The sequence below is a fragment of the Candidatus Pelagibacter sp. HIMB1506 genome (assembly GCF_052047935.1).
Classification (GTDB): Bacteria; Pseudomonadota; Alphaproteobacteria; order Pelagibacterales; family Pelagibacteraceae; genus Pelagibacter.
In genome coordinates this window covers 1,324,486-1,382,156 of sequence record NZ_JBNAIS010000001.1, presented here as the reverse complement: position 1 = coordinate 1,382,156, position 57,671 = coordinate 1,324,486, and the positions used below count along the sequence as shown (strand labels likewise).

Here is a 57,671-nt window from a genome sequence, read left to right as displayed (position 1 = left end):
CAAAAGGTCTTGCAGGTAAAGTTATATCAACTTTTTCTTTTTCAAGTTTTTGATTAACTTCTTTTGTTTCTATTTCTTTAATCTTTTCTGAAATTAAAGATTGCAGTTCATCTTTTATTTTATTCAAGTCTGCTGCAAAAGTTTTTCTGTCAGACTCTGGTATTGATCCTACAGTTTTGAATAAAGATGAAATTTGACCATTTTTTCCAAATAACTTTGTTTTGATTGAATTGATTTCATCTAAACTTAGCTCATTCTTGAGCTTTGATAAAAATTGATCTCTAATATTTTTTATGTCTGACATATTAGTAGATTATTTCCTTAAGAAATAAAAACAATAGAGATTAATTTAAAGCGGATTGAGCTTTTTGTACAATTGTTTTAAATGCTTCTGGACTATCGTAGGCAATTTCAGCTAAAATTTTTCTATCTATTGTAACACCACATTTACTTAAACCATTAATAAATTTTGAATAAGTCATACCCTCTGCTCTTACACCGGCATTAATTCTCTGTATCCATAATGATTTGAAATCTCTTTTTTTATTTCTTCTATCTCTGTAAGCATACTGCATAGATTTCTCCATAGCTTGTTTAGCAACTCTGATAGTATTTTTTCTTCTGCCCCACTGACCTTTTACGGCTTTCAAAACTTTCTTATGTTTTGCTTTACTTGTTACGCCTCTTTTAACTCTTGCCATTGTTACCCTCTTAAACTGTAAGGCATGTATGATTTAACAATTTTGCCATCTTGTTTAGACAAAGTTGTAGTGCCTCTTAATTTTCTAATTTGTGAATTCGTTCGTTTAATCATACCGTGTCTTTTACCTGCTTGAGCAGATATAACTTTACCCTTAGCTGATATTTTAAATCTTTTTTTTGCAGAGCTTTTTGTTTTTAATTTTGGCATAATTCTGCGGACTTATACAAAGAATGTTTAAATTTTACAACCTCTATTAAGGCTTATAAAGGTTGAATTACCATAATCATTTGCTTCCCATCAAATTTGGGTTGCAGCTCTACTCTACCAATATCCTTCATATCCTCTTTAATTTTACCCATCAGTTCATTGCCTAAATGAGAGTGTTGGAGCTCTCGCCCTTTAAATCTGATAGTAAATTTAACTTTATCTCCTTTAGAGATAAATTTTTTTGCATTTTTGACCTTAAATTCGTAATCATGAGTTTCTGTTACAGGTCTCATTTTAATTTCTTTTAATGAAATTATTTTTTGTTTCTTTTTTGCAAGATTTGCTTTTTTTTGAGCATCATATTTATACTTGCCCATATCCATGATTTTACATACTGGTGGGTTAGCATTAGGTGCGATTTCAATTAAATCTAATCCTTGGTTTTTTGCCATTGATATAGCTTCGTTAGTACTGATCACTCCAAGATTTTCACCATCACTTGCAATTACTTGAACATCTGGTGAAGATATTCGGTTATTAGATCTTGGACCTCTATCCTTTGTTCTTCTTTGAAAATAATTTTGTTTGAAATCTGCCACTTAGTTTGATGATGCTTTATTTAAAGCAGAGAAAGTTTTTAAAAATGAATCTATATCCATATTTTCTTGTTTATTAGAGTCTAACCTTCTAATCGTTACTGAATTGGAGTCAACTTCTTTTTTACCACAAATTAATAAAAGAGGTATTTTTGCTAAAGAATGATCTCTAATTTTATAGTTTAAATTATTATTTTTAATATCAACCGCAGAACTTATGCCTGCATCTTTAATTTTTTTAGATACTTCTATTGCGTAATCATTAAATTCTTCTGAAATTGGAATTACCATTGTTTGTAAAGGTGAAATCCAAAAAGGAAATTTACCAGCATAATTTTCAATCAATATTCCTATAAATCTTTCTAGAGAACCAAATAGAGCTCTATGAAGCATAACAGGAACTTTTTTTGTTCCGTCCTTATCAACATATGATGCATCTAATCTTCCAGGTAAATTTAAATCAACTTGCAAGGTTCCACATTGCCAATCTCTTCCAATAGCATCTCTTAAAACAAATTCAATTTTTGGACCATAGAAGGCACCTTCACCTTTATTGATGCTATATTCTAACTTAGAAGCTTTAACTGCTTCAAGGAGTGAAGCTTCTGCTTTATCCCAAACTTCATCATTACCAACTCTAACCTCTGGTCGATCAGCATATTTTAAAATCACATTTTCAAAACCAAGATCTTTATAAATATCTAAGATTAAATTTGTTACATTTAAACATTCACTCGTAATTTGATCTTCCGCACAAAAAATATGCGCATCATCTTGTGTAAAAGCTCTTACTCTAAGCAAACCATGTAAAGCACCCGATGGTTCGTAACGATGAACCTTACCAAATTCTGTGATACGTAATGGAAGATCTCTATAACTTTTCAACCCTTGATTAAATACTTGTATATGACCTGGACAATTCATTGGTTTTATAGCAAAGACTTTTTCATCAGGAGTTTCTGATGTGTACATATTCTCTCCATATTTTTCCCAGTGACCAGATTTTTCCCACAATTGTCGGTCTAAAATTTCAGGTGTATTTACCTCTTTGTATCCAGCAGCATCCTGTCTGCTTCTCATATAATTAATTAATTTTTGAAATAATGCCCATCCTCTCTCATGCCAAAAAACTGAGCCTGGACTTTCTTCTCTAAAATGAAACAAGTCCATTTCTTTCCCTAATTTTCTATGATCTCTTTTTTCTGCTTCTTCTATTCTTTTTAAATGCTCATCTAAATCTTTTTGAGAAGCCCAGCTTGTACCATAAATTCTTTGGAGCATTTCATTTTTTGAATCACCTCTCCAATAAGCTCCTGAAACTTTCATTAATTTAAAGTATTTTCCAATTTTACCTGTTGAGGAAAGATGGGGTCCTCTACAAAGATCGTGCCAATCTCCATGGAAATAAATTGAAACATCTTCATTCTCCGGTATTGCCTCAATTAACTCAGCTTTATAGATTTCACCTTTTTTTTTAAAATGATCTATGGCTTTATTTCTATCCCAAACTTCCCTTTTGGTAACCTCATCTCGATCAACAATTTCTTTCATTTTATTTTCAATCTTTGTTAAATCATCTTCTGTAAACGGATCTTTTCTAGCAAAATCATAATAAAATCCATTTTCAATTACAGGGCCAATCGTAACTTGTGTTCCTGGAAACAATTCTTGTACTGCCATTGCTAATATGTGAGCAGTATCGTGTCTAATGGTTTCTAGACCCTCAGGATTTTTAGATGTAAAAATTTTTACTGAACAGTCTTTCTCAATTAGATGTTCTAAGTCTTTTAACTCACCATCTACACTTATCACCGTTGCTTGTTTAGCTAATGATTTACTAATTTTTTCTGCTACTTCTAATCCAGTAACTTTATTTGGGAAATCAATATTATTTCCATCAGGTAATGTAATTATAGGCATTTAATTTATTAATCTTTTATACTCTGAATAAGTAGAAAAGCACATTTTTTCAACATTAAATTTTTGAACTATATTTTTTCTTCCTTCAAAGCCAATTAATTTTAATTGAGTTTCGTCAATTGTAAGTGTTTTTAAAATTTTCTGACTTAAAGACTTTGCATCACCCGCTTTAAATAAATAGCCTGTTTTTTCATCAATGACAGTCTCATTAGAGCCACCAATATTACTCGCAATAATTGGTTTCTCCATAGATTGGGCCTCTACAGAGACTCTACCAAAAGCTTCTGGTTCAATAGAAGCTGAAACAATTATATCAGACACTTTGTAAGCTAATGCCATATCTTTACAGTGATCGATAAATCTTAGTTGTTTAGTCAACCTATACTGTTCTGAAAGCCTTATTAGTTTTTTTTTATACAAATCTCTTCCCTGGTCACTTCCAAGGATAACAGCATAAAATGCCTCATAACCTAATTCAATATTTACCAGATTGATTGCTTCAATAAATACTTCTTGTCCCTTCCATGTAGTTAATCTACCAGGCAAAAGTATAATCTTTTTATCTTTTTCTATTTCCCATTGTTTTAATAATTTTTTCTCTTCAGTTTCAAGTTTTGTAGTAGGGTCAAAATAATCAACGTTAATTCCTCTAAATACTACTAATAATTTTTTTTTTTGATTTAAGTAATTTGAATAATTTTTTTTGATGTGTGAAAAAATAAAGTTTGATCCTGCAATAATTAAGTCAGATCTAACCATTACTGAATTATATAATTTTTTCAAATTACTTTTAAAGTTATAAGTTCCATGAAATGTAGTCACAAACTTTCTGCTTGTTATCTTGGAGGCTATTAAACAAGACCATGCAGGCGCTCTACTTCTGGCGTGTATAATCGAAATATTATTAAATAAAATAATAAAAGTTAAAATTATCGCATTAATTAAAATTAATATTGGGTTTTTACTTTGAACTGGTAGTCTAAAAACTTTTACTTTATTTTTATCTACAAACTTAAGTAACTCACCACCACTAGTAACTATAAATGATTTGCAACCGTTTTCTGGCAAATAGTGAGCAATATCATAACAACCAGTCTCTGCACCACCATATCCAAGTTTTGGGATTACTTGCAAAACTTTTAAATTAGATGACATTTGATATGATTATATATTAATTAGCAATTCTTATAAACGATTATGGCAAATTTCAGATTCCACAAAATTTCAAAGACTAAGAAAATTAGACATATTTGTAAAATTTATAAAAATTCTCCATTCATAGTTTTCTTACATGGATTTATGTCAGATCTTGAGGGAAAAAAGCCAGAAGCTTTTTTAAAATTTGCAAGAAAAAATAAAATAAGTTTTCTTGCTTTAGAATATTCAGGTCATGGAAAATCTGCAGGTAAATTCACAAATGGAAATATTTCAAAATGGACTAAAGAAACTTCTATATTGATAAATAAATATATAAAAAATAATAATTTTTATGTCATTGGTTCAAGTATGGGCGCTTGGATTGCTTTAAGACAATTCAAAATATTTAAAAAACAAATTATGGGATTTTTGGGAATTGGCTCGGCACCTGAGTTTTTAGAAAATTTGATGTGGAAAAAATTCTCCAAAAAAATAAAGCAAGAAACAATCCAAAAAGGTATATATCACCTAAAACATGGGAATTATGAGTATCCAATCACTTATCAGCTTATAAAAGATGGAAGAAAAAATAGAGTTTTAAATAAAAAAATAAATTCAAAAATTAATGTTACTATGGTGCATGGTGAATATGATGAAGCTGTACCGGTAAGTTATTCTAGAAAAGTTTTAAAACTATTTCCAAAAGCAAAAAAGAAATTGATCATTGTAAAAAAAGGTGACCATAGCTTATCAAATAAGAAATGGCTTAATATAATCTTAAAAGAATTAAAATTATTAATTAACTAACTTCTTTTATAACTTTTTTTAAGCTGATAGGGTTTTTCAGTTTATCTAACATTTCTTTAGGACAAACCTGAATGAAATTATTAATTTCATTATCATAATTTTCAATTATTTCTTTAGATAACAAAGATCCTGTCTCTTCATGGTGTTCTTTGATTAAATTTTTTAAACTTTCTTTCCAATAATCTGTTTCAACATTCTGCCAAACTACTGACTCTGGGTTTACTTTTTTTTCAAATTCTTGTGATTTGTCATAGATAAATGCCATACCACCAGTCATACCAGCAGCAAAGTTATCTCCAACATCTCCTAGAATTACTACAGTTCCACCAGTCATATACTCGCATCCATTCGAGTCACATCCCTCAATAACTGTAACTGCACCTGAATTTCTTACAGAGAATCTTTCACCAGCTTGACCGGCTGCAAAAAGTTTTCCAGATGTTGCTCCGTATAGAACTGTATTTCCTAAGATAGTATTTTCATTTGAAACTAAGTTACTTTCCTCTGGTAGTCTTATAGAAATTGTAGCTCCTGAAAGACCTTTGCCGACATAATCATTTGCATCACCTTTTAATACTAACTTCAAACCTTTGGATGAAAAGGCTCCAAAAGATTGACCAGCTGATCCTTTAAAGTTTAATACTAAAAAATTATCATCAAGTTTTTCATAACCATATTTTTTAAATAAATGATGAGAAATTCTTGTCCCAACTGCTCTATGTGTATTTTTAATTAAATATTCTTTTTCAATTTTTTCAGAATTATCTAAAGCCCTTTCAATCTCTGGCCATATTTCTTGGTCTAGAGTATCTGGCACCGAATTAATTTCTTGGTTTTCACAGTATCTAGTATTGTTGCCAGTATCTGCCTGAACAAATAAAGGATTTAAATCTAAATCATCTAAATTATCTGAACCCTTGCTAACTTGTCTAAGTAATTCAGTTCTACCAATAATATCATTTAATGATTTAAAACCTAATTTGGCTAGAATTTCTCTAACCTCAATTGCTATAAACGTAAATAGGTTAACAATCTTATCTGGTGTTCCAGTAAATTTTTCTCTTAATTTTTCATCTTGAGTACAGACACCAACAGGACATGTATTCGAATGACATTGTCTTACCATTATGCATCCCATAGCAACTAGAGCAGTTGTTGCAACTCCATACTCTTCTGCTCCCATCATGGCTGCTATAACAACATCTCTACCTGTTTTAATTCCTCCATCAGTTCTAAGTGTAACTGTATGTCTAAGATTATTTAATGTTAAAACCTGATTAGCCTCTGTTAATCCCATCTCCCATGGAATACCTACGTATTTTACACTTGTTTGTGGGGTAGCTCCAGTTCCACCGTTATGTCCTGAAATTAATATTATGTCTGCTTTTGCTTTGGCAACTCCCGCAGCAATAGTCCCAACTCCTGAGGATGCAACTAGTTTTACTCCAATTCTTGCTTTTGGATTAATCTGTTTTAAATCGTAAATAAGCTGCGCAAGATCTTCAATTGAATAAATATCGTGGTGTGGTGGAGGAGAAATTAGCGTTACTCCAGGTGTTGAGTGTCTTAACTTTGCTATTTCATCAGTAACTTTGAAACCTGGAAGTTGTCCACCTTCTCCTGGCTTTGCACCTTGTGCAATTTTTATTTCAATCTCATTACAATTATTTAAATAATTAACTGTTACACCAAACCTTGCTGAAGCTATTTGCTTTACTCTTGAGTTTGCACTATCTCCGTTATCTAACACTTTAAATCTTTTTTCATCTTCACCACCTTCACCACTACAAGAAGCTCCTTTAATTCTATTCATGCCTGTAGCTAAAGTTTCATGCGCCTCTTTAGATAAAGCACCATGAGACATGCTTCCACTTCCAAATCTTTTTAAAATATTTTCTATTGGTTCTACTTCTGAAATATCTATTGATCCCTTTAATTTTTTTTCTCTGAAATCAATTAAGTCCCTTAAATTTATTGGTGGTAAATTATAAATACCTTCTGCATATCTTTTATAAGCGTCATAAGAATTAGAACCAACTGCACTTTGAAGTAAATGTATAAGTTTCCCTTGATATTGGTGTGTTTCTCCATTTTTTCTATATCTATAAATACCTCCAATAGGAAGAATTGTATCTGTGCTTTCAAATGCTTCTTTATGAATTGCTCTTATTTTTTTTTCGATTCCAGTAAGTCCAATACCAGAAATTTTAGACACAACTCCTGGAAAATAATCTGAAACAATAGTTCTGCTTAATCCAACAGTCTCAAAATTGCACCCACCTCTGTAAGAACTTAAAACAGAGATACCCATCTTAGACATGATTTTTAATAAACCTGCATTGACGGATTTAATGTATCTTTCAACACATTCTTCAAAACTAAACTTTCCAAATAATTTTTTTTCAAATCTTTGATATAAACTGTCGAACGCCAAATAAGGATTTACTGTTGTTGCTCCTACGCCAATTAAAGTTGCAAAAGAGTGTGTATCTAATGCTTCTCCAGATTGGACATTGATTGACACATATCCTCTTAATTTTTTTTCAATTAAAAACGAGTTGATTGCACCAACTGCAAGCAGCATAGGAATTGGAAGTTTTGAAATTGATAAATCTTTATCGCTAAGAATTAATTGAGTAACACCCTGCCTAACAGCAATTTCTGCATCTTTTTGAATTTTTTTAATAGCATCGTACAAACTATTAATTTCTTCAAAGGTACAGTCAATTATTGTTGAATTATTTCCAAAAAAATTGATGAATTTTTCAAACTGAGAATTAGATAAAATTGGGCTATTGAGAACATAAATATTCTGTTTTGTTAAATTATCAAAATCTAGAATATTGCCTAGATTTCCAAATCTTGTTTTTAAACTCATCACTTTGTTTTCTCTCAAAGAGTCTATTGGTGGATTTGTAACTTGGCTAAAATTTTGTCTAAAAAAATGATACAGAGGTCTATATTTATCTGAGAGCACAGCTAAAGGAGTGTCATCGCCCATAGACCCTGTAGCCTCTTTTGCATCCTCAGCCATAGGGTGTAAAATTAATTCAAGATCCTCTAAACTAATTCCAAAAGTATATTGTCTTCTTCTTAAATCATCTCCTGAAAAAGAATTTTTTTCATTCTCAATCGTTAGCTTGTCATCTAAATCAATAATTTGTGAATTAAAATGTTTATACTCTTTTGCTAAGTAATCCTTAATTTGTTTATTAGTAAACACTTTACCTTTTTCTATTCTTACTCCTATAATTTCTCCTGGACCTAATCTTCCTTTTGATAAAATTCTTTTTTCATTTAGCTCTATCATCCCAGTTTCTGAGCCTGCAAACAATAACTTATCCTTTGTGATTGCATATCTTAAAGGTCTTAATCCATTTCTATCATTTGCTGCAATAACCCACTCATTGTCAGTTCCAGCTATAGCGGCGGGTCCATCCCAAGGTTCCATTGTGCTATTTAAAAAATTAAATAATTGCTGATGATCTTTTGGCAAAGTCTTATTCTTCTTAGACCATGCATCTGGAACTAACATTAGTTTAGCTAATGGTGCAGGTTGACCTGAAATGTTTAATAATTCGAAAACATTATCTAAAGCTGCAGAATCTGATGCTCCTTGTTGAATAACTGGCTTAAGATTTTCTATATCATCAAATAATGGACTATTCATTTCTTGCTCATGAACTTTCATCCAATTTTTATTTCCTCTATAAGTGTTAATTTCTCCATTATGTGCAATTGCTCTGAATGGTTGAGCAAGATTCCAGCTTGGAGCCGTATTGGTTGAAAACCGCTGATGAAATATTGCGTATCTTGATACAAATCTTTCATCATTTAAATCTAAATAAAATTCTGAAATTGCTTCAGCTAAAAACATTCCTTTGTAAATAATTGACTTTGAACTTAATGAACAAATATAAAAATTATTTAATGATTTTTTGAAGGCTTCGTTTTCGATTTTTCTTCTTGTCTCATAAATTTTTCTCTCCAAATCTTTATTTGTAAGCTCTTTATTATGAGGTTTGAAAAGTACCTGAATAATTTCAGGCATAGTTTGAAAAGCTTTTTCACCTAAAACCTTTGGATTAACAGGAACTTGTCTCCAGCCATAAATATTAAAATCATTTTTCGTTAGTTCGCTTTCAACAATTGTTTTACAGCTCTCTTGTGCAGCATAGTCATTACGTGGAAGAAAAATCATTCCTACGCAGATTTCAGAATTATCGTGTGTGTGTCCAGTAACCTCAATTTTTTCAATAAAAAAATCTTTTGGAATTTCTACGTGAATTCCAGCTCCATCTCCTGTTTTTCCATCGGCATCTACCGCACCCCTATGCCAAACAGCTTTTAAAGCTTCAATTCCATACTCAACAACATTCCTGGATTTTTTTCCCTCTGTTGAAGCGATTAAACCTACTCCACAAGCATCATGCTCCATATCTTCAGAATAGACATTGTTTTTCTTAAGTAGATCAAAATTTTTTTTATAAGTTTTCATTAAGCAACTTTTTTCTCATTTTTGGATTTTGTTTCTAAATAATTTTTTATGGAATCTGCTGCGTCTCTCCCATCTTTAATTGCCCAAACAACTAATGAAGCTCCTCTAACGATATCTCCAGCCGCAAAAACACCACTTAGATTAGTTTCCAAAGTATCAAAATCTGTTTTTATTGTTCCCCATTTTGTAACTTGAAGTTCATTGCTATCAAATAAATTAGGTAAATCCTCTGGATCAAATCCAAGAGCTTTAATAACCATATCTGCTTTTATTTCATAACTTGATCCTTCTTGTACTTCAGGTTTTCTTCTGCCAGTTTCATCTGGTTCACCTAACTTTATTTGATCTACAATTAATTTTTCTACCTTATTAGTCCCTTTAAATTCTTTAGGACTAGATAGCCATACAAATTCAACACCCTCTTCTTCAGCATTTGCAACTTCTCTTGCTGAACCAGGCATATTTTCTTTATCTCTTCTATATAAACATTTTACTGATTTTGCTTTTTGTCTTACTGAAGTTCTCACACAATCCATTGCTGTATCACCTCCACCAATTACAACAACATCTTTTCCCTCAGCATTTAGAATTCCCTTGTCAAATAATTCAACATCATCGCCCAATCCTTTCTTATTTGATGCTGTAAGAAAATCCATTGCTGGAAAAATGTTATCTAAATCATTACCTGGTAAATTAACTTCTCTTGCTTTGTAAACTCCTGTTGCAATTAATACTGCATCATGTTTTTTTCTTAATTGCTCTAAGCTTGCATCCTTTCCAACTTCAAAATTTTGTATGAATTCTATTCCACCATCTTTTAAAAGCTTTGTTCGTCTTTCAACTATTTCTTTTTCTAATTTAAAATTTGGAATTCCATATATTAACAATCCTCCAGCTCTATCATAACGATCGTAAACTGTAATTTTATACCCATTTTTTCTTAACTGTTCTGCCGCCGCTAATCCGGCAGGACCAGCTCCTATAATTCCAACACTTTGATTTTTTTCATTTGTAACTTCAATTGGTTTAACCCAACCTTGTTCCCAGGCGTTATCTGTTATATATTTTTCAACAGAACCAATTGTAACTGTTCCATGACCAGACTGCTCAATTACACAATTTCCCTCGCATAATCTATCCTGCGGACAAATTCTTCCACAAACCTCAGGCATATTGTTAGTGCTTTGGGAAAGCTCGTATGCTTCTTTTAATCTTCCTTCAGCAGTTAACTTTAGCCAATCAGGAATATTGTTACTTAAAGGACAATGAACCTGACAGAAAGGAACTCCACATTGAGAACATCTGCTTGATTGTTCTTTAGCTTTTTCATTGATATATTCGTCATATATCTCTTTAAAATCCTTTTTTCTTTGATCAACCTCTCTTTTAGGTGGAGTTTGTTGACCTATTTTTACAAATTTTAACATCTTGTTAGTCATATAAAATATAATTTTAGGCAAATTATATAATGATTTTATTTAATAAAGTATTAAATAGGTCATATTTATTGACCTTTAAGCCCTCATTTTTGTTATAAATAAACAGGTTTCTAATAAATGCATAGCTACTATGATCAAATCGTATTGTTTGAAATATAAGCTTTATAAGCTACGAAGAAATTATGTTTCAGAATATTATAGAAGTTTTAATCCTTTCAGCAATTCAAGGGGTTTCAGAATTTCTTCCGATAAGTTCTTCTGCACATTTAATTTTAGTTTCAAGTTTATATGAATTTAAATCTAGCTCATTACTAATTGATATAAGCCTTCATCTTGGATCTCTTTTTGCAATAGTTTATTACTTTAAAGAAGAGTTATTAAACATAAATAAAAATAAAAGACTAATAAGTTTAATTGTTATTGGATCTATTCCATTAATAATCTTTGGATATTTTTTGTATACCACAGGGCTAATTTATAGTTTACGAAACATTGAAACTATTGCATGGACAACTTTAATATTTGCGGTTGTTTTATATATCTCTGACAAGAGTCGTTTTGATAAAAAAATTTCTATAAATTTAAATATTCAATCAATTCTATTTATAGGAATAATGCAAATTTTATCATTGATACCTGGAGTAAGCAGAGCAGGTATTACAATAACGGCTGCGAGGATTTTGAAATTTAATAGAGTAGATTCGAGTAAAATATCTTTTTTACTATCTATCCCAGCATTAGCTGGTGCAAGTTTACTTAGTTTAAAAGATATTTTTAATCAACCAACAGAATTTAATTATTTGGTAATAATTGCAATTATATCTTCTTTTATTCTTTCTTTTTTAACAGTTAAATATTTTTTAATTTTTATAAATAAGTTTTCTATGAATGCATTTGTAATTTATAGAATAATAATTGCTTTAGTATTGTTTAGTTTAATTTATTAAATTTTTTTTCTTTTTATAAGTGGGAGTAATTGTGATAATAAAACTCCACATAAAATAAAAAAACATCCAAGTATATTATTTATATCTAATACTTGATTTAAAATAAACCATGCAGCTACAGTTGCAAATACACCCTCAAGGGAGAAAATAATTGCTGCTGGTGCAGGTGAAATATTTTTTTGTGCATAAATCTGTAATACAAATGCAAATCCTCCAGATAATATTCCAGCATATAATATAGAATATATTTCCATTATAATGTTGTTCCAAACAAATTCTTCATAAAGAATTCCAATGAAAAAAGATAAAATAGCTACGATTAAAGTTTGAATTGCTCCAATTGTAAGTGGAAGATTGTATTTAGAAATAATAATTCCAGTAAATATAATATGTGTGCTCCAAAATAAAGCTCCTAGTACAACCAAAGTATCTCCCAACCTAACAGTTGCATCGTAAAAATTTGTTAATAAATATCCTCCAATTAAACATAAAATTACTGAAGGCCATACACTCCAATGAATTGATTTTTTTCCAAACAAATAAATTATGATAGGCACCATAGGTACATAAAAGATCGTAAAAAAGGCTGCATTTGCAACATCTGTATAGAGCAGAGCAACCTGTTGTAATGCAGAACCTAAAAATAAGGATAATCCTATTAAAGACACATAATTTATAAATGTTTTTTTATCTGTCTTTAATTCTGATTTAAAATTTTTTAACTCAAATAAAATTACGAGTGGGGTAATAGCTAAAAAACCAACAAAAAATCTAACAGCATTAAATGTGAAAGGACCAATATTGTCCATACCAGTATCTTGAGCAATAAAAGTTGTGCCCCATATAAAAGTACATAACAAGGCACTAAATAGGGAAATGGGTTTGGACATTTTAGACTATACAGCTAGCTTATAAGCAAAATTTTTGCCTAAGTTTTCTTTAAGATCATTGTTAAATCTTGCTGCCTCAGCACCATCAATAATTCTATGATCATAAGACAAAGAAATCGGTAACATTGTTCTAGTTTGAAACTTTCCATTTATATAAATTTGTTTTTTCTCTGATCTTCCTACTCCTAAAATTGCTACTTCAGGATAATTTATTATTGGTGTAAAAAATGATCCACCTATTCCACCCAAACTAGTAATAGTCATCGAACCACCAAACAATTCTTTTTTGTCTATTTTTAAATTTCTACAAAGCTCGCTGACCTCTCTCAACTCTCTACTAATATGAGAAATTTTTTTATTATTAGCGTTTCTAATTTTTGGAACCATTAGTCCATTTGGAGTATCTACAGCTATACCTATATGATAATATTTTTTCATTGTCATTTTGCCGGTTTCAATTTCATCAATTGAGGAATTAAAACTTGGAAACTTTTGTAGCGAAGCAACTAAGGCTTTTACAATAAATGCTAAAGGAGTGATTTTAATCTTTTCTCCTGTATAAATATCAGTCAAAGAATTTCTGAAGCTTTCCATTTCTGTAATATCAGCCTCATCATGATTTGTAACATGAGGTATAGTGGTCCATGAATTTGTTAAATACTTTGATGATAATTTTTTTACTCTTGGTATATCTGTGATCTCTATTTCACCAAAATCTGAATGCTCAAATTCATTTTTAATTTTGTTTGATTTTTTTTCCTCAACAACTTCAACTTTATTGTTTGATCTTAACGCTACAAATTTTTTTATATCATCTTCAACTACTCTTCCATCTCTCTCGCTTCCTAAAACTTTATTTATATCTACACCGAGTTCTCTAGCAAATTTTCTAGCTTTTGGGCTTGCTGATGAAATGTTAGATACATTATTTAAAACTTTAGTTTCTTGTTGAACTTCAGGTTCTAATACTTCAATTTTTTTGAACTCTTTTTCTGTTATTGGCTTTTGTTCAACTTTTTGATTTATCTGTGATGACTTTTCTAAAGTTAAAATTAAATCTCCTTCAGATACTTTATCTCCAACTTTTATATTTAAGTTAGAAATTTTACCTTCAAAACTAGATGGTATTTCTACGCTAGACTTATCACTTTCTATTGTAATTAAAGGGTCATTTTTTTTAATTGATTGGCCTTTTTTTACTAATACCTCAATAACCTCAACATCTTTAAAATCTCCTATATTTGGTACCTTAATTTCAATATCTGACATTATAATTTTGTTGGCATAGGTTTATCGCCATCAATTTTGTATTTTTTCATAGCATCTTTTGCATATTTTGAAGCTATCAATTGTTCTTTTGCTAAAATACTTAATCCATAAGCTACTAAATGTTCTTTATCTACCTCAAAGAATTTTCTTAAATTTTTTCTAGTATCACTTCTTCCAAAACCATCTGCACCTAGAGAATAAAAGCTCTTATTGTTTGTGTAAGGTCTTATTTGATCAGAGTTCATTCTCATATAATCAGATGCTGCCATAATTGGTCCTTCAGTACTTCCAAGACATTGTTCTACATATGATTTTTTAGGAGTTTTGTCCGGATTTAGAAGGTTATATCTTTCAACTTCCATCCCATCTTTTCTTAACTCATTAAAACTTGTAACACTCCATATTTCACTATCAATTTGATAGTCGTTTTGTAAAATTTCAGCTGCTGACATCATCTCTCTTAATATCGTTCCTGAGCCTAAAAGTTGAAGTTTCGTCTTTTTATATTTGTTAAATTCCTTTATCTTATACATTCCTTTAAGAATTCCCTCCTCACAATTTTTATCCTTAGGCATTTCAGGATGTGAATAATTTTCGTTCATTGTTGTAATATAATAAAAAACATTTTCTTTCTTCTCATGCATTCTTCTTAGACCCTCTCTAAAAATAGTTGCCAATTCATAGTGAAATGTAGGATCATAAGTTACACAATTAGGAATTGTTGATGCAATCAAATGACTATGTCCGTCTTGATGTTGTAATCCTTCACCTGCTAATGTTGTTCTTCCGGCTGTTGCACCAACTAAAAAACCTCTAGCTTGGCTATCACCAGCAGCCCAAGCTAAATCTCCAATTCTTTGAAATCCAAACATAGAATAAAAAATATATATCGGTATCATTTCAATATCATGATTTGTATAAGCAGTTGCAGCTGCTATCCAAGAAGACATCGCTCCTGCCTCATTAATTCCTTCTTCAAGTACCTGTCCACTTTTATCTTCTCTATAAGAACTTAGTTGTGCAGCATCTTCGGGCTCATATTTCTGTCCTTCATGAGCGTATATTCCAATTTTTTGAAAAAAACCTTCCATACCAAATGTTCTTGCTTCATCTGGGATAATTGGAACTAATCTAGGTGAAATATTTTTATCTCTTAACAAATTAGTTAACATTCTGACCAGTGCCATTGTGGTGGACATTTCTTTTTCACCAGTTGAAACTTTCATAAAATCAAAAATATCTTTTGATGGTGCTTTAATAGGTTTTGCAAAGGTTGATCTCTCTGGCAAATAACCTCCCAATTTAAGCCTTCTTTCTTTTATGTATCTAATCTCTGGAGATTTTTCATCAGGCTTAAAGTATTCTATGTTTCTAACTTGTTCATCAGTTAGAGGAACGTCAAAACGATCTCTATAATACATAAGATCATCCACATCTAATTTTTTAGTTTGGTGAGTAGTGTTTACACTTTCACCTGTTTTTCCCATTCCATATCCCTTGATTGTTTTTGCAATAATAACTGTTGGACTTCCTTCGTTTTTAATTGCTTTATCATAAGCTGCGTATACCTTATGGGGGTCGTGTCCTCCTCGATTTAATCTCCAAATATCTTTATCTGACATAGATGAAACCATCTCCAAAGTATCTGGATTTTTTCCAAAAAACTTTTCTCGTACATATGCGCCATCTCTTGCTTTCATGGCTTGGTATTCACCATCTACAGTTTCATTCATAATTTTTACTAATTGACCAGATTTGTCGTTAGCTAATAATGAGTCCCAATATGAACCCCAAATAACTTTTATTACATTCCATCCAGCACCTCTGAAGCTACCTTCAAGCTCTTGTATAATTTTTCCATTTCCTCTTACAGGTCCATCAAGTCTTTGGAGATTGCAATTAATTACAAAAATTAAATTATCTAGTTTTTCTCTAGCTGCTAATCCAATTGCACCCATGGATTCTGGTTCATCCATTTCACCATCTCCTAAAAAAGCCCAGACCTTTCGTCCTTCATCTTTAATCAATCCTCTATTGATTAAATATTTCATGTATCTTGCTTGATAAATTGCAAGCATTGGTCCTAACCCCATTGAAACAGTCGGAAATTGCCAAAAATTTGGCATTAGCCAAGGGTGAGGGTATGAAGATAATCCTCCAGGTTTTACTTCCTGTCTAAAACTATCTAATTGTTTCTCAGTTAATCTACCCTCTAAAAATGCTCTAGCATACATTCCAGGTGCACTGTGTCCTTGGAAATATACTAGATCACCTCCAAATTTATTGTTTTTTGCTCTCCAAAAATGATTCATTCCAACATCATATAAAGTTGCAGCAGATGCAAAGGTTCCTATGTGTCCACCTAATTCTGGAAATTTTTTGTTAGCTCTTACTACCATTGCAGCTGCATTCCATCTGATCAGAGATCTTATTCTTCTCTCAATATTTTGATCTCCATTTGATTTTATCTCAGCCTCAGGAGGAATGGTATTTATATACGGAGTATTTTGGGTGTAAGGAATATTTGCTCCTTCACGATAGGCTTTGTTAATTAATTCCTTAATTAAAAAATGAGCTCTTTGATTTCCATCTTTTGAAATTACTGCAGATAAAGACTCTAGCCAATCTTGAGTTTCTAAAGGATCTGTATCTAATCCATTTGTAACTTGAATTATAGATTGTTTTTTTTCTTTAGCTGGCTCTGGAACATTCACCGGCTCCTCTTTATTTACAGCCATTGCTTCCTCAGCTTGTTTAATAATATTTTCTGTATCTTTAGGAAGATTGCTCTCTGGAAGACTTTTGGTTGAATTGCTTAAACTTAAAAGTAAATCACCTTTTGAAACTTTATCACCTACTTTGACATTAACGGTATCAATTTTTCCTGAAATAGTTGATGGGATTTCAACACTAGATTTATCACTTTCAATTGTAACTACTGGATCATTTTCCTTGATTGTATCTCCAGGCTTCACAAGTAATTCTATCACCTCAACATTGTCAAAATCACCGATGTCAGGAACAAGTAGTTTTTCGCTCATTATTTAAAAGGCTTATACACTCAAATAAAATATATTTTTATGTTATTTTATCACATTAATTAATCTTTTTATGCAAAGCTGTGTTTTAATTGAACAAAATTTGTTAATAAAACCTCAAAATACAGTATCTTTAATAAAATTAATTTTGGACCGCTGGCCAAATTGGATAAGGCGCTCGGCTACGAACCGGGAGATTCCAGATTCGAGTTCTGGGCGGTCCACCAAAAAAGGATAAAAATGATTGATTGGCTTTTAAAAGCATCTTTACAAAAATCAGTAATTTACTTTTTTATAATTATCGCATTGTTATTATTGCTATTAACAATTGTATTGTAAATTTTATGAGTAATGAATTTGAACAAATAAGCTTAACACCTGGTTTTATGAAACACAATGGAGGTGTTTTGTTTAGAAACATTTCTGAAACTGAATATGAATTTAAATCTACTATAAATGAAAATCACTTAAATGCTGCTGGTATAACTCATGGAGGCTATCTATCAGCATTAATAGATGCAGGTGCTGGAACCGCTGCTCACAGATCTGCGAGTAATGCTCCATGTGTAACTATTTCATTAGATATCAAGTTTATTGGTGCCTCAAAAGTTGGTGATGAAATTATTGGAAATACAAAAATTTTAAAAAAAACTAATACATTAATATTTTTATTTTGTGAGCTTAAATGTAATAACAAAATTATCACATCAGCAACAGGTGTTTGGAAAATTTTAAAAGTTAAACCTTCAAACTTAGGTCCAGGTGGTTAATTTATTCTTTTCTTCTGATATTAAAATATCCACAAATAACTAATAAAATTAAAGCGATTGGATAAACTATATTTTTCGATGGTCTATCAAAGTTTTCAATTTTGAATTCACTAATATAATCACCCATTTCAAAACCATTTTTTTTTGCCTCTCCATTCCATTTTAAATTATCAACAATTATTTTTTCATCTTGCACCAATAAAGTAATCCCATAATCCTCTAGAGTAAAATGATCTTCAAAGGTATTTTTTGATATTACAAAAAGTTTATATCTTTCTCCATATAAACTGGGTCTTGTTACTTTAATTTGAATTTTTTTTTTTGAATCAAATTTTAATGAATTGATTTTATTAATTTCTTGATAATTATATTTTGGGTAAAATTTATTTAGAACAAAATCTGGAGACAATAAAGAAATAGAAATGATTAAAAAAATAATTATCTCATACCATTTAAGTCTATTTACAAACCAACCTTGAGTTGCTGATGTAAAAACTAAAATTCCGATTAGTGAAGTTATAATAACAATAAGCCCATGCCAGATATTCTCAATACCAATAAGTAAAAGTTCATGATTAAACAAAAAGACTATTGGTAATATTCCTGTTCTTAAACTATACCAGAAGGCTTGAACTCCAGTTCTTAATGGATCTCCTCCAGATATTCCCGCAGCTGCATAAGAAGCTAAACCTACTGGCGGCGTTACATCTGCCATCAATCCAAAATAAAAAACAAATAAATGGACTGCAATCAATGGAAAAATAAATCCAGATGCATTTCCAACATCAACTAAAACAGTTGCCATCAAAGATGCAACTACAACATAATTTGCAGTGGTTGGTAAACCCATTCCTAATAATAAACACAAAATTATAGTTAAAAATAATAGTATTGTGACGTTATCTTTAGCAATAGATTCGATAACAATAATTAAGTTTGTACTTAAGCCTGTTGAGCCAACTGCACCTACTATGATGCCAGCTGTAGCAATTGCAATGCCAACTGCAACCATATTTAATGCTCCTTTTTCAAAACCAATGATTGTTTGATTAAACCATTCTTTAAAAGAGTCTTTAGAATAATTATTTTTAATTATTAAGTTGATTAGATTGACTAAAATTAAAGTAATTGTTGCATAAAAAATTGAATACGAGGCAGTAAACCTTAAATAAACAAGAGTATAAATTAAAACAAAAATAGGAATTAAAAAGTGAATTCCAGATAAAAATGTCTTTTTCAAATTTGGAACATCCGCATCGTCCATTCCTTTCAGATTTAATTTTAAAGCTTCTAGGTGAGATATATAAAACAGAGCAATATAGGAAATAATTGCAGGTAAAAAAGCATGTTTAACTATTTCAAAATAAGTAACCCCAATAAAACTTGCCATTACAAATGCTGCGGCACCCATCACAGGCGGCATTATTTGTCCATTTACAGATGATGAAACCTCAATCGCACCTGCCTTTTCTTTAGAGAAACCTGTTTTTTTCATTATTGGAATAGTAAATGTTCCAGTAGTTACGGTATTAGCAATTGATGATCCTGAAATTAAGCCAGTCATTCCTGAACCTAGAATTGCGGCTTTGGCTGGTCCACCTCTCATTTTACCAACCATCGCAAAAGCTAAATCTAAAAAATATTTACCACCACCTGCTGTTTCAAGTAAGGCACCAAATAAAACGAACAGAAAAATAAAATCTACGGAAACCCCAATAGGGATTCCAAATATTGCCTCTTGATCCAACCATTGAAATCCTACCAATCTATTTAAAGACAAGCCTCCATGAGATATTATTTCTGGGGCATACCTTCCAAAATATGAAAATAATAAAAAACAAGTTGCAATGATTACCAAAGGTAATCCAATTGCTCTTCTTGTGGCCTCTAAAAGAATTAAAATACCACATCCTCCTAAAATTAATTCTACTGGAAAATTAAATGTATCAGTGATTTCCAAACTTAAAAGGACACCACCCCTCTCTACTAGTTGATCATAAAAAAAATAAATATAGAGACAAGAAAAAGCACCTACAAAACTTATAATAATATCAAAAAATGAAATTTTTTTTCCTTTTGCTACTGGGTAAATTAAAAATGCTAAAGTTAATGCAAATCCTAAATGTATTGCTCTAGCCGGTAAACCTTTGAACATTCCAATATTCAACATAAATGGAAATGGTGATGCGTACCAAAGTTGAAATAAGGACCAAATGATAGCTATTGCAGATACTACCTTTAAATGAAATCCAGTAATGTTTCTAGTTGGTGATAAATCCTCGCTTATTTTATTTTTTATATTGGCACTAATTGAATCACTCATAAGAAATATTCATACCATAAAAAAAAGGCCCGGTAAAAATTACCAGGCCTTTTAAAAAGTAAAAAACTTAGATTACATTAATCCAGCTTCTTTATAATATTTAATTGCACCAGGATGTAGTGGAGCAGATAAACCATCTTTAATCATGTTTTTCTTTTCCAAAAATCCAAATGCTGGATGTTGTTTTTTGAAATCATCAAAGTTTTCAAAAACTGCTTTTGTAACTAAGTATACTAATTCTTCAGAAACATCTGCCGAAGTTACCACAGTTGCTTTAACACCAAATGTAGTAGCATCTTTTTTCTGTTTTGTATAAGTGCCTTTAGGAATTACAGCCTGCGCATAATAATCAGCACCATCAATTAAGCCTTGAACTTCTGGTCCAGTCAAATTGATTGGAGATGCTTTAGCTGCACAAGTTGCTGCTTGTTCCATTGCACCATTTGGAAATCCTACCGAATAACCAAATGCATCAATTTTACCATCACATAAAGCTTTCACTTGCTCTGAAGAAGTTAACTCTGTTGTTGATTTAAAGAAACTATTATCAACACCCATAGCTTTCATTAGCTCTTCCATGGTTCCTCTCTGACCAGAACCAGGGTTACCAATATTTACTACTTTACCCTCTAAGTCTGCAAAATCTTTAATTCTTGCTTTTTTTCTAGCCCAAATTTGAAAAGGTTCGTTGTGAACTGAAAACACAGCTCTCAAATCACTAAACTGTTTTCCTTCCCATTTGCTTGAACCATTCACTGCGTGATATTGCCAGTCAGATTGAGCTACACCAAATTGAAATTCTCCAGCTGCTATTTGTCCAATATTGTAGTTTGAACCACCTGTCGATGGAGCAGTACATCTATACGCTTTAGCTGTACCTTTTTTTCTACCGTGCTCAGCACTAATTGCTGATTTATGAAGCATTTTACATATAGCGTTACCTGTTTGGAAATATACTCCAGTAGGTCCGCCAGTTCCTATCGTGAAGAACTCAGCTGATTTAGCAACTGTAGTTAATGACAGTGATGCAAATAAAATCAGTAAAGCACTTGATAGAGATGCAATTATTTTTTTCATTATGTTCCCCTCTCTATAATTGTATGTCGTTATTTTTATAAGTTAATCTTACCAAAAAATTACAATGGATGTACAGGCTGATTTTAAAGATTTTCTGACCATTTTTTTAAATTATCAACACCTTCTACAATCATTGGTGCTAACTTTTTAATTATATCAAGATCAATAGACTGATCCTCTTTAATGCTATTCATAAACTTTTCTCCATCAAAGTCGGTAAAACTTAATCTTGCTAACATTTTACTTTCATGAAATCCAAAATCAGATCCAGGCAATAATGCAACACCTGTTTCTTTTAAAATATTTTCACACATTTCTGATGAAGTTTTAAATTTAGAATTTAAAAATTCAGGCATTAAATAGAAACCTCCTTGAGGTTCATTAATTAAAATTTTGTTTGATTTTAAATTTTGATAAACATAATTACCGACAGCTTTTAAAATATTTTTAGATTTATTAATGTATTCGCTATGATTGTTTTCATAAGCTTTTATTGCAGCATATTGTATAGGCGCGCTTACTGCTGAAAAGGTTTCGCTGGCCAAAACATTAATCATGTTTTTTATATCATTTAAGCTCTCGGGAACAATAAAATATCCCAATCTCCAACCACCAGCTCCACACCATTTACTTAGACCGGTACTGATAATTGTTTTTTCAGGACAAATATTTGAAATAGACTTATAATTTTTTGTAAAAGTCAGTTCTGAATATATCTCATCAGATAAAATTATAAGATTATGTTTATTTGCAACATTAGAAATCTCTTCCAAATTTTCACAAACTTGCCCTGAAGGATTATTAGGGGAATTTAAAAATAATAAATAATTTTTATTTTTATCTTTTAATATTACTTGCTCTATTTCTTGAGCTGTAGGGAACCAATTATTTTCTCTTTTTGTTTGTAAAATTTGAATTTTGTTTCTTCCTAATATTGCTTGTGGCGCGTAAGAAACCCAACTAGGTGCAGGCAATATAATTTCGCCGTCGAATATTACATGAAGTAAAAACATTAACTCTTTTGAGCCTGGTCCTATGATGACATTTTCAGAATTATATTCATAATTTTTTTTTTTGGATGTGTATTTTGCAACAGACTGTCTTAGTTCTGAGAGACCCTGCATCGGTAAATATTTGTTTTGATACGCATTATTTTTAAGCTCCTCTACTACGTCTTGCGGAACTTTAAAGGGTGATTGTCCAAAACCAAATTTGAATATTTTTTTTCCTTCATCTTCAAGTTTTTTTGAAGCTTCATTAATTGCTAGCGTAGAAGATGGTTTTAAATCTTTAACTATATTTTTTAACATTTAATAACTTAACTGTTTCAAATTTTTGTATTGTTTTAATACTTCTGGGTTTGCTAAAGCTTCTTTATTTTTAACAACACTTCCTTCTATAGTGCTTTTAACTGCAAGCTCAACAATTTTACCACTTTTGGTTCTTGGAATATCTTTTACAACAATTACTTTACTAGGGACATGTCTTGGTGATGCATTTATTTTTATTTGAGTTTTTATTCTATTAAGTAAAGAATCATTAAGTATGTATTCATTACTCATTACAACGAAAAGAATTATTCTTATATCATTATCCCAAGATTGACCAACTACTAGTGCTTCTTTAATTTCTTTAAACTTTTCAACCTCAGAATATATTTCAGCAGTACCAAGTCTTACACCTCCTGGATTAAGGGTAGTGTCAGATCTTCCATGTATAATAAAACCACCAGTATTTTTTCTTTCTGCATAATCACCATGATGCCAAGTATTTTTATATCTATTGAAGTAAGCTTTTTTAAATTTTATGTCATTTTTATCATTCCAAAATTTGAGAGGCATTGATGGAAATGGATTTTTACAAACAAGTTCACCTTTGGAATTTTTTAAAGATTTGCCTCTACCATTAAAGACATCGACTTCTAAACCTAAACCGGAATTTTGTATTTCACCAATATTTACTGGCTGATATATATTTCCTAAAACAAAACACGACACAATATCTGTACCACCTGAAATTGATGAGAGATGAACTTTCTTTTTAATATTTTTATAAACATATTTAAAACCTTCACTTGATAAAGGAGAACCTGTTGAACATATTGTTTTTAATTTTTGAAGTTTATATTTAAATTTAAGATTAGGTTCTAATTTTCTTAGAGCATCAATATATTTAGCGCTAATTCCAAACAAAGTAATTTTTTCTCTTTGTGCTATTTTTAAAAGTAAATCACTTGATTTATACATTGGAGAACCATCAAAAAGTACTATTGATGCCTTTGAAGCTAACGAGCTTACTAACCAATTCCACATCATCCAACCACAAGTGGTAAAATAAAACACATTATCATTTTCCTTTATATCACAATGTAATTGGTGTTCTTTCTTATGCTGAAGAAGAACTCCGCCAGTTCTGTGGCAAATACACTTTGGTTTACCAGTTGTTCCACTTGAATATAAAATAGCCAACTCACTTTCGAAATCATACTTTTTAAAATTTATTTTTTCAGATTGATTATGAATAATCTCACGCCATTTAATTAAATTTATTTTCTTATATTTACTTTTATTAGTGACATATTTTTTTCCAGGATAATTAACAATCACAACATTTTTAATTGACGGAATAGATTTTAAAATTTCAGATAATCTCTCTAATACATTAATTTTTTTCCCATTGTAAAAATACTGGTCTGTAATGAACAAAACTTTTGGATTGATTTGAGAAAATCTTTCAACAACACCTTTAATACCAAAATCAGGACTGCATGATGACCAAATGCTTCCTATAGTACTTGCTGCTATAAACGCCTCAACTGTCTCGATAGTATTAGGCATATAAGCTGCAACTCTGTCTCCTTTTTTAATTTTAATTTCCTTTAAAAACTTTATAATTTTGCCTGTATTTAAATTTAATTCTCTCCAAGATTTTTCTTCTCTAAAGCCATTTTCACTTATAAAAGTGACCGCCTTATCATCATTATTTTTTGACAATAAATTCTCACCAAAATTTAACTTACTTCCAGGTAAGAATAAATTTTTATAAAATATTTTAGATTTTTTAATTTTTTTTTTACTTTTCAATCCTTTAATTTCTGAAAATTCCCAAAAATAATTCCAAAACTCAGGAGAATTTTTAACAGACCAATTTAAAAAAGTTTTGTAATTTAAATTAAATTTTTTTTTGATTTTTTTTGAAATAAATTTCTCAAAAGCATAAAGATTTGAATTTTTTTTCTCTTTTAAAGATGCTTCCCAAAGTTTATTGGTCATTTTTATTTTATTAAATTACTATTATAGAATTAATCTCAATTATGATATTCTCATTAATATTAATATAAAAATGAGAACTTTTTACCCTCCGATTCGGTCATGTTTTAGTCTATTTTTGTTCTTTAGCACTAACAATATCTGGTAGGTAAAAAAAAATATACACCAAAGATAGAAATGCCTAAAAATAAAATCACAGCTGTTCTTGGTCCAACAAACACGGGTAAAACTCATCTTGCAATTGACACAATGCTATCTTTTGACAACGGAATGATTGGGTTCCCATTAAGATTATTAGCAAGAGAGGTTTACGATAAAGTAATAAAAGAAATTAGTATAGACAAAGTTGCTTTAATAACTGGTGAAGAAAAAATAATTCCTACAAACGCAAAATATTATTTATGCACAGTCGAATCAATGCCTATTGAAAAACATTTAGAATTTGTAGGCATAGATGAAATTCAAATGTGTGCAGATCATGAAAGAGGTCACATATTCACAGATAGACTATTAAATTTAAGAGGTGAAAAACTTACGATGCTAATGGGTTCTAGTACTATTAAAAACATCATATCTAAATTAAACGAGGATTTAGAATTTATTAATAGAGATAGATTGTCAAAACTCTCTTATGCCGGACATAAAAAAATATCAAGAATAAATAGAAAAACTGCAATCATAGCTTTTTCATCGGAGGAAGTTTATGCAATAGCAGAATTAATAAGAAGACAAAAGGGTGGGGCAGCTATAGTTATGGGTTCATTAAGTCCTAAAACGAGAAATGCTCAAGTAGAACTTTACCAATCTGGAGATGTTGATTTCTTAGTAGCCACTGACGCTATTGGAATGGGAATAAATATGGATCTAGATTATGTATATTTTTCAAATCTTAAAAAATTTGATGGAAAAAAATTAAGAAAATTAAATTTATCTGAAATAGGTCAAATAGCAGGAAGAGCTGGAAGATATTTAAATGATGGTGGATTTGGAATAACTGGTGATTGTAAAGAAATTTCACCTGAAGAAGTAGAATTAATTGAAGGACATAAATTTGAAGAAATAAGAACTTTATTCTGGAGAAATTCTGATCTTAATTTCAATAACCCAAATTCACTGATTAAAAGTCTTGAAGAAAGACCTTCGATGGAATGGTTAAGAAAAGTTCATGAATGTGAGGATGAAAGAGCGCTAAAATATTTTATAAAAGATGAAAAAAATAATTTAGAATTTAACGAAAGAACTCTCAAATTGTTATGGGAATGTTGTCAAATACCTGATTTTGTTAAAAAAACCTACGGTAATCATTATGAAGTGATCAGAAACGTTTTTAAATTTTTAAACAGTGAAAAAGGTCTAATTTCAGAAGATTACATGAGATTACAGCTCATGAAACTTGATAAATTAGAGGGAAATGTAGATTCTTTATCAAATAGAATTGCAAATGTAAGAACTTGGTCTTATGTTTCAAATAAAAATAATTGGGTAGAAAATCAAAATTATTGGATAGAAAAAACAAAACATTTAGAAGATAGACTTTCTGACAGACTTCATGAAGAACTTACCAAGACTTTTATCGACAAAAGGGCAAGTATACTTGCAAGAGGTTTAAAACAAGACATGGAATTCAAAACTGAAATATTACAGAACAATGACGTTAAAATAGATGATCAGTTTATTGGTAAGATCAAAGGTTTGAAATTAGAATTAGATTTAAAAAAAGGCTCTCTGGAAACTGATATCAAGTCATTAAAAAAAGCTGCTAGACAATCAATTGGGCCTGAGTTTGATAAAAGAATTCAATCAATTATAGACACAGGATTAATAGATTTAAAGGAGGACTTTAAAATATATTGGAATGAATTTCCAATTGCTAGACTTTTACCAGGAAATGATTATTTAAGTCCTAATTTTACTTTGGTTGTTGATGACATCATTGAACAAAATCCAAAACAAAAACTAAATGATTTTATTCAAAAATGGCTAAACTCTAAAATAAGCAATGTCTTGAAAAGTTTAATTGATTTAAAAAACATTAAAGAGGATAAATCTTCAATTAAAGCTTTGGCTTATCAGCTTTATGAAAATAATGGTGTTTTAAAAAGAGAACAAGTTTCTGATTATTTAAAAAATCTTGAACAAATAGATAGAAAAGTACTTAGAGAATTGGGTGTAAAATTTGGAAGATATCATGTGTTCCTTTATCAACTTATAAAACCAGATGCTGTATCTTTAAGAACCTTATTGTGGAAAAATTTTCATCAAAAATTCTATAATTTAAAACCGCCAACTTTTGGATTAAATTTTTTAGAAGATAAGGATTCTCAAAATAAAAACTTCATGCTTCTATGCGGGTTTGAAAAATTTGATAATCTATTTGTAAGAATAGATATTCTTGAAAGACTCTTTGTACAAATAATTAATGCTACCTCAAAAGAAAATAGTGAAATAAAAATGATACCTGAAATGTTAAATCTTTTAGGATGTAGCAAAGAGAACTTTAAAAAATTATTACAAAAAATGGGTTATAAAACTTATGAGAAAGAACAAGAAATGTTTTTTAAATATAATCCAGTTAAAAAATTTAAAAAAATAAAAATACAGAATAAAAAAGTTTCAAATGAAAATCCATTTAAAGTTCTTAAAAATCTCAAGTTAGGTTAATTTTATGTTTTTTAAAAAGACAGATAAAAAAGAAGAGAATAAATTTATAGTAAAAGTTTGTGCTTTATTGATCAATGCTGCAAAAATAGATGAAAATTATACTGACAAAGAAGAGGAAATAATTAAAAAAACACTTCTAGAGTTGGGCCTTGAAAATGAAAAAATCATAAAAACCATCCAAGATGCAAAAAAAATTGAGGAAAATTCAAACCAAATTTTAGACTTCACTAGAGAAATTAAAAATTTACCTGAAAAAGATAAAATTAAAATAGTGGAGGCTCTTTGGTCAATTATTTATTCTAATGGAGATGCTGATATGTATGAAACAAATCTCATGAGAAGATTAGCGGGACTTTTATATATTGACAGTAAAACTATGGGGGATATTAAGCATAGAATAAAAGAGGAAAGTAAAGAGTGACTTATATTGTAAACGATAATTGTATTAAGTGTAAACTTACTGATTGTGTAGACGTTTGTCCGGTTGATTGTTTTTATGAAGGTAAAAATATGCTTGTAATTAAACCGGATGAGTGTATAGATTGTGGCGTTTGTGAGCCAGAGTGCCCCGTTGATGCTATAAAAGCAGATACAGAACCTGGAAGCGAAAAATGGTTAGAGATCAATAAAAAATATTCAGAAATCTGGCCTAACATAAGTGAGAGAAAAGATCCCCCTGCGGATCATGAAAAATTTAAGAATGAGCAAAATAAGTACGAAAAGTATTTTAAAGAAAATCTTTAAAGGCAAATCTGATAAAGAAATGGCAAAAAAAGTTAAAAAGAAAAAAGTAACTAAAGTTAAAAAAGTTGTAAAATCTAAAACTAAAAAAACTAAAAAAGTAGTAGTAAAAAAAGCTAAAAAAGTATTAAAAAAAATTCCAAATAAATCATCTAAAATAAAAAAAGTTTCAAAAATTACTGAAACGCCAGATGAACCGAAAGTAGATAATTTAAGAATATCAAAAACTAATGAAGTTAAACCTGAGATAAAAAAAGTCAAAAAACAAGAAACTGAAAAAAGAGAATTTAAAATTAAAGATTATGTTGTTTATCCAAAACATGGTGTTGGTCAGATTACAGAATTTAAAAAAATAAATATCGGTGGTATTGATGTTGAAACATACGTTATCAAATTTGAAAAAGATAAAGCTAATGGTATGGTACCCGTTAACAAACAGTCTCACCTAAGGCCTTTAGCAACAATTAATCAAGTAAACAAATGTATTTCTATTTTAAAAAGTAAGCCAAAAATCAAAAGATCAATGTGGAGTAGAAGAGCACAAGAATATGAGGCAAAAATTTCATCAGGTAAAATTTATGAATTGGCTGAAGTTGTAAGAGATCTAAACAAAGGTGATGATCTTATGGTTGATCAATCTTATAGTGAAAGACAACTTTTTGAAAAAGCTTATGAAAGAATGCAGTCAGAATTTCAGATAATTTTAAATTTATCACCAGAAGACACTCAAAAAAAATTGGATAAAGCATTAAAGAGAAATGTAGGTGGACAAACACAAGCGATTAGCACTACTCCTAAAACTCCAACTGCTGATTTACCTGTCGAAGAACCTATTTCTGAAACTGACGAACCTTTAGACGAATAAAAAAAACGCCTCTCACACAAAAAGTTATGAGAAGCGTTTTTTGTAAAGAATACTAAGTTATTATTTTCTTCTTTTCTTAGCCTTTTTAGCTTTTTTCTTAGCTTTTTTCTTAGCTTTTTTCTTAGTTTTCTTTGCCGCTTTTTTTCTTTTCTTAGGCATCTTTAGCTCCCTTTTTAGTTTAACGAATCAAATTGATTCGTTGTTAACTTATTTTTATTTTTTTATACAACTTATGTCAAATCATTAATTGAAAGAGAATTTTAAAAAAATTATTTTTTATTTTTTATTTATTATAAAAAATTTTTTTATTAATTTAGTTAATGTTTATGCGGTAAATAAACTCTTAATTTAAAGAAATTTAATAAAGTTTTTCTATTTCACTTTTATACTTTTCAATAATTTTATATCTTTTTAACTTTAAAGTTGGTGTCATTAATCCATTTTCAATTGTAAATTGTTCTTTAATTACAAAAAACTTTTTAATTTTTTCTATCTTAGATAAGTTTTTATTTATTGTTTCTATTTCTTTTAAAATGTTTTCATCTGATACATTGCTTTCATTATTATTTAAAACTAAAATAGCTATTAAATATGGTTTGTTATCTCCATAAACTAATGCTTGCTCTACAAATTCAATCTTAAGTAAATCATTTTCAATTTTCACAGGAGAAATATTGTCACCACCTGGCGTAATTAAAATATCTTTTTTTCTATCAGTGATTTTTAAATATCCATTTTCAAAATGTCCTATATCTCCAGTATATAACCAGCCATCCTTTAAAACTTTTTCTGTCTCTTCCTTTTTATTCCAATAGCCTAACATAACGTTTTCACCTTTAACCAGAATTTCACCATCGTCAGCAATTTTCACTTCATTACCACTAAAAGCAGGACCCACTGTATCTATCCTTATATCTTTTATTGGGTTGCAACTTACAACTGGGGAAGTTTCGGTTAACCCATACCCTTGCAAAGTCGGTAAACCTATCGAATTTAAAAAAACACCCACTTCTTTATCTAGCGTACCTCCTCCAGAAATGAATGCTTTTAAAGAACCTCCAAACTGAGCTTTTATTTTTTTTCTAACTATTTTTTCACAAATTGTATTTTGCACTTTTTCAAAAAAAGTAAGTTTTTGATTTGTTAGTACTTTTTCTCCTAGATATAGCATTTTGTTTATTAGAGATTTTTTAAAACCAGTAGCTTTATTAAAAGTTGAATTAATTTTTTGATACAGATTCTGATAAAATCTTGGAACAGCTGTCATAATATCTGGACTACACTCCCCCATATTTTTAATTAACTTATCTATACTTTCTGCGTAGTAAACTTCGGCACCTATTGCTATTTGTACAAACTGAACGGTGTGTTCATAAGAATGAGATAATGGTAACCAAGTTAAGAATTTAGGTTTGTAAGATACTATTTCTTTTAAAAGTGAAATAGAACCTTCACAATTACTTAAAATCCCCCCATGGCTGGGCATTACTCCCTTGGGGTTACCTTGGGTTCCTGATGTATAAATAATACAAGCTACATCTTTTCTTGAAATTTCTAATTTTAAAAAATCGATCTCTTCACAATTGTTCTTTAGAAAAATATCTTTAATACATATAGTATCTGATTGACTGTCAATTTGATCAAAGGTGATAACCTTTTTTATAAATGGCTTTGTAGAAATTATATTTTTAATTTTATTATATTGAACTTGATCTGAGACAACTATTACTGATGGATTACAATCATCAATTAAATATTCATAATCTCTTTCGGTGTAAGTGGTATAGGCTGGCACGGTAATTCCACCTGCTAACATTATCGCTAAATCAGATATCATCCATTCAGGTCTATTTTCTGAAATTAATAAACATCTATCTTTTTTTTGAATTAAAGATTTAAGCTCGTCGCTTAATTTTAAAATATTCAAATAAGTATCTCTCCAAGAAAATTTATCGTTTGGATTTTTTAAGGATTTTAGAAAAATTTGATCTGCTTTTTCTTTTGTATACTGATTATAAAATAGTTCTAAAAGATTATTATAGTTTTTTATATTCATAAACTTTGGTGGGCGAAGAGAGAATCGAACTCTCACTTCTTGCGAAACACGATTTTGAGTCGTGCGCGTCTACCAGTTCCGCCATTCGCCCATTAAATTAAATTATAATTAAATAGTATAAGAACTAAAATTATATTAAAACCAAAAAATGTTCCAAAGTCTTTATAAAAAGTGTTTAAATTTAGCTGCTCACAAAAGTTCAAATTTGTACTTAGGAATTGTTTCCTTCACTGAAAGTTCGTTTTTTCCTATACCCCCAGATGTAATGATTATTCCTATGGTGATTGCTAAAAAAAAAGAATATTTTAAAATATTTTTAATCGCATCTTTATTTTCAGTTTTAGGTGGAATTTTTGGATATTTACTAGGTTATTTGTTTTATGATTTAGCTATTCATGTAATTGAATTTTATGGTTATGAAAATAAAGTAGAAAATTTGAAGACAAGTTTGTCTCAAGGATCAGGTTTTTTTGCCTGGCTAAGTATTCTTTTTCTAGCAGGATTTACTCCACTTCCCTATAAAGCATTTACTATTGCTAGCGGTGTTGTTGGTTTTAGTTTACCTGTATTTATTGTTGTAAGTTTAATCTCGAGAAGTCTTAGATTTTTTATTGTTGCTTATTTATCTTATAAATTTGGTGACTTATTTACTGAATTCATGGAAAAGCATGGTTCAAAATGGTTCACTATAATTGGAATTTTAATAGTTATAGTATTAGGAATTATATTTTTAATTTTTAAATTTAATGCTTAATAACAAATCATTGTTTCTTAAACTAATTTTATTTGTCAGTTTCGTTGCTTTATTGTCAGCGTTCTTTATTGAATATGTTTTGGGTCATCAACCATGCAATCTTTGTATCTTAGAGAGAATTCCATATGTAATTGCAATAGTAATTATACTCTTGAATTATAAATTTTCTCAGTTTGAAAAAATATTTTTGGTTTTATTGGTAATTGTTTTTTTAACGGCTACTATCTTATCAGTTTATCATTTTGGTATTGAACAAGGATTTATCGAGGAGTCTCTAGTTTGTGACCTAAAAAATGGCTCTGAGGCAACATCTAAAGAAGAAATTTTAAAACAATTGCAGAAACAAAAAGTGAGCTGCAAAGATGTAACATTTAAAATTTTTGGATTATCACTTACAACTTATAATATTGTAATTTCTATACTAATTACAATCAATGCATTAAAAATTTATTTAAACTATGCCAAAAGTAAGTAAAAAAAAAATTGAAGAATTTATAAGGGTAGATCATGCTGGTGAGCGTGGAGCAGTTAAAATATATGAAGGTCAATTGTTAGCTTTAAATACATTTGTCAAAGATGAAAATTTGAAAAAAATCATAGAAGATATGAAAATTCATGAAAAGGAACATAGTGAATTCTTTGAAAATGAAATTAAAAAAAGAAACATTACTCCTACAAAACTTTTACCACTGTGGGATTTGCTAGGTGTTGGTTTAGGATTTGGTTCTACTTTGTTAGGGAAAAAGGCAGCCATGCTATGCACAGCATCTGTAGAGGAAGTAATTGATGAACACTACTTAAATCAAATTAATCAATTAGATGAAGATGAAAAATTTCTCAAAAACAAAATTACAAAATTTAGAGAAGATGAGCTTAATCATAAAGATATCGCTTATGAAAAGGGTGCAACTAAAAAAGGACCTTATAGTATTTTAGATAAAATAATTAAAACTGGTTCTAAAATTGCAATTAATATTTCTGAAAAAATTTAAGTTTCTAATTCAACATCCCAATACAAATAATCCATCCAACTTTTGTGTAAAAAGTTAGGAGGAAAGTTCTTACCATTTTTATGTAAATCTTCTGTTGAAGGTCTGAATGGATATTGATTTAATTTCATTCCTGAATGTTTTAATAATTTTCCACCTTTTTTTACATTACAAGCTGAACAAGCTGTAACAACATTGTCCCAATTTGTTTCTCCACCTTTAGATCTTGGAAGCAAATGATCAAAAGTAAGTTCCTCATTACTTCCACAATATTGACAAGAGAATTTATCTCTTAAAAAAACGTTAAATCTAGTAAAACTTGGTTTCGTTTGAGGAACAATATAGTCTTTTAAAGCTATAACACTTGGTAGCTTCATATTAAATGAAGGGCTTCTGATAGTTCTATCGTAATGACTTACAATTATAACTCTATCAAGAAAAACTGATTTCACAGTGTCTTGCCATGACCATAATGATAGTGGGTAATAGCTTAGAGGTCTGTAATCAGCATTAAGAACTAATGCAGGACATTTTTCTAATGATACATCTTGTTCAATAAAGTTGTTCACATTAAAACATTAACTTAGTTTAGCATCATAATCAATATGATCAGATGTTAAATTTTTTTTAAAATATAATTTAATGCTGTACTTGATGCCTCGATAGGAATGTGATGGTCACAATTTTTTATTAGCAACGTTTCAACAGGAATATTATTTCGAATTAAAAAATCTTTAGCTTCAAGTAAATGTGTTGATGGAACAATTTGGTCGACATCACCATGTATGAGTAATGTATCTGTGCTATTTTTGATTCTATCTTTCAAATTAATTTGATCTATTATTTTCCCTGAAAATCCTACGACACATAAAAATTTTTCATTTGAGGTAAGACCAACATTCAAAGACATCATGCAGCCCTGGCTAAAGCCTGATAAACAAATTTGTTGATTTAATAAGTTGTATTCAGTTTTAACTTCCTCAATAAATTTTTTAATAACATTTTCAGCTTTAATTGACTCTTCAAGAATATAAGATGGATCTTCTTTGGTTAAATCAAACCATTGATATCCTGATGGATTAATTGCACACTTTTCATGTCCGTTAGGACAAATAAAAATAGTGTTTGGCAGATGTCTTTTCCAATTTAAAGTTAACATACTTATGTCTTTTCCATCTCCACCATACCCATGAAGTAAAATTATCGCATTCTTAATTTCTGTTCCTTCTTCTGGCTTGATGATGATTGAATTAAGGCAAAATGTCATAGATGATTTATTATGTTTTTTATTTTTAAAAACACTCTACAATAATATTATGTTTTCTGGAATATTAGTTAAAATATTATCTATCGCTCTTTTAATAGCTGTTGGAATAGTTTTGATTTTAGGTATTGGAACTTTATTTAAAGGTGGAGAAACAAGTAAAAAATATTCAAATAAACTAATGCAGCTTAGAGTTCTGCTGCAATTTGTGGCTATACTTGTTTTGGTAGCTTTCGCATATTTTTTTAAAAACTAATTATATTTCTCAATCCACTTTAAAAAATCTTTGTCATTAAAGTCTATATCACCAAGAACCCTTGCAAATTCCTCACCTTCTTTATTTATAAATATTGATGTTGGAACTCCTCTTAAAGAAAATGTTTTAGCTAAAGTTACTTCTGGATCAAAAAAAGGTTCCAAATTTTTTAAGTCTAATTTCATAAAAAATTCTTCAACTTTATTTAGTTTTTCTTTACCAATATTAATAGGAAAAACTTTTAAATTATTAAGTGATGAATTTGCTTGCATATTGTCTAATGAAGGCATCTCTTCTTTGCACGGAGGACACCAAGTAGCCCAAAAATTTAAAACTAACAATTTTCCTTTGAAATCATTAATTTTAATTTTTTCATTTTTCTTATTTAAAAAAAATACATTTTCATACGTTTTTGGAACTTTATGAATAACAATATTTTTAATGTTTGGTAAATCACTAGCTTCTGCAGTTGTAATTAAAAAAATAAATAATGCTAAAATTCTCATATTAATTAGGTATAACTAAATATCATGGCAAAAAATAAAAACAACCAAGCAATATGGAACACGCGAATACAAAAGGAAGCGTCAAACTTATTTCAAAAAGTTGGTAATTCTATTGATATAGACAAGAGACTTTACAAAGAAGACATCCAAGGATCCATTGCACATGTTGAAATGCTTTTTAGACAAAAGATAATTTCCTTTAAAATAAAAAATAAAATTATTTATGGTCTAAATAAAATTTATAAAGAAATAACTTACAAAAAATTTGAATTTAATAAAAAATATGAAGACATTCATATGAATATAGAGAAAAGATTGTTTCAAATAATTGGTGATGAAGCTGGATACATTCATACAGCTAGATCAAGAAACGATCAGGTAATAACTGATTTTAAAATTTGGATTAAAACTGCAACAAAAGATATTAATAATAATATAGATAAAGTAATCAAAAGCACAATTAAACTAGCTGAAAAAAATATAGAGACTATCATGCCAGGGTTTACTCATCTTAAAAATGCTCAAGCTATATCATTTGGCCATTATTTAATGGCTTATGTAGAAATGTTTACTAGAGATAAGAAAAGATTTTTAAATAATTTAAATTGTTTAGATGAAAGTCCATTAGGTGTAGCAGCTCTATCAGGCACTTCATTTAATATAGATAGAAATTTTACATCTAAAAAACTTGGATTTAAAAGACCAACTAATAATTCAATAGATACAGTTTCGGATAGAGACTTTGTGCTAGATTTTCTTTACGCTATTTCAGTATGTTCAATGCATATTTCTAGAATTGCAGAGGAATTAATTATATGGAATTCAGATGGATTTAACTTAATTAACTTATCAGATAAAGTTGTTACAGGCTCTTCGATTATGCCTCAAAAAAAGAATCCTGATCTCTTAGAATATCTAAGAGGAAAAACTGGTACTTCTTACGGAAATTTTTTTTCTATGTTAACGATACTAAAAGGTTTGCCACTATCCTACTTTAAAGATTTACAGGATGATAAGGAATTGGTTTTTAATTCTAATGACACTCTAATAAATTGCTTAAAAATATTTGATGAAGTTTTAAAAAATTGCAGTGCGAATAAAAAGAAAATGCTTGAACTTGCTAACACAGGTCATATTACGGCGACAGATTTAGCTGATTATTTAGTTAGAGAACACAATATGTCATTTAGAAAAGCATATCAAAAAACAGCTGCTATTGTTAACATGGCTGAAAAAAGGAAGAGAAATTTAAACGAATTAACTTTATATGAACTTAAAAAAATTGAACCAAAATTAACAGAAAAGGTTTTGGAAATTTTCAATTTAAAAAACTCTATAAATTCCAAAAAATCATTTGGGGGAACTTCTTTTGAAAATATTAAAAAAATGATAACTAAATATAAGAAACTAAAATGATAAAAAAAATCACATTTACATTGGTTATGTTGCTACTGTTATTTTCATGTGGCAAGAAAGGTGACCCAGTATACAAAGATGACAAAAACCAAGTTTATTTAAATCTATTCTCTAAAAATAGAGTGTGATGAAATACATAAATAAAAAATTATCTATTGATAAAGTTAACTTTCTAAAGATTGCGAAAAAATATGGTACTCCAACATATTGCTATTCATATTCAAGATTAAAAGAAAATATATTAAATTTCAAAAAAAATTTTAAATCAACATCACCATTGATATGTTTCGCGGTTAAATCAAATACCAATGTAAATTTAATAAATGAGATATCAAAATTTGGTTTTGGAGCCGATGTAGTATCTGTTGGTGAAATGATGATGGCTCTTAAAGCAGGTATTAGTCCAAAAAAAATTGTCTTTTCAGGAGTTGGTAAAACTACAAATGAAATAAGTTACGCAATAGATAAAAAAATTCTACTGATAAATGCAGAATCGAGAAGTGAAGTAGTAGAGATAAATAGAGTAGCTAGACGAAAAAATAAAATTGTGAAAATTGGTTTAAGATTAAATCCTAATACTGATGCAAAAACATTAAGCCAAATTTCGACTGGTAAAAAAGAGAATAAATTTGGTGTAAATGAAAAAACATTTTATGAAATAATTGAATATTGCAAAAGTTCACAAAATATAGATCTTAATTGCCTAAGTGTGCATATTGGAAGCCAAATTTTAGATCATAAGCCTTATGAAAAGATGCTTAAAGTAGTTGATAATATTTTAAAGAAAACGTCTCATGAATTTGAATACATCGATTTAGGTGGTGGTATGGGAATATCTTACACAGAGAAAAATAAAAAACTTAATTATAAAAAATATAATTTAGCTATTAAAAAATTTTTAAAAAATAAAAAATGTAAAATTATATTTGAACCAGGAAGATCTATAATAGGAAATTCTGGAACATTGATTACAAAAGTTATTTATATAAAAGATAGTGAAAGTAAAAAATTCATTATATTAGACGCGGCAATGAATGATTTAATGAGACCAGCATTATATGGTGCAATTCATAAAACTTTACCTGTCATTAAATCTGGGAAAGTTTCCAAAAAAACTTATGAATTTGTAGGACCTATATGTGAAAGTACAGACAAGTTTGTGACTATTAAAAACTTTCAGGAACTTCAAGAAAAGGACTATGTTGTAATATGTGATGTTGGTGCTTATGGAATGTCACTAAGTTCAAATTATAATTTAAGAACAAAACCATTAGAAATATTAATTAAAAACAACAAAATAAAAATAATTAGAAAAAGACAAAAGCATAAAGATTTAATTTAGCTTTTGAGACAATGATAAGAAACATTTTATTTTCAATAATTTTTTTTACTGGAATTATTTTTATTTCTATAATTTTTTTACCTTCTTTTTTTCTACCAAGAAAAATTGTTTTAATTGGTGGCAAACTAATGGGCTATTGGACTGGTATTTGCTTAAGGTTTATCCTTTCAGTAAAAATCCTTATCAGAGGTGAAGAAAATATAATCAATGAGGATAAATTTTTTATTGCCGCATCTCATCAATCAATGTTTGAAACTTTTTATTTGCAAACTATTTTTAATTCACCAGTTTTTATTTTAAAGAAAGAGCTTCTTCAAATTCCAATATTTGGTTGGTATTTAAAGAAAATAGGATCAATTTCAATAAATAGAAATAAAACAACTAAAGATAATTTGGGTTTTTTTAGCGATATTTCAAACACAATATCACGATCAAATCGTCCATTAATTATTTTTCCTCAAGGTACAAGAGTATTACCTGACGATAGAACTCCATTTAAAAAAGGAGCCTCTAGAATATATGAAGAATTAAAGATAAATTGTTTACCAGTAGCCATAAATTCTGGTTATGTGTGGCCAAAAAAAGGTAGTAAAAATGGTAATAGAACAATTACTATATCAATATTGAAACCTATTTCAGCTGGTCTAGAAAAAAATGAATTTTTAAAAACTCTAGAAAAAAATATCTATGAAGAATTAGATTTAATAAATTAACCCTTCATTGGCATCACAACATAAATACTATCAAAATCGCCCGGATCTTTTATTAAAGCTGGTGAGCCTGTATCATTAAAGAAGATTTCAACTCTATCACCATCTAATTGTGAAGCTACATCAATCAAATATCTGGAGTTAAAACTTATTTCTAAGTCATGATCAAATTTAACATTTAATGTTTCTTTTCCATCTCCACTATTAGTATTATTTACCGAAAGATTAAGAGTATCATTTGATAAATTAAATTTTACACCATCTTTTTTATCCAGGGACACGGAAGCCACTCTATCAACTGAGTTTAAAAAAAGTTTTAAATCAATTTCTAATTTTTTTTGATTATTTTTAGGAATTACCTGAATGTAATTCGGAAATTTTCCATCAATAAGTTTTGAAATTAAAATACTATTATTCAATTCAAACTTAATTTTTGACTTTAGATTTGATACTTTTACATCGCCATCATAATTATCTAAAAGTGAACAAAGTTGAAAAATTGTTTTTTTGGGGAGTATAATAGGATCAAATTCAATTTTTTCATCTAGCCTGATTTTTGAAATTGACATTCTATGACTGTCAGTAGCAACAGCGGTTAAATAATTTTTATTTTCAACTTCAGTTTGGTGAAAATAAATACCACTTAAATAATGTCGAGTTTCATCATTTGAAACAGAAAACTTACATTTATTTAGAAGCTTCAATAATTGTTTTGATTTTATAATAAATTCATTTTCATTAAAATTTTCATCAGTTAATGGGAACTCGGTAGCACTAATACAATTCAAATTAAAAATAGATTTTTCCGATTCTACTTGTAATTTACTTACATCGGTAAGAGTAAGGTTAATTTTTTTTCCTGATGTTAATTTTCTGATTATGTCATACATAATTGACGAGGTTGTTGTTGTTTTTCCTTCTTCAAGAATTTCAACATTATTTAGCTGGTGTATAAAAATTAAATCAAGATCTGTAGCAGTAATTGTTAATTTAGAATTACTAGCATCTAATAAAATATTAGATAAAATTGGTAACGTGCTTCTCTTTTCAATTACACCCTGACAATAATTTAGTGCTTGCTGAAGGTCTTGTTGGTTGACGTTAAATTTCATTTTCTTTGTTATTGTATAATATCTGATTTTTAAGTTTATTGATATTATCTACCATTTCTGGATCTTTTTCTTTGATTTTCTCAATTGTTTTAACAGAATGGATAATTGTTGTGTGATCTCTATTCGAGAATTCTCTGCCTATTTCTGGTAATGATTTTGAAGTTAAAATTTTAGTTAAGTAAATTGCTGTCTGTCGAGGTCTTACAAGATATCTTGATCTTCTTGAAGAAAGCATTTCATTTTTGCTTATCTTAAAAAACTTACACACAATAGTCTGTATTAAGTCAATTGTTACTTTATTTTCTGAGATATTTAAAAGATCTTTTAATACCACTTTAGTTTCAGGTAAATTTGGAACTTTGTTATAAATTCTTGAAAAGGATACTATTCTATTAACTGCTCCAACTAATTCTCTAACACTTCCTGAGATCTCATTACTGATAAAATCTTGTATATCTTTTGATACTTGAAGCTGATCTGAATATAAATTGTTTAATTCTTCTGTTTTTTTTTGAACTATTTTTTTTCGTAATTCTAAATCAGGTTTTTGAATGTCAACAACCAATCCACCTGAAAATCTGGATTTAATTCTCTCTTGAATACGCATTAATTTATTAGGTGCTCTATCAGCTGATAATATAATTTGTGATCCTTTATCTAACAAAGCATTGAATGTATGAAAAAATTCTTCCTGCATTGCTTCTTTGCCGCTAATAAACTGGATGTCATCTATTAATAAAATGTCAGTATTTCTAAAATATTCTTTAAACTTAACCATATCATTTGATTTAATTGATTTTACAAACTGATACATGAAACGTTCCGCTGAAATGAACATCACTTTATTTTTTTTCTTCATCTCAAAACCAATAGAATTTAATAAGTGAGTTTTCCCCATTCCTACACCACCATAAATATAAAGTGGATTATAATGAGAGATAGTTTCTGTAACCTTTAAAGAAGCTTCATATGCAAGTTTATTGCTAGATCCAGTTATAAAGTTATCAAATCGTTTGTTTGGATCTATTCTGTTATACTGAAGGTACGAGTCTTTTATAAATGAAACATTTTCATTTTGGGTATTTTCAATATTTGTTGAGTCTTTTAAATCCTTATCAACTTTTTGATCAATAATTTTAAATTCAATTCTAATTATATCTTTTTTATACAATTTAATTATTTTCAGAATTTGGTCTAAATACCTCGAAGTAATCCAGTCTCTGATAAATCTAGTTGGAACAGATAAAAGTAAATAATTATTATGCTCCTCAAGAAATGATATTTTTTTTAACCAACTTTCATAAATTTCCAAACCTAATTTATTCTTCATTTCAGATTGAATTTGTTGCCAATCAATCTCTTCTGAAGCAAAATTATTAATATTTTTATTTTTAAAAGATTTATTCATAAGTTAAGGGAAGATCTCAGTTAGAACTATTTAAAAAATTTTGCAACAAGTATTAAATTTAAAATTAAAAAAAAATTAAATCTGCAATTGTAAAATTAATTGTCACAATCATTTTTTTTTGTGGACATAAATATTTAAATTAACTTTAAATTTTTTTAAAAATAAAATTTTTGATTGAATCAAATACAGATTGAATCAAACATTGATTGTATTGTATGAGATCAAAGATTTACTAAATCTAAATATAGTAATTTAAAAATATTTAGATCTTATATAATGTGTGTGTGAAATTTATCTTTGAAACAACTTAAGGTTTTTAAATTGCTGCAATCTTTTTAGTTATTCTTGAAACGTTTCTTGATGCATTTTGTTTTTTAATTACACCAGTCTTTGCAATTTTCATCAACTCAGAGTTTAATTTAGGTAAGAATTTTAACGCTTCATCTTTCTTTTTGGTATCTATTAAAGCGTTCATTTTCTTTAATGCATTTCTAAATCTACTTTTTCTAGCTTTATTCACTGCTGTTTGCTTAGAAATACGTCTTATACGTTTAATAGCTGATTTTGTATTTGCCATGCGCAGGGGTATAGCTTGAGAACTGAAAACGGTCAACTAAATATTTAGTTAATTTTGGCAGGAATTACAAAAGAAAGTAGATCTATTTGATACAATTTTTTTCTGAATAGTATCTGTACATCCTATAGTTTTACATCTTAATCCTTCTTGCTGATATACTTTAAATTCTTTTTGATAGTTTCCAGAAGATCCCAGTGTATCCTTAAAATCTCTAATACTCGAACCACCTTTTTTAATTGCTCTTAATAAAATTTTTTTTGAATAGTAAATAATTTTTTTACAATCTTCTCTAGTTAACAAACTTGCTTTTTTAAATGGATAAATCTTACTTAAAAATAAAATTTCACTTGCATAAATATTCCCAATTCCAGAAACAAATTTTTGGTCTAATAAAAATGTTTTAATATTTTTATTCTTTCCTTCGAAGTAATTAAAAACATAATTCAAATTAAAATTTAAATTGAATGGTTCTGGTCCCAAATTTTTAAATCTATTTTCTAATTTTTCACTATTTTCTACTAACTCAAAAAAACCAAATCTTCTTGGATCATTATAAATTACTCTCAAAGAATTAAATATTAATTCAATATGATTATGTTTTTTTGGTAATATAGGGGAATGATAAAAACTAGCATTGGTAAATTTTAATTTTTTTTTACTATCAATGATGTGTATGGTTCCAGACATGCCCAAATGTATCAAACAAAACTCTCCACTTTTAAAATTCAATATTAAGTACTTTGAAAATCTATCTACTTTAATAATTTTTTTATTCTTTAAAAAAGAACTAAAATTTTTTGGAACTGGAAACCTAAGATTTTTATTTCTAATAATTACTTTTTTAATACTTTTTTGTTTAATTTTTTTGTCTAAAGATTGTCTAACAATTTCTACTTCTGGTAATTCTGGCATTTCTCACTATATTCAATATATATTTTTTTATGCAACAATATCTTCAAAATAAAAAAGGCCTTGTAGAGGGTGTTTTTGATCAAGTTTATAATAAATACGACTTGATGAATGATTTCATGTCACTGGGCATTCATAGATTTTGGAAAAAAAGTCTAATCAATATTATGAAGCCATCTCCAAATAGAAAATTAATAGACGTTGCTTGTGGTACTGGAGATATTGGTAAATTATTTTTGAATAATACAAATCAAATGTCAGAGATCACTTGTGTAGACCCAAATAAAGGCATGATTAGTCAAGGCAAACAAAAATTATCTAAATACAAAAATATAAAATGGATCAATGCTGCTGCTGAGAAACTTCCACTTCAAGATAACGAATTTGATTATTACACAATAAGTTTTGGCCTTAGAAATACAAAGAATTTAGATAAAGCTCTATCTGAAGCTTATAGGGTATTAAAACCAGGCGGAAGATTTCTATGTTTAGAATTTTCAAAAATTCAAAACTCTAACCTAGATTTTGTTTATAAAAACTATTCCAAAATAATTCCTCATATTGGTCAATTTATTGTTGGCGATAAAAAACCATATGAATATTTAGTAAAAAGTATTGAAGAATTTATTAATCAAGAAGAATTAATTGACTTAATGAAAAAGCATAATTTTACGAAATGTAATTATAGGAACTTTTCAGGTGGTATAGTTTCTATCCATAGTGGTTGGAAAATATAATGCTAAGAAAATTAATTACTTTATTTAAATTAGGAAGAAAGATTGCAAAATCTGATATTTTAGATATTGCCTCTAAATTTAAAAAACCGCCAGTCGGGATCACAATTTTATTTCAGCTATTAGCAATATCTTTTGAAAAAAAAGAATTGAGTCATCATACGCTAGATGATGGTGAAAGACTTTCGAAATCATTAGAGTCGATGGGTACAACTTTTATAAAATTAGGTCAATTTTTAGCTACTAGACCTGATATTATAGGAGAAGAACTTTCTACAAAGCTGGAAAAATTACAAGATCGTGTACCACCATTCTCTATTGATCAGGCAAAAGAAATAATTAAAAATGATTTAGGCAATGATGCTTACAATTCTATTATTGATTTAAGTGAGCCAGTTGCTGCTGCATCAATAGCGCAAGTTCATAAAGCTAAAATAAATGACAATGGTACAATTAAAGATGTAGCAATAAAAATTATAAGACCAGACATAAAAAAAATATTTAATGAAGAAATTGATGCGATGATGCTATTTGCATTTATCATTGAGTCATTTTTAAAAAAAACTAAAAGATTAAAACTTGTGGAAGTTGTTTTTTTGTTGAAAGAAATAACTAACCTAGAAATGGATTTAAGGTTTGAGGCAGCAGCTGCAAATGAATATGCAGAAAATACAAAAAATGATGCTGGTTTCAAAGTTCCTGAAATATATTGGAACTTTACTAGTGAGAATGTAATGACATTAGATTGGATAGATGGAGTATCTATTCGTGAAACAGAAGAGCTGAAAAAAAGAAATTTAAATACTAATAAAATTGCTGAGGATATTATCCAGCATTTTTTAAGACATGCAGTAAGGGATGGTTTTTTTCATGCTGATATGCACCAGGGAAATATATTTATTGATGATAGCGGTCAAATAGCTCCAATAGATTTTGGCATAATGGGTAGATTAGACAAAATGAGTAAACGTTTTTTAGCTGAAATTTTATTTGGATTTATACAAAGAGATTATAAAAAAGTTGCTGAGGTTCACTTGGTAGCAGGATTAGTCCCTAAAAATGTGCCAATAGATGATCTTGCGCAAGCATTAAGGTCAATAGGAGAGCCAATATTTGGTCAAGAGGTTAAAGATATTTCAGGTGGAAAATTATTAAAACAGCTTTTTGATGTTACAGAAAAATTCAATATGCAAACTCAACCTCAATTGTTGATGTTACAAAAAACAATGGTTGTAGTTGAGGGTGTTGCAAGAAAATTAAATCCTAACACTAATATTTGGACAACCTCTAAACCAGTTCTTGAAAATTGGTTAAGAGAAACAAAAGATCCTATAAATAATTTTAACGAAACACTTAAAAATAGTACTGAAGTAATTAAAAGATTACCTGAGTTACCTGAAATAATGGACAAAGCAAATCAAGCTCTAACATTTTTAGCTAGCGGACAAATTCCTCAAAACTCCAATTCTTATACAGCTTTAAACGATAAAAAATCTGAAATGATAGCATTTAGAAACCAATCTATTATTGGTTTATTACTTCTTGTAATTTTTGGTCTTATAGTATTTTAATTCTGCAAATGAAAAATCTTAATAACAAAAAAATTCTTTTTATCATTTGTGGTGGTATTTCAGCTTATAAAAGTCTTGAAACGATTAGATTATTAAAAAAAAATGGTGCAGAAATAAAAACTATACTGACTTCTAGTGCTAAAGAATTTGTAACTCCATTATCAGTAGCATCATTATCTCAAGGTAAAGTTTATAGTGATTTGTTTAGTTTAGAAAACGAAACTGAAATGGATCACATTTCACTTTCTAGATGGGCAGACATAGTTATCGTTGCACCAACTACAGCAAATACAATTTCAAAATTAGCACAAGGTACTACAGATGATTTGGCTTCTACTGTAATACTTGCTTCAAATAAACAAATTTATTTAGCACCAGCGATGAATGTTAGAATGTGGGAACATAAATCTACAAAAACTAATTTAAAAAAATTAAAAGATTTTGGTTATAAGTTTATTGGTCCAGAAATAGGAGATATGGCATGCGGGGAATACGGAGAAGGTAAGATGTCAGAACCATTAAAAATTGTGGATGGGTTAAACCAATTTTTTTTAAACCAAAGTCAAAATAAAAAATTTAAAGCTTTAGTTACTGCGGGTCCAACAAATGAGTATATCGACCCTGTGCGTTTTATAACAAATAAATCAAGTGGCAAACAAGGATATGAACTAGCTAAATGTCTATCGAAAAAAGGTTTTGATACAACACTGATTTCAGGACCAACTAATCTAGAAGTAGAAAAAGATATTAAACTCATTGAAGTTGAAACAGCAGATGAAATGTTTGCTGCTACACAAGAGAATTTACCTGTAGATGTAGCAATTTTTTCAGCAGCAGTATCAGACTTTAAAGTAAAAAATAAATCTCAAACAAAAATAAAAAAAGAAGAAGCATTAAATTTAAATTTAGAAAAAAATATTGATATTTTAAATTACATATCAAATCATAATTCTATGAGGCCTGAAATTGTGATTGGTTTTGCAGCAGAAACAAACGAAGTTTTAAAAAATGCAGAAGAAAAATTAAATAAAAAGAATTGTGATTGGATAATTGCTAATGATGTTTCTAAAAAAAATATTGGATTTAACTCAGATTATAATGAAGTTGTAATCTACTACAAAAATAAATCTTTAAAAAGTGAAGTCCTACCATACAAAAGAAAATCTGAAATTTCTGAAGAAATAGTTGATAGAATAATTGATCAATTAAATTAATGGCAAAAATCCTTGTTAAAAAATTAGATCCTTCAATAGAGCTACCTGCCTACAAAACAGAAGGGGCTTCGGGAATGGATCTTATGGCATTTATAAAAGAACCCATTATACTTAAACCCCAAAATTCTTGTTTAGTTCCAACTGGAATTGCCGTTGCTTTTTCAAATGAATTTGAAATTCAAATACGACCTAGATCAGGTTTAGCAGCAAAAAATAATATTGGTGTTTTAAATACACCAGGAACAATAGATAGTGATTACAGGGGTGAGATAAAAGTAATACTTTACAATCACGGAAAAGAAGATTTTTTAATAAACAATAAAGACAGAATAGCTCAAATGATTCTCGCACCAGTGATAAAAATGAATTTTGAAGAAACAGATGAGCTTCCAGAAACAATTAGAGGCGAAGGCGGATTTGGCTCAACAGGAAAATGAGCAAAAAATTAAACAAAAAACAAATCGAACGTTTTTCAAGACAGATCATATTAAAAAATATTGGTATTTTAGGTCAAAATAAAATTACAAATGCAAAAGTATTAATAATAGGCATGGGTGGTCTTGGGTGCCCAGTAGCAGAATTCTTGACTAGGTCAGGGGTTGGTTTATTAGGAATTGTGGATCATGATCGAATAAGCCTTTCAAATATTAATAGGCAGAGTTTATTCAATGAGAAAGATTTAAATCAATTAAAAGTCAAAATAGCTAAAAAAAAATTAAACAACATTAATTCTTTAACAAAAATAAAAATTTTTAATTACAAATTAAATAAATCTAATTTTCAAAAAATTATTAAAGATTACGATTATATTGTTGATGGAACTGATAATTTTGAAAGTAAATTTCTAATTAATGATTTAAGTTTAAAGTATAAAAAGTTTTTGGTAACTGGTGCTATAAGTAAATTTGATGGTCATATCTTTACATTTAATTTTAAAAATAAAAAAGAACCATGCCTTCGATGTTTTTATCAAGAGGAAAAAATATCAGATGAAATACTCAATTGTGAATATGAAGGAATCCTGGGAACTGTAGCAGGAATAGTTGGCACGATGCAAGCTAATGAAATTTTAAAAAATATTTTAAATATAGGCCAAAGTTTGAATAATTATATTTTAATTATTGATTTATTAAATTTAAATTTTAGAAAAGCAAAAATTAAAAAAAGAAAAAACTGTCTATGCAATTAATTATAAGAATAATTTTAATTTTTATCTTATCAGTTTCAATGAGTTCAGCTGATGAAATATTTGTTTCTTTAAAAAAAAATAAAGTAAACGTTAGGTACGGTCCAAGTTTTGACTCAGATGTAAAATACGTTTACAAAAAAATTAACCTTCCTTTAATACAAATAGATAAAAAAGAAAACTTTAGAAGAATTATTGACCTTAAAAATAATGGTGGGTGGATACATATATCTCAATTAAAAAAAAATAATTCTGTAATAGCAACAAAGGATAAAATTTTATTTAAAAACCCTACATCTTTTGCAAAACCAATTGCTCTTATTAAGGAAGGTAGGTTATTAATATTAGAAAAGTGTGAGCAAGAATGGTGTCAGATAACATCTGGAAAATTTCAAGGTTGGGTTAAAACAGATAACGTCTGGGGATTTAATTAACTAAAATCTGCAGAAAGTGACTTTTTGTTCTCTAAAGACAGCTTGGTAGTATGGGAATATTCTTTATGATCTATTCCTATTTCAACTTCAATTTCTTCAGATTTAAATTTGGCTATTTGGTCATCTGAAAAATTAAAATGAATAAATTGAACTGAAGAAGCTTTTCCTTCAGCTGATGTTCTATCAACATCTTCCTCTGGTATAGCTTTTATTTTTTCTCCATTAATTTTCATAAACACTGTTTCTTCTATTCCACCCACTTTTCCTAGGAAAGCTGCACGTGATATAGGATTGTCTATTTCAAACATCAAAGTAGCAGTTAATTCTTTACCATTTGGTATTAGAGGATTGTATGCTGACAACTCATCTTTAAGTTGTTCATCTCCACCTTTTTCAATATATAACATTTCTTGAACTTGAGCTAACATTGTCTCGTAACTTTCAAAGTAAAAAGTTGCATAAGGACCTAATGCAATTCTTCTATTTTTTTTAAAATCAACAATATTTTTTCTCAGTTCTCTTCTATTTTTTGTGTAAACATCCAATGGCATGATGTCTTCTTTTTGTATCTCTCTTTTTTCTCTTGGCATAATCATAATTTATAACTTTTAGCCATTAATTCGATAGGATGTAGTGCCTCATCATTGGAGATGTTAGTATCCACTTCAAGCTGCTTCAAGTGCTTACCTGCTAAAGGACAATCAGAAGCCATGTACTTGTTATTTTTTGTTTTAATTTGTCTTGCAGTTGGTCTTCCTACTTTATTGGCCAGATCATGTGTTTCTTTCATCACACCAAAAGTTCCACCATGCCCAGCACATTTCTCTACAACATCAATTTTAACATTCGGGATAAGTTTAAGCATATCTCTTGCTTTGATACCCATGTTTTGTGCTCTTGCATGACACGCATGATGAACTGTTACTCCACCATCGATTTCTTGCAAACCATCTGCTAATCCTTCTTTGTTTGCAATATCAACAACATATTCATCAATATCCATTACATTTGCAGATAATTTTTTTATTTTATCATCATTTGGTAAAAGCAATGGCCATTCAAATTTTAACATTAAGCCACAACTAGCGGTTAAGGTAACAACTTTGTAACCTTTGTTAATCCATTCAACTAAATCTTTAGAAACTTTTTTAGCCTGTTCCACAACTTTAGGAAGATCAGCTTGCTCTAAGAATGGCATTCCACAACATCCAGGATAGGCTTCTTGAACTTCTACACCATTTTTCTTTAGAACTTTTAAAGCTGCAACACCCGTATTTTTTTTATTAAAGTTAACAAAACAGGTAGAATAAATTACAACTTTTCTATCATTAGTTTTTGTCTCGTAGTTTATTTTGTCATTATTTTTCTTAAAAAAGTTAGAAAAAGTTTCTGAATTGTATTTTGGAAGTTGAACCCTTTTATCGATACCCACAACTACCTCTAATATTTTTCTAAACAACTTATTTTTTATATCTGATGCCCAATTAATTATTTTAGAAAATAAAACTCCAATTTTTGCGTTTCTATCTATTTGGGCTAATTGCTTTGGAACACTTGGTAATTTACCTAATTTTTTCTGTGCCGTTCTGTACCTCAACATTAAATGAGGGAAATCAAGATCAAAATCATGAGGAGGTACATAAGGACATTTGGTCATAAAACACATGTCGCAAAGAGTACAGGCATCAACAACCGGAGCAAATTGCTCACTTTTTAAACTTTCTACGTCTTCATTTTCAGATTCATCAATCATATCGAACAATTTTGGAAAGGAGTCACAAAGATTAAAACATCTTCGACATCCATGGCAAATATCAAACACTCTTCGCATTTCTGCATCTAATTTTTCAGGATTTAAAAAATCTGGATGCTCAAAATCAATAGGGTGACGTATTGGGGCGTCTAGACTTCCTTCTTTGCTCATACGATTATATTAGAAATCATAATTAATGATAAAGAAACTAATACCACTGGTTCATTAAACCAATCTTTTATTAATTGTAAAAGTTGCTCTTTCATTTTTTTTGATTTTAGAAATTTTGTTAAATTTAGTGGGCGGTAAACGCCCACTAATGAATATTATTTAGGCAATAGATTCTAAAGTTTTTTGGAATTTACCAGCATGAGATTTTTCAGCTTTTGCTAAAGTCTCAAACCAATCTGCAATTTCCTCAAAACCTTCTTCTCTTGCAGTTTTAGCCATACCTGGGTACATGTCAGTATATTCATGCGTTTCTCCTTCAATTGCTGAAGCTAAATTTGCTTTAGTTTCACCAATTGGTTTCCCAGTAGCTGGATCTCCAACTTGTTCAAGGTATTCTAAGTGACCATGTGCGTGACCAGTTTCACCTTCTGCTGTTGATCTAAATACTGTAGCTACATCATTATAACCTTCGATGTCAGCTTTTTGTGCAAAATAAAGATATCTTCTATTTGCTTGACTCTCACCAGCGAATGCTGCTTTTAAGTTCTCTTCTGTTTTACTTCCTTTTAAAGACATTTTTTTCTCCTTAATTTAACTATATAGACCATATAGTGTCTAAAACTTTAATGTCAATAGTTTAGAATTATTATAATCTAGATTTTATATAATTGATTTAATTGAATTATTTTTGAGTTTGATTATCACTCGCAACTTTAACCAAAACTTCAACTGAATTTATTTTTTTTCCTGTAATATTTTTTTTAATATTTACTGGGTCTATATAATTTTCATCACAATCTATTAGCTGATGAGTATCTTCATCATAAAAATGATGATGAACAGATGTGTTTGTATCAAAATAACTTTTATCGCTGTTAATCGAAATTTCTTTTAAATAACCTTTTTTCTGAAATGCATGAACAGTGTTATAAACTGTTGCTAAAGAAATTTTTTCATTCATCTCCTCAGAAATCATTTTTACGAGATCATTGATTGTAAAATGAAAAGTTTTTTCTCTATTAAATAGAACTTCACACATTTTAACCCTTTGTTTAGTGGGTCTAAGTCCTAAATCTCTTAATTTTTCAACAAAATTACAGTTTTTTACCATTGTATTTTATAATTATTCTAATGTATGAATAAAAATATACAGTTTTATTATATTATATTGGTATTAAATCAAGTAATAAGGTTTCTCAAAAAATATGAAAAAAAATTCCTACTCATATGACGATCTAATAAGTTGTGGAAATGGTAATCTTTTTGGACCAGGTAATGCAAAATTACCACTTCCTCCAATGCTGATGTTTGATAGAATAACTGAAATCAACGAGAATAATGGAGCTTTCAATAAAGGCTCTTTAAAGGCTGAATTAGATATAAAAAACGATCTATGGTTTTTTGACTGTCATTTTAAAGAGGATCCAGTCATGCCTGGGTGTCTCGGTTTAGATGCTATGTGGCAACTAGTTGGATTTTTTCTGGGCTGGCTAGGAAATCCTGGCAAAGGTAGAGCTCTAGGAGTTGGTACTGTAAAATTTACTGGTGAAGTTTTACAAAATGTTAAAAATGTAAGGTACGAAATAGATATGAAAAAAATTATGTCGCCAGGTGGAACAACTGTTGGTCTTGCCAATGGAATTGTACTTGCTGATGACAAAAAAATATATTCAGCAGAAAGTTTGAAAGTGGGGTTATTTAAATAATGAGAAGAGTAGTAATTACAGGATTAGGAATTGTCTCTTGTTTGGGAAACAACCAAGAGGAAGTTCATCAATCATTAATTAATTCAAAATCAGGAATTTCTTATGCTGAGGAATATAAAGAACATAATCTTAAAAGTCATGTTCATGGCAAGCCAAATATAAAATTAGAAGATCATGTCGATCGAAAAACAATTAGATTTATGGGTTCAGGTTCAGCTTATAATTATATTGCAATGAAAGAAGCTATTGAGGATTCGGGATTAGAAGAAACTGAAGTTAGCAATTTTAAAACTGGAATCGTGATGGGTTCTGGTGGTCCATCAATTGAAAATGTTATTTTGGCTGCGGATAAAACAAGGGCTAAAACTCCAAAATTAATGGGACCGTTCATTGTTCCAAGAACAATGGCAAGTACAGCTTCTGCAACACTTGCTGTTCCATTTAAAATTAAAGGAACCAACTACACAATGAGTTCTGCTTGTGCAACAAGTGGCCACTGTATTGGTAATTCAATGGAATTAATTCAAATGGGAAAACAAGATGTTGTTTTTGCAGGTGGAAGTGAAGAAGTTCATTGGGCAATGACGGCAATGTTTGATGCGATGACTGCTTTATCATCAAAATATAATGATGCACCCGAAACAGCATCAAGAGCATATGACAAAACAAGAGATGGTTTTGTAATTGCAGGTGGTGCAGGTGTGTTAGTGCTAGAGGAATATGAACACGCTAAAGCAAGAGGAGCTAAAATATACGCAGAATTAACTGGTTATGGAGCAACTTCAGATGGATACGATATGGTAGCTCCATCAGGAGAAGGTGCTGTCAGATGTATGCAAATGGCAATGTCTACTGCTAAAAATAAAATTGATTATATCAATACTCATGGAACTTCTACTCCGGTTGGAGATATCACGGAGCTAAATGCAGTTAAAAATACTTTTGGAGACAATATCCCAAAGATTAGTTCGACAAAATCTTTATCAGGACATCCACTTGGTGCGGCTTCAGTTCATGAAGCAATTTACTGTTTGATAATGATGAAGAATAATTTCATAGCTGGCTCTGCAAACATAAGTGAGATGGATGAAGAAGCTAAGAAATTTCCTATAGTTTCAAAAACTGAAACGGGAGTAACTTTAAATACAGTAATGTCAAATAGCTTTGGTTTTGGTGGAACTAATGCAGCTTTAATTTTTGAAAAGGTTTAATTTATGAGTTTAATGAAAGGCAAAAAGGGATTAATCATGGGTGTTGCAAATGAAAGATCTATTGCCTGGGGTATATCTCAAAAACTTGCTGAAGCAGGGGCAGATCTAGCATTTACATATTTAGGTGATGCTTTGAAAAAAAGAGTTGTTCCTTTAGCAGAAAAATTAAATTCAAACGTTACATTTAGTTGTGATGTTGAAAAAAAAGAAGAGGTTGTAAAATTATTTGAAGATATTAAATCCCAATGGGGTGAAATTGACTTTGTAGTTCATGCAGTTGCTTTCTCTGATAAATCAGAGTTATCAGGTGAATATTTAAATACCACTAGAGAAAACTTTTTAAGAAGTATGTTAATCTCATGCTTTTCATTTACCGAAGTAGCAAAAGAAGCCTCAAAAGTAATGAAACAAGGCGGAAGTTTATTAACTTTAACTTACGAGTCTACTAAAGCAATTCCAAATTATAACGTAATGGGTGTTTGTAAATCAGCTTTAGAAGCTAGTGTTAAGTATCTAGCTCGAGATTTGGGTGCCAAGGGCATGAGAGTAAATGCAATAAGTGCAGGCCCTATTAAAACATTAGCAGCTTCTGCAATTGGAGATGCAAAATTCCTATACAAGTGGAATGAAGACCATTCTTTTCTAAAAAGAAACGTAGATATCCATGATGTTGGAAATTCAGCATTATATCTATTAAGTGATCTTGCAAACGGAGTTACTGGTGAAATTCACTATGTAGATGCAGGATATAACAAAGTTGGAATGCCAGATCCAAAGAACATTTCTTAGGTTAACTTAAATTCAAATTTAATAATTTAACATAAAATGTTATTATTGTTTTTGTTAGATTTATTAATTTTAAAAATAAGTTTTTAGATAAATAATAATTTGAACTACATGGAAACATTTAAAAAAAAACTTGAAATTCAATATTTAACTTTAGTAGTTGCTTCATCAGTTTGTATCAAATGGATTGTGCTAGTTTACCTTTATGATAATTTTCTTTATTCAAATATATTATTAGCACTCCATGATACACAGTATTTTCCTTTGGTCATAAGTTTTTCAAATCTTAATTTTAGTCCTACCTATCTCGATTTTATTGAAGACTCAAAAATGATTAGCTTTCCTGCTTTTAGCATATTATTACACTCTGTATTATATAAATTTTTAGGTGTATATTCGCTAATATTTCTTGAACTAATATTTCAAGTAGGTTTTTACGTAGTTTTATTTTTGACTATAAAAAATATTATTGAAAGTAAAAAATTAAGTTTAATTTTTTGTTTACTTATAATTTGTTCTCCATTTATCTTAGAAATTTTAACTAAATTAGAAATTTCGAAATTATTTAGTTTAACAAACGATCAGTTAAATGATAATTTTGGAAATAGATTTCCAAGGCCTTTGGTTACAGGAATTTTCTATTTTTTATTTTTTTTAATTTTATTTAAAATTCAAGACAAATTTAGTTTCAAATTTAATTTCAAATATTACTTAATTATGATCTTCATATTAAGTTTTTTTTTGAACAGTTTTTTTTATTATTTTATTTATTTTTTTTTATTATTTTTAATTTTAGTTATTAAAAATAATCATGGTAAATATAAGTTATTCTTTTTAAATAATAAAAAAAAAATTTTTATTTTATTTTTTGTCTCTTTAATATTAGTAAGTCCATTTTTAATACAACTGTTATTAAGTGAGGATGATTATGGAAAAAGAATTGGTTTAATAGAAATAAATTATGATAGCAGAATTTATTTGATCAAATATTTTTTGAAAAGTTTATTTAGAGTTGAATTTTTATTACTAATTATTCCTAGTTTTATAATTTATAAATATTTAAACCATAATAATACATTATTTAAAAAAATTGGAAAAATAAATATTTTTTTTTATAATATCCTAATATCAATTATCTCACCAACTATTTTTTTTATTTTTTCTCCTTACTTAATATCTGTATATCATTTTGTTGATATTTTAATTTTTGCTTGTATTTTTTATTTATTATTAAGTTTTTACTTTATTATTATTTCAAAGTTTTTTTTTAATAAAAAAATACAAAATTATAAATTTTATTTAATCATCTTTCTTAGCATATATTGCATATCAATATTTTATATAAAAAAAAAAAATTTTATGGAATTTGCGAATACTACGAAGGAAATTAATGAAATACAAATTTTTTTAGAAACAGAAAAATTAAAGAACACAAAATACAAATTATTCACGAATGACTTAAATGTTGTAAATTTATGGTTATTTAATTATAATAAAGAATTAACTATATCTGATGGATTTACCAATAGTCTTTCAAACTCACAGATAGAGTTTAACCTAATAAATAATTTAAAAGATTTTCAAATTTCTGAAAATTTATTCAAAGAAATTTTTTCTTTTAACAAGAGTGAGTTAAGCAATAAGTTTATTTATTTTTTATTTTGTTACCAATATCAAGCAAATTCACTTTATACATTTTCTAAAATTGACAATTACACTAAAAACATTAGAGATACGATTTTAGATTCATCCCCCTTTAGGGCTCAATTACAAATTATGCCAGAAGATGAAAAACAAAGATTACTTAAAACTTTTAATGAGCATAAAATTGATGAAAATTTTTTAAGTGACTATGTAATAATTAACAATTCTCTTCTCAATAAGCCATTAATTATTGTTAATGATGATTACCAAGAACTTCATCGATATGGAAATTTTATTTTTTATAAAAGAATTAAATAAAAAGTTATTCTTTTTTTACTACAAGTAATAATGATTTTCCAAACCTGTATTGAATTAGCTTATCTAAAATAATAGATAACCATATTAAAGAGTTCCACAATTTTATTTTTTTTGCAAAATTTCTTTTATAATTAGTAACTAATATTTTTGACATTAAGGATAAAAAATATCCAACTACATCATAATATACTAATTTTAAAATTTTAAATTTTAAATTAACAAAAATTCTTAGTAAACTTTTTTTTGAATATCTCCGAAAATGCCCAACATCTCTATCAAATTCTGAATATAGGTAGTTAAAAGCAGGCACATTAATTATTAACATGCCTCCTTTTTTTAAAGATTTAAATGCATGCTTAATTTCTAGTCTGTCATTTTTTATATGTTCTAATACATCTAAATATAAAATCGCATCATATTTTTTTAAATTAGATCTAAAGTTTTTATTATAAATATTAATTTTTTTATTTTTTTTAAATTTTTTTCTTAGGTTTTTGTACAATTTTTTGGAAGGCTCAAATAAATTTATTTCTGAAGGAATATTTATATATTGAGATAAATTTTTTCCATTACCTGGTCCAACTTCAGCAACATTTCCATTTAAAAACTTTTTTATTAAATTTAGTTGATATAATCTAAAATTTTTTGCATTATCAAAATAGTTTAATTCCCAACCTTCATAGTCATTATTTTGACTTTTATTTTGACCAATCATTTTAATTTAAATTAGATAGTATACCAATTTCACCATTTTCTTCTAAAGCTAACAAAATTAAATTTTCATTTTTTAGATATTTTATATCTCTGATACGCTGTCCAATATATATTTTTTCTACATAAATTAACTTTTTGAAATTATTATCAAATTTAACTCTATAAATACTTCTTCCAAATAGTGATGAGATGATAAAATTATCAATCCATTTTTCAGAAAACGTGTTTGGTATTTTTATTATTTCAGAAATACCTATAGACGGAATAAATGAATAAATTGGCTCCTCAAAACCATTTTCAAAATGACTTTGTTTATAGCTAAAAGAATCAGTCGAATTATACTTGTCTCCATATGAGGCAATAGGCCATCCATAATTTTTATTAAATACAATTCTGTTAATTTCATCTCCACCTTTAGGGCCATGTTCTGTCATTAAAATTAGTTCATTTTCTACAAATAGACCTTGAGGATTTCTGTGTCCTAGTGAAAATATTTCATATTTACTATCATTAAAGGGTTTAAAGATAACTTTTCCAAAAATAGAGTTTATTTTTTGTGATTTACCATTTGGAGAGTCAGCATAATTATCTCCTGTTGTAAATAACAGTCCATCATGATTGTTATGATTATAATATTGCATCCTACCACCTTGAATTACTGTTCCACACTCATCTATTGCAAAAAAATCAACAAAATTTAAATTTTTTTCATTTAAGTTTGCTCTCATAATTCTAAAATAGTCACAATTTAAACCTTCGGATACAAATGATAAAAAAATTTCATTATTTAGAATAAATGCATCTAATACTTTTTTAACATTTATATTTGTTTCTAATTGTTGAAAATTTTTTTTATTTTTATTATTTTCAAAAATATATGAATTTTTTAATTCATATATTTCTGCCTTATCACTAACTACTATTAAAGAGTTGTCATTTTTTTTTTCTATAAAAAAACTAAATAAATTAGAAGTACCTAGATAATTTGAACTTGAGCTAGACTCCTTTAAAAAACTTAAATCAACTTTTTCAAATTTTAAATCTTCAAATTGAGTCTTAGGTAAAAATTTTACATTATAGTCATTTTTAAAATTATTGATTAAGTTATCGTCTATAATTAATTTTAAAATTATTTGAGTTTTTTGTGGTACATAATGCCATAAGTAATTCTTAACAAATTGTTTACCTATATTAAACTTTCCTACTGCCAAAAAAAATATAAAAATTAATATAATGAGAATAGAAAAGGAAAATAAAAAAAATTTTTTAGACATATAATAAAATATTTTACAATAAATTTTACTTTTGTTAAAAATTTATTTACTACATATAGCAGTATATGAATAACCCAATCTATGATTTAACAATTCAACTTTGAAACCTGCGTTAATTAACTCTCTCTCTAAATCCATTTTTGTAAAATATTTAGAATAAGATGGATTTAGTTGATCAAAAATTACATAACATCTGTTTTTAAATGTAAGTTTGTTAAACATTCCAACAAAATATCCTCGAAGTGGCAAAGGAATGAATTTACAAGCAAAACCATATGGATAAGTAAGTATTGCCAAGAATTTTGAAAACAATCTCAATATAAAATCAGGAAGCAAAATTGTAATTCTTCTTAAATTGTTAAAAAAAAATAAATATACTTCATTGCCCTCTCTTCCATAAACCCAAATAATAAACTTACCTTTTTTACATAATGACTTTTGAATTTTTTTTAGAACATCTTTATATTCTGGAATATGATGTATAACACCTAAAGAAAAT

General features: G+C 28.7%; 55 protein-coding genes and 2 tRNA genes (2 of these 57 only partly in view). 26 read left to right on the top strand and 31 right to left on the bottom strand.

The genetic code is table 11. The features are described from left to right. The 6 genes in view from pheS to ACTTA8_RS07365 are tightly spaced (at most 53 nt apart) and all read right to left on the bottom strand, a layout consistent with a single transcriptional unit that may run on beyond the window. On the bottom strand, positions 1-304 hold the 5' end (the start) of the coding sequence (pheS, locus tag ACTTA8_RS07390; RefSeq protein ID WP_440655230.1) for a phenylalanine--tRNA ligase subunit alpha. The gene continues 764 nt to the left of window position 1, outside the view; the window shows 304 of its 1,068 coding nt (coding positions 1-304); its start codon is at positions 302-304; its stop codon lies beyond the left edge, outside the window. A gap of 40 nt (positions 305-344) precedes the next feature. Then, entirely contained in the window at positions 345-701 is a 357-nt protein-coding gene (gene rplT / locus ACTTA8_RS07385) for a 50S ribosomal protein L20 (RefSeq protein ID WP_440613511.1), read from the bottom strand. A gap of 2 nt (positions 702-703) precedes the next feature. Next, positions 704-910 (bottom strand): 50S ribosomal protein L35, encoded by a 207-nt coding sequence (gene rpmI / locus ACTTA8_RS07380; protein ID WP_023854436.1) that lies wholly within the window; start codon positions 908-910, stop codon positions 704-706. A gap of 53 nt (positions 911-963) precedes the next feature. Then, positions 964-1,509 (bottom strand): translation initiation factor IF-3, encoded by a 546-nt coding sequence (gene infC, locus ACTTA8_RS07375; RefSeq protein WP_075505925.1) that lies wholly within the window; start codon positions 1,507-1,509, stop codon positions 964-966. Beyond that, entirely contained in the window at positions 1,510-3,426 is a 1,917-nt protein-coding gene (thrS, locus tag ACTTA8_RS07370) for a threonine--tRNA ligase (protein ID WP_440655229.1), read from the bottom strand. Beyond that, positions 3,427-4,581, bottom strand: a complete 1,155-nt coding sequence (locus tag ACTTA8_RS07365) for a glycosyltransferase family 4 protein (protein WP_440655227.1) — start codon at positions 4,579-4,581, stop codon at positions 3,427-3,429. A 42-nt stretch (positions 4,582-4,623) separates the two neighbouring features. On the opposite strand from ACTTA8_RS07365, the gene ACTTA8_RS07360 reads away from it, so the two are divergent. Continuing rightward, complete coding sequence (locus ACTTA8_RS07360; protein WP_440655226.1) at positions 4,624-5,370, top strand: alpha/beta hydrolase; 747 nt, start codon at positions 4,624-4,626, stop codon at positions 5,368-5,370. On the opposite strand, the gene gltB is transcribed toward ACTTA8_RS07360, so the two are convergent. Then, on the bottom strand, positions 5,363-9,868 hold the full coding sequence (gltB, locus tag ACTTA8_RS07355; RefSeq protein ID WP_440655225.1) for a glutamate synthase large subunit: 4,506 nt from the start codon (positions 9,866-9,868) through the stop codon (positions 5,363-5,365). The two genes, ACTTA8_RS07360 and gltB, sit on opposite strands and share 8 nt — an antisense overlap. Then, complete coding sequence (locus tag ACTTA8_RS07350; protein ID WP_440655224.1) at positions 9,868-11,307, bottom strand: NAD(P)-dependent oxidoreductase; 1,440 nt, start codon at positions 11,305-11,307, stop codon at positions 9,868-9,870. Before ACTTA8_RS07350 ends, gltB begins: the two co-directional genes overlap by 1 nt. A 182-nt stretch (positions 11,308-11,489) precedes the next feature. On the opposite strand from ACTTA8_RS07350, the gene ACTTA8_RS07345 reads away from it, so the two are divergent. Then, complete coding sequence (locus tag ACTTA8_RS07345; RefSeq protein ID WP_440655222.1) at positions 11,490-12,254, top strand: undecaprenyl-diphosphate phosphatase; 765 nt, start codon at positions 11,490-11,492, stop codon at positions 12,252-12,254. Here the strand turns inward: ACTTA8_RS07345 and ACTTA8_RS07340 are convergent. The 3 genes from ACTTA8_RS07340 to aceE are packed head-to-tail and all read right to left on the bottom strand — an operon-like array spanning position 12,251 to position 17,454. Further along, positions 12,251-13,144 carry a DMT family transporter gene (locus tag ACTTA8_RS07340; RefSeq protein WP_440655220.1) on the bottom strand — a complete coding sequence of 298 codons (894 nt, stop codon included), beginning with the start codon at positions 13,142-13,144 and terminating at the stop codon, positions 12,251-12,253. The two genes, ACTTA8_RS07345 and ACTTA8_RS07340, sit on opposite strands and share 4 nt — an antisense overlap. Before the next feature lie 6 nt (positions 13,145-13,150). After that, a complete protein-coding gene (locus ACTTA8_RS07335; protein ID WP_440655219.1) occupies positions 13,151-14,413 on the bottom strand; it encodes a 2-oxo acid dehydrogenase subunit E2 in 1,263 nt (420 codons plus the stop codon). Further along, positions 14,413-17,454, bottom strand: a complete 3,042-nt coding sequence (gene aceE, locus ACTTA8_RS07330; protein WP_440655217.1) for a pyruvate dehydrogenase (acetyl-transferring), homodimeric type — start codon at positions 17,452-17,454, stop codon at positions 14,413-14,415. The genes ACTTA8_RS07335 and aceE overlap by 1 nt, the downstream gene beginning before the upstream one ends. A 147-nt stretch (positions 17,455-17,601) precedes the next feature. On the opposite strand from aceE, the gene ACTTA8_RS07325 reads away from it, so the two are divergent. Both ACTTA8_RS07325 and ACTTA8_RS07320 read left to right on the top strand, forming a co-directional pair. Then, a tRNA-Arg gene (locus ACTTA8_RS07325) sits at positions 17,602-17,678 on the top strand. A gap of 117 nt (positions 17,679-17,795) precedes the next feature. After that, positions 17,796-18,221 carry a PaaI family thioesterase gene (locus ACTTA8_RS07320; protein WP_440655216.1) on the top strand — a complete coding sequence of 142 codons (426 nt, stop codon included), beginning with the start codon at positions 17,796-17,798 and terminating at the stop codon, positions 18,219-18,221. A gap of 1 nt (position 18,222) precedes the next feature. Here the strand turns inward: ACTTA8_RS07320 and ACTTA8_RS07315 are convergent, their stop codons facing one another. The 4 genes from ACTTA8_RS07315 to ACTTA8_RS07300 all read right to left on the bottom strand — a co-directional run bounded on the left by ACTTA8_RS07315 (position 18,223) and on the right by ACTTA8_RS07300 (position 24,893). After that, on the bottom strand, positions 18,223-20,544 hold the full coding sequence (locus ACTTA8_RS07315; protein WP_440655215.1) for a TRAP transporter permease: 2,322 nt from the start codon (positions 20,542-20,544) through the stop codon (positions 18,223-18,225). Positions 20,545-20,616: 72 nt separating this feature from the next. After that, positions 20,617-21,621, bottom strand: a complete 1,005-nt coding sequence (locus ACTTA8_RS07310) for a TAXI family TRAP transporter solute-binding subunit (protein WP_440655213.1) — start codon at positions 21,619-21,621, stop codon at positions 20,617-20,619. Positions 21,622-21,704: 83 nt separating this feature from the next. Beyond that, entirely contained in the window at positions 21,705-22,931 is a 1,227-nt protein-coding gene (locus ACTTA8_RS07305; protein WP_440655212.1) for a pyridoxal phosphate-dependent aminotransferase, read from the bottom strand. Then, complete coding sequence (locus tag ACTTA8_RS07300) at positions 22,932-24,893, bottom strand: acetoacetate--CoA ligase (RefSeq protein ID WP_440655211.1); 1,962 nt, start codon at positions 24,891-24,893, stop codon at positions 22,932-22,934. It abuts the gene before it with no gap. Positions 24,894-25,067: 174 nt separating this feature from the next. On the opposite strand from ACTTA8_RS07300, the gene ACTTA8_RS07295 reads away from it, so the two are divergent. From ACTTA8_RS07295 to ACTTA8_RS07280, 4 genes are read left to right on the top strand one after another with little or no spacing between them, the layout of a single operon-like run. Further along, positions 25,068-27,551 carry a helicase-related protein gene (locus tag ACTTA8_RS07295; RefSeq protein ID WP_440655210.1) on the top strand — a complete coding sequence of 828 codons (2,484 nt, stop codon included), beginning with the start codon at positions 25,068-25,070 and terminating at the stop codon, positions 27,549-27,551. A gap of 4 nt (positions 27,552-27,555) precedes the next feature. Then, complete coding sequence (locus ACTTA8_RS07290) at positions 27,556-27,972, top strand: TerB family tellurite resistance protein (RefSeq protein ID WP_440655209.1); 417 nt, start codon at positions 27,556-27,558, stop codon at positions 27,970-27,972. After that, a complete protein-coding gene (fdxA, locus tag ACTTA8_RS07285) occupies positions 27,969-28,295 on the top strand; it encodes a ferredoxin FdxA (protein WP_440655207.1) in 327 nt (108 codons plus the stop codon). The genes ACTTA8_RS07290 and fdxA overlap by 4 nt, the downstream gene beginning before the upstream one ends. Next, positions 28,237-29,157, top strand: coding sequence for a CarD family transcriptional regulator (locus ACTTA8_RS07280; RefSeq protein WP_440655206.1), 921 nt, complete (start codon positions 28,237-28,239; stop codon positions 29,155-29,157). The genes fdxA and ACTTA8_RS07280 overlap by 59 nt, the downstream gene beginning before the upstream one ends. Before the next feature lie 358 nt (positions 29,158-29,515). Here the strand turns inward: ACTTA8_RS07280 and ACTTA8_RS07275 are convergent, their stop codons facing one another. Then, on the bottom strand, positions 29,516-31,213 hold the full coding sequence (locus ACTTA8_RS07275; protein ID WP_440655205.1) for an AMP-dependent synthetase/ligase: 1,698 nt from the start codon (positions 31,211-31,213) through the stop codon (positions 29,516-29,518). Positions 31,214-31,219: 6 nt separating this feature from the next. After that, positions 31,220-31,304: transfer RNA gene (locus ACTTA8_RS07270), tRNA-Leu, on the bottom strand. A gap of 57 nt (positions 31,305-31,361) precedes the next feature. On the opposite strand from ACTTA8_RS07270, the gene ACTTA8_RS07265 reads away from it, so the two are divergent. Genes ACTTA8_RS07265 through ACTTA8_RS07255 form a run of 3 tightly spaced genes read left to right on the top strand, consistent with a single transcriptional unit; the run spans position 31,362 to position 32,959 of the window. Further along, positions 31,362-31,967, top strand: coding sequence for a YqaA family protein (locus tag ACTTA8_RS07265; RefSeq protein ID WP_428079200.1), 606 nt, complete (start codon positions 31,362-31,364; stop codon positions 31,965-31,967). Then, positions 31,960-32,442, top strand: coding sequence for a disulfide bond formation protein B (locus tag ACTTA8_RS07260; protein WP_440655204.1), 483 nt, complete (start codon positions 31,960-31,962; stop codon positions 32,440-32,442). Before ACTTA8_RS07265 ends, ACTTA8_RS07260 begins: the two co-directional genes overlap by 8 nt. Continuing rightward, positions 32,426-32,959 carry a demethoxyubiquinone hydroxylase family protein gene (locus ACTTA8_RS07255; protein ID WP_440655203.1) on the top strand — a complete coding sequence of 178 codons (534 nt, stop codon included), beginning with the start codon at positions 32,426-32,428 and terminating at the stop codon, positions 32,957-32,959. The genes ACTTA8_RS07260 and ACTTA8_RS07255 overlap by 17 nt, the downstream gene beginning before the upstream one ends. On the opposite strand, the gene ACTTA8_RS07250 is transcribed toward ACTTA8_RS07255, so the two are convergent. Beyond that, positions 32,956-33,525, bottom strand: coding sequence for an HNH endonuclease (locus ACTTA8_RS07250; protein ID WP_262590094.1), 570 nt, complete (start codon positions 33,523-33,525; stop codon positions 32,956-32,958). The genes ACTTA8_RS07255 and ACTTA8_RS07250 overlap by 4 nt on opposite strands. Before the next feature lie 47 nt (positions 33,526-33,572). Further along, the gene (locus ACTTA8_RS07245; RefSeq protein ID WP_440655202.1) at positions 33,573-34,223 is read right to left on the bottom strand and encodes an alpha/beta hydrolase; all 651 of its coding nucleotides are present in this window, start codon (positions 34,221-34,223) and stop codon (positions 33,573-33,575) included. A gap of 49 nt (positions 34,224-34,272) precedes the next feature. On the opposite strand from ACTTA8_RS07245, the gene ACTTA8_RS07240 reads away from it, so the two are divergent. After that, positions 34,273-34,476, top strand: coding sequence for a twin transmembrane helix small protein (locus ACTTA8_RS07240; RefSeq protein WP_440655200.1), 204 nt, complete (start codon positions 34,273-34,275; stop codon positions 34,474-34,476). Here ACTTA8_RS07240 and ACTTA8_RS07235 read toward each other — a convergent pair. Beyond that, positions 34,473-34,982, bottom strand: coding sequence for a TlpA family protein disulfide reductase (locus ACTTA8_RS07235; RefSeq protein ID WP_440655199.1), 510 nt, complete (start codon positions 34,980-34,982; stop codon positions 34,473-34,475). The genes ACTTA8_RS07240 and ACTTA8_RS07235 overlap by 4 nt on opposite strands. A gap of 24 nt (positions 34,983-35,006) precedes the next feature. Between ACTTA8_RS07235 and argH the strand changes: the two genes are divergently transcribed. From argH to ACTTA8_RS07215, 4 genes are read left to right on the top strand one after another with little or no spacing between them, the layout of a single operon-like run. Beyond that, positions 35,007-36,398, top strand: coding sequence for an argininosuccinate lyase (gene argH / locus ACTTA8_RS07230; RefSeq protein ID WP_440655198.1), 1,392 nt, complete (start codon positions 35,007-35,009; stop codon positions 36,396-36,398). Beyond that, positions 36,395-36,526: a hypothetical protein gene (locus tag ACTTA8_RS07225; RefSeq protein WP_440655197.1), complete on the top strand. Its 132-nt coding sequence runs from the start codon at positions 36,395-36,397 to the stop codon at positions 36,524-36,526. The genes argH and ACTTA8_RS07225 overlap by 4 nt, the downstream gene beginning before the upstream one ends. Further along, the gene (gene lysA / locus ACTTA8_RS07220) at positions 36,526-37,740 is read left to right on the top strand and encodes a diaminopimelate decarboxylase (RefSeq protein ID WP_440655195.1); all 1,215 of its coding nucleotides are present in this window, start codon (positions 36,526-36,528) and stop codon (positions 37,738-37,740) included. The genes ACTTA8_RS07225 and lysA overlap by 1 nt, the downstream gene beginning before the upstream one ends. Before the next feature lie 11 nt (positions 37,741-37,751). After that, positions 37,752-38,453 carry a lysophospholipid acyltransferase family protein gene (locus tag ACTTA8_RS07215; RefSeq protein WP_440655194.1) on the top strand — a complete coding sequence of 234 codons (702 nt, stop codon included), beginning with the start codon at positions 37,752-37,754 and terminating at the stop codon, positions 38,451-38,453. Here the strand turns inward: ACTTA8_RS07215 and dnaN are convergent. The 4 genes from dnaN to mutM all read right to left on the bottom strand — a co-directional run bounded on the left by dnaN (position 38,450) and on the right by mutM (position 42,459). Beyond that, a complete protein-coding gene (dnaN, locus tag ACTTA8_RS07210) occupies positions 38,450-39,562 on the bottom strand; it encodes a DNA polymerase III subunit beta (RefSeq protein WP_440655193.1) in 1,113 nt (370 codons plus the stop codon). The two genes, ACTTA8_RS07215 and dnaN, sit on opposite strands and share 4 nt — an antisense overlap. Beyond that, a complete protein-coding gene (gene dnaA / locus ACTTA8_RS07205) occupies positions 39,552-40,970 on the bottom strand; it encodes a chromosomal replication initiator protein DnaA (protein WP_440655192.1) in 1,419 nt (472 codons plus the stop codon). Before dnaA ends, dnaN begins: the two co-directional genes overlap by 11 nt. Positions 40,971-41,286: 316 nt before the next feature. Beyond that, the gene (gene rpsT, locus ACTTA8_RS07200) at positions 41,287-41,547 is read right to left on the bottom strand and encodes a 30S ribosomal protein S20 (RefSeq protein WP_262590084.1); all 261 of its coding nucleotides are present in this window, start codon (positions 41,545-41,547) and stop codon (positions 41,287-41,289) included. A 48-nt stretch (positions 41,548-41,595) separates the two neighbouring features. After that, positions 41,596-42,459, bottom strand: coding sequence for a bifunctional DNA-formamidopyrimidine glycosylase/DNA-(apurinic or apyrimidinic site) lyase (gene mutM / locus ACTTA8_RS07195; RefSeq protein WP_440655191.1), 864 nt, complete (start codon positions 42,457-42,459; stop codon positions 41,596-41,598). 29 nt (positions 42,460-42,488) lie between these two features. Here mutM and ubiE point away from each other — a divergent pair, with 29 nt between their 5' ends. The 6 genes from ubiE to ACTTA8_RS07165 are packed head-to-tail and all read left to right on the top strand — an operon-like array spanning position 42,489 to position 47,595. Beyond that, the gene (gene ubiE / locus ACTTA8_RS07190) at positions 42,489-43,193 is read left to right on the top strand and encodes a bifunctional demethylmenaquinone methyltransferase/2-methoxy-6-polyprenyl-1,4-benzoquinol methylase UbiE (RefSeq protein WP_440655189.1); all 705 of its coding nucleotides are present in this window, start codon (positions 42,489-42,491) and stop codon (positions 43,191-43,193) included. Next, entirely contained in the window at positions 43,193-44,761 is a 1,569-nt protein-coding gene (ubiB, locus tag ACTTA8_RS07185) for a 2-polyprenylphenol 6-hydroxylase (RefSeq protein ID WP_440655187.1), read from the top strand. The genes ubiE and ubiB overlap by 1 nt, the downstream gene beginning before the upstream one ends. Before the next feature lie 8 nt (positions 44,762-44,769). After that, on the top strand, positions 44,770-45,975 hold the full coding sequence (coaBC, locus tag ACTTA8_RS07180) for a bifunctional phosphopantothenoylcysteine decarboxylase/phosphopantothenate--cysteine ligase CoaBC (RefSeq protein ID WP_440655186.1): 1,206 nt from the start codon (positions 44,770-44,772) through the stop codon (positions 45,973-45,975). Beyond that, positions 45,975-46,412, top strand: coding sequence for a dUTP diphosphatase (gene dut, locus ACTTA8_RS07175; RefSeq protein WP_440655185.1), 438 nt, complete (start codon positions 45,975-45,977; stop codon positions 46,410-46,412). Before coaBC ends, dut begins: the two co-directional genes overlap by 1 nt. Further along, positions 46,409-47,164, top strand: a complete 756-nt coding sequence (locus tag ACTTA8_RS07170) for a HesA/MoeB/ThiF family protein (RefSeq protein WP_440655183.1) — start codon at positions 46,409-46,411, stop codon at positions 47,162-47,164. The genes dut and ACTTA8_RS07170 overlap by 4 nt, the downstream gene beginning before the upstream one ends. After that, positions 47,155-47,595 (top strand): SH3 domain-containing protein, encoded by a 441-nt coding sequence (locus ACTTA8_RS07165; RefSeq protein WP_440655182.1) that lies wholly within the window; start codon positions 47,155-47,157, stop codon positions 47,593-47,595. Before ACTTA8_RS07170 ends, ACTTA8_RS07165 begins: the two co-directional genes overlap by 10 nt. Here ACTTA8_RS07165 and ACTTA8_RS07160 read toward each other — a convergent pair. From ACTTA8_RS07160 to ACTTA8_RS07145, 4 genes are all read right to left on the bottom strand, one after another. Further along, positions 47,592-48,185: a DUF3501 family protein gene (locus ACTTA8_RS07160; RefSeq protein ID WP_440635121.1), complete on the bottom strand. Its 594-nt coding sequence runs from the start codon at positions 48,183-48,185 to the stop codon at positions 47,592-47,594. The genes ACTTA8_RS07165 and ACTTA8_RS07160 overlap by 4 nt on opposite strands. A gap of 2 nt (positions 48,186-48,187) precedes the next feature. Continuing rightward, positions 48,188-49,519, bottom strand: coding sequence for a (Fe-S)-binding protein (locus tag ACTTA8_RS07155; protein ID WP_440655180.1), 1,332 nt, complete (start codon positions 49,517-49,519; stop codon positions 48,188-48,190). A gap of 159 nt (positions 49,520-49,678) precedes the next feature. After that, on the bottom strand, positions 49,679-50,095 hold the full coding sequence (locus tag ACTTA8_RS07150; RefSeq protein ID WP_262590070.1) for a rubrerythrin family protein: 417 nt from the start codon (positions 50,093-50,095) through the stop codon (positions 49,679-49,681). Positions 50,096-50,201: 106 nt separating this feature from the next. Further along, a complete protein-coding gene (locus ACTTA8_RS07145; protein ID WP_440655179.1) occupies positions 50,202-50,630 on the bottom strand; it encodes a Fur family transcriptional regulator in 429 nt (142 codons plus the stop codon). A gap of 94 nt (positions 50,631-50,724) precedes the next feature. Here ACTTA8_RS07145 and fabA point away from each other — a divergent pair, with 94 nt between their 5' ends. From fabA to ACTTA8_RS07125, 4 genes are all read left to right on the top strand, one after another. Next, entirely contained in the window at positions 50,725-51,225 is a 501-nt protein-coding gene (gene fabA, locus ACTTA8_RS07140) for a bifunctional 3-hydroxydecanoyl-ACP dehydratase/trans-2-decenoyl-ACP isomerase (RefSeq protein WP_440655178.1), read from the top strand. Further along, complete coding sequence (gene fabB, locus ACTTA8_RS07135) at positions 51,225-52,436, top strand: beta-ketoacyl-ACP synthase I (protein ID WP_440655177.1); 1,212 nt, start codon at positions 51,225-51,227, stop codon at positions 52,434-52,436. Before fabA ends, fabB begins: the two co-directional genes overlap by 1 nt. Before the next feature lie 3 nt (positions 52,437-52,439). Then, positions 52,440-53,225 (top strand): enoyl-ACP reductase FabI, encoded by a 786-nt coding sequence (locus tag ACTTA8_RS07130; protein ID WP_440655176.1) that lies wholly within the window; start codon positions 52,440-52,442, stop codon positions 53,223-53,225. Positions 53,226-53,333: 108 nt separating this feature from the next. Continuing rightward, complete coding sequence (locus tag ACTTA8_RS07125; RefSeq protein ID WP_440655175.1) at positions 53,334-55,184, top strand: hypothetical protein; 1,851 nt, start codon at positions 53,334-53,336, stop codon at positions 55,182-55,184. Between the two features lie 4 nt (positions 55,185-55,188). Here ACTTA8_RS07125 and ACTTA8_RS07120 read toward each other — a convergent pair whose 3' ends face one another. From ACTTA8_RS07120 to ACTTA8_RS07110, 3 genes are all read right to left on the bottom strand, one after another. Next, positions 55,189-55,899 (bottom strand): methyltransferase domain-containing protein, encoded by a 711-nt coding sequence (locus ACTTA8_RS07120; protein WP_440655174.1) that lies wholly within the window; start codon positions 55,897-55,899, stop codon positions 55,189-55,191. A 1-nt stretch (position 55,900) separates the two neighbouring features. Next, a complete protein-coding gene (locus ACTTA8_RS07115; protein ID WP_440655173.1) occupies positions 55,901-57,109 on the bottom strand; it encodes a PQQ-dependent sugar dehydrogenase in 1,209 nt (402 codons plus the stop codon). A gap of 105 nt (positions 57,110-57,214) precedes the next feature. Continuing rightward, positions 57,215-57,671 carry the 3' portion of a class I SAM-dependent methyltransferase gene (locus tag ACTTA8_RS07110; protein ID WP_440655171.1) on the bottom strand. The gene runs 332 nt beyond the window's last position, so only the last 457 of its 789 coding nucleotides appear in the window; its start codon lies beyond the right edge, outside the window — the gene reads right to left on this strand; its stop codon occupies positions 57,215-57,217.

What these genes read in the sequence shown, in the direction of transcription:
- rplT (WP_440613511.1), bottom strand. Translation starts at nt 701, where the DNA reads ATGGCAAGAGTTAAAAGAGGCGTAACAAGTAAAGCAAAACATAAGAAA.
- rpmI (WP_023854436.1), bottom strand. Translation starts at nt 910, where the DNA reads ATGCCAAAATTAAAAACAAAAAGCTCTGCAAAAAAAAGATTTAAAATA.
- thrS (WP_440655229.1), bottom strand. Translation starts at nt 3,426, where the DNA reads ATGCCTATAATTACATTACCTGATGGAAATAATATTGATTTCCCAAAT.
- ACTTA8_RS07365 (WP_440655227.1), bottom strand. Translation starts at nt 4,581, where the DNA reads ATGTCATCTAATTTAAAAGTTTTGCAAGTAATCCCAAAACTTGGATAT.
- ACTTA8_RS07360 (WP_440655226.1), top strand. Translation starts at nt 4,624, where the DNA reads ATGGCAAATTTCAGATTCCACAAAATTTCAAAGACTAAGAAAATTAGA.
- gltB (WP_440655225.1), bottom strand. Translation starts at nt 9,868, where the DNA reads ATGAAAACTTATAAAAAAAATTTTGATCTACTTAAGAAAAACAATGTC.
- ACTTA8_RS07350 (WP_440655224.1), bottom strand. Translation starts at nt 11,307, where the DNA reads ATGACTAACAAGATGTTAAAATTTGTAAAAATAGGTCAACAAACTCCA.
- ACTTA8_RS07345 (WP_440655222.1), top strand. Translation starts at nt 11,490, where the DNA reads ATGTTTCAGAATATTATAGAAGTTTTAATCCTTTCAGCAATTCAAGGG.
- ACTTA8_RS07340 (WP_440655220.1), bottom strand. Translation starts at nt 13,144, where the DNA reads ATGTCCAAACCCATTTCCCTATTTAGTGCCTTGTTATGTACTTTTATA.
- ACTTA8_RS07335 (WP_440655219.1), bottom strand. Translation starts at nt 14,413, where the DNA reads ATGTCAGATATTGAAATTAAGGTACCAAATATAGGAGATTTTAAAGAT.
- aceE (WP_440655217.1), bottom strand. Translation starts at nt 17,454, where the DNA reads ATGAGCGAAAAACTACTTGTTCCTGACATCGGTGATTTTGACAATGTT.
- ACTTA8_RS07320 (WP_440655216.1), top strand. Translation starts at nt 17,796, where the DNA reads ATGAGTAATGAATTTGAACAAATAAGCTTAACACCTGGTTTTATGAAA.
- ACTTA8_RS07315 (WP_440655215.1), bottom strand. Translation starts at nt 20,544, where the DNA reads ATGAGTGATTCAATTAGTGCCAATATAAAAAATAAAATAAGCGAGGAT.
- ACTTA8_RS07310 (WP_440655213.1), bottom strand. Translation starts at nt 21,621, where the DNA reads ATGAAAAAAATAATTGCATCTCTATCAAGTGCTTTACTGATTTTATTT.
- ACTTA8_RS07305 (WP_440655212.1), bottom strand. Translation starts at nt 22,931, where the DNA reads ATGTTAAAAAATATAGTTAAAGATTTAAAACCATCTTCTACGCTAGCA.
- ACTTA8_RS07300 (WP_440655211.1), bottom strand. Translation starts at nt 24,893, where the DNA reads ATGACCAATAAACTTTGGGAAGCATCTTTAAAAGAGAAAAAAAATTCA.
- ACTTA8_RS07295 (WP_440655210.1), top strand. Translation starts at nt 25,068, where the DNA reads ATGCCTAAAAATAAAATCACAGCTGTTCTTGGTCCAACAAACACGGGT.
- ACTTA8_RS07290 (WP_440655209.1), top strand. Translation starts at nt 27,556, where the DNA reads ATGTTTTTTAAAAAGACAGATAAAAAAGAAGAGAATAAATTTATAGTA.
- ACTTA8_RS07280 (WP_440655206.1), top strand. Translation starts at nt 28,237, where the DNA reads ATGAAAAATTTAAGAATGAGCAAAATAAGTACGAAAAGTATTTTAAAG.
- ACTTA8_RS07275 (WP_440655205.1), bottom strand. Translation starts at nt 31,213, where the DNA reads ATGAATATAAAAAACTATAATAATCTTTTAGAACTATTTTATAATCAG.
- ACTTA8_RS07265 (WP_428079200.1), top strand. Translation starts at nt 31,362, where the DNA reads ATGTTCCAAAGTCTTTATAAAAAGTGTTTAAATTTAGCTGCTCACAAA.
- ACTTA8_RS07260 (WP_440655204.1), top strand. Translation starts at nt 31,960, where the DNA reads ATGCTTAATAACAAATCATTGTTTCTTAAACTAATTTTATTTGTCAGT.
- ACTTA8_RS07255 (WP_440655203.1), top strand. Translation starts at nt 32,426, where the DNA reads ATGCCAAAAGTAAGTAAAAAAAAAATTGAAGAATTTATAAGGGTAGAT.
- ACTTA8_RS07245 (WP_440655202.1), bottom strand. Translation starts at nt 34,223, where the DNA reads ATGACATTTTGCCTTAATTCAATCATCATCAAGCCAGAAGAAGGAACA.
- ACTTA8_RS07240 (WP_440655200.1), top strand. Translation starts at nt 34,273, where the DNA reads ATGTTTTCTGGAATATTAGTTAAAATATTATCTATCGCTCTTTTAATA.
- ACTTA8_RS07235 (WP_440655199.1), bottom strand. Translation starts at nt 34,982, where the DNA reads ATGAGAATTTTAGCATTATTTATTTTTTTAATTACAACTGCAGAAGCT.
- argH (WP_440655198.1), top strand. Translation starts at nt 35,007, where the DNA reads ATGGCAAAAAATAAAAACAACCAAGCAATATGGAACACGCGAATACAA.
- ACTTA8_RS07225 (WP_440655197.1), top strand. Translation starts at nt 36,395, where the DNA reads ATGATAAAAAAAATCACATTTACATTGGTTATGTTGCTACTGTTATTT.
- lysA (WP_440655195.1), top strand. Translation starts at nt 36,526, where the DNA reads ATGAAATACATAAATAAAAAATTATCTATTGATAAAGTTAACTTTCTA.
- ACTTA8_RS07215 (WP_440655194.1), top strand. Translation starts at nt 37,752, where the DNA reads ATGATAAGAAACATTTTATTTTCAATAATTTTTTTTACTGGAATTATT.
- dnaN (WP_440655193.1), bottom strand. Translation starts at nt 39,562, where the DNA reads ATGAAATTTAACGTCAACCAACAAGACCTTCAGCAAGCACTAAATTAT.
- dnaA (WP_440655192.1), bottom strand. Translation starts at nt 40,970, where the DNA reads ATGAATAAATCTTTTAAAAATAAAAATATTAATAATTTTGCTTCAGAA.
- rpsT (WP_262590084.1), bottom strand. Translation starts at nt 41,547, where the DNA reads ATGGCAAATACAAAATCAGCTATTAAACGTATAAGACGTATTTCTAAG.
- mutM (WP_440655191.1), bottom strand. Translation starts at nt 42,459, where the DNA reads ATGCCAGAATTACCAGAAGTAGAAATTGTTAGACAATCTTTAGACAAA.
- ubiE (WP_440655189.1), top strand. Translation starts at nt 42,489, where the DNA reads ATGCAACAATATCTTCAAAATAAAAAAGGCCTTGTAGAGGGTGTTTTT.
- ubiB (WP_440655187.1), top strand. Translation starts at nt 43,193, where the DNA reads ATGCTAAGAAAATTAATTACTTTATTTAAATTAGGAAGAAAGATTGCA.
- coaBC (WP_440655186.1), top strand. Translation starts at nt 44,770, where the DNA reads ATGAAAAATCTTAATAACAAAAAAATTCTTTTTATCATTTGTGGTGGT.
- dut (WP_440655185.1), top strand. Translation starts at nt 45,975, where the DNA reads ATGGCAAAAATCCTTGTTAAAAAATTAGATCCTTCAATAGAGCTACCT.
- ACTTA8_RS07170 (WP_440655183.1), top strand. Translation starts at nt 46,409, where the DNA reads ATGAGCAAAAAATTAAACAAAAAACAAATCGAACGTTTTTCAAGACAG.
- ACTTA8_RS07165 (WP_440655182.1), top strand. Translation starts at nt 47,155, where the DNA reads ATGCAATTAATTATAAGAATAATTTTAATTTTTATCTTATCAGTTTCA.
- ACTTA8_RS07160 (WP_440635121.1), bottom strand. Translation starts at nt 48,185, where the DNA reads ATGCCAAGAGAAAAAAGAGAGATACAAAAAGAAGACATCATGCCATTG.
- ACTTA8_RS07155 (WP_440655180.1), bottom strand. Translation starts at nt 49,519, where the DNA reads ATGAGCAAAGAAGGAAGTCTAGACGCCCCAATACGTCACCCTATTGAT.
- ACTTA8_RS07150 (WP_262590070.1), bottom strand. Translation starts at nt 50,095, where the DNA reads ATGTCTTTAAAAGGAAGTAAAACAGAAGAGAACTTAAAAGCAGCATTC.
- ACTTA8_RS07145 (WP_440655179.1), bottom strand. Translation starts at nt 50,630, where the DNA reads ATGGTAAAAAACTGTAATTTTGTTGAAAAATTAAGAGATTTAGGACTT.
- fabA (WP_440655178.1), top strand. Translation starts at nt 50,725, where the DNA reads ATGAAAAAAAATTCCTACTCATATGACGATCTAATAAGTTGTGGAAAT.
- fabB (WP_440655177.1), top strand. Translation starts at nt 51,225, where the DNA reads ATGAGAAGAGTAGTAATTACAGGATTAGGAATTGTCTCTTGTTTGGGA.
- ACTTA8_RS07130 (WP_440655176.1), top strand. Translation starts at nt 52,440, where the DNA reads ATGAGTTTAATGAAAGGCAAAAAGGGATTAATCATGGGTGTTGCAAAT.
- ACTTA8_RS07125 (WP_440655175.1), top strand. Translation starts at nt 53,334, where the DNA reads ATGGAAACATTTAAAAAAAAACTTGAAATTCAATATTTAACTTTAGTA.
- ACTTA8_RS07120 (WP_440655174.1), bottom strand. Translation starts at nt 55,899, where the DNA reads ATGATTGGTCAAAATAAAAGTCAAAATAATGACTATGAAGGTTGGGAA.